The 57040-nt window shown below is 58.3% G+C and carries 51 protein-coding genes, 2 tRNA genes and 3 rRNA genes (1 of these 56 only partly in view); 30 read left to right on the top strand and 26 right to left on the bottom strand.

The genetic code is table 11. From position 1 onward, the window contains the following. The 13 genes from KBP52_RS23210 to KBP52_RS23150 all read right to left on the bottom strand — a co-directional run. On the bottom strand, nt 1–324 hold the 5' portion of the coding sequence (locus tag KBP52_RS23210) for a paraquat-inducible protein A (protein ID WP_034156070.1). Its footprint begins 300 nt before the window's first position; the window shows 324 of its 624 coding nt (coding positions 1–324); it begins with the start codon at nt 322–324; its stop codon lies beyond the left edge, outside the window. Next, nucleotides 311–970 carry a paraquat-inducible protein A gene (locus tag KBP52_RS23205; RefSeq protein WP_123595849.1) on the bottom strand — a complete coding sequence of 220 codons (660 nt, stop codon included), beginning with the start codon at nt 968–970 and terminating at the stop codon, nt 311–313. The genes KBP52_RS23210 and KBP52_RS23205 overlap by 14 nt, the downstream gene beginning before the upstream one ends. A gap of 149 nt (nt 971–1119) precedes the next feature. Further along, nucleotides 1120–1235, bottom strand: a 5S ribosomal RNA gene (gene rrf / locus KBP52_RS23200). A gap of 165 nt (nt 1236–1400) precedes the next feature. Then, nucleotides 1401–4294: ribosomal RNA gene (locus KBP52_RS23195) — 23S ribosomal RNA — on the bottom strand. Between the two features lie 234 nt (nt 4295–4528). Beyond that, nucleotides 4529–4604, bottom strand: a tRNA-Ala gene (locus KBP52_RS23190). A 10-nt stretch (nt 4605–4614) separates the two neighbouring features. Then, a tRNA-Ile gene (locus tag KBP52_RS23185) sits at nt 4615–4691 on the bottom strand. A gap of 123 nt (nt 4692–4814) precedes the next feature. After that, nucleotides 4815–6351 (bottom strand): 16S ribosomal RNA (locus KBP52_RS23180). Together the 16S, 23S and 5S rRNA genes with 2 tRNA genes alongside form the textbook arrangement of a ribosomal RNA operon. A gap of 484 nt (nt 6352–6835) precedes the next feature. Next, nucleotides 6836–7459: a protein-methionine-sulfoxide reductase heme-binding subunit MsrQ gene (msrQ, locus tag KBP52_RS23175; protein ID WP_116029766.1), complete on the bottom strand. Its 624-nt coding sequence runs from the start codon at nt 7457–7459 to the stop codon at nt 6836–6838. Further along, nucleotides 7459–8472: a protein-methionine-sulfoxide reductase catalytic subunit MsrP gene (msrP, locus tag KBP52_RS23170; RefSeq protein ID WP_212621043.1), complete on the bottom strand. Its 1014-nt coding sequence runs from the start codon at nt 8470–8472 to the stop codon at nt 7459–7461. The genes msrQ and msrP overlap by 1 nt, the downstream gene beginning before the upstream one ends. A gap of 64 nt (nt 8473–8536) precedes the next feature. After that, nucleotides 8537–9394: a CDP-diacylglycerol--serine O-phosphatidyltransferase gene (gene pssA / locus KBP52_RS23165; RefSeq protein WP_016983477.1), complete on the bottom strand. Its 858-nt coding sequence runs from the start codon at nt 9392–9394 to the stop codon at nt 8537–8539. Nucleotides 9395–9543: 149 nt separating this feature from the next. Continuing rightward, nucleotides 9544–10560: a ketol-acid reductoisomerase gene (gene ilvC, locus KBP52_RS23160; protein WP_007909969.1), complete on the bottom strand. Its 1017-nt coding sequence runs from the start codon at nt 10558–10560 to the stop codon at nt 9544–9546. Between the two features lie 48 nt (nt 10561–10608). Then, a complete protein-coding gene (gene ilvN, locus KBP52_RS23155; protein WP_003176102.1) occupies nt 10609–11100 on the bottom strand; it encodes an acetolactate synthase small subunit in 492 nt (163 codons plus the stop codon). A 2-nt stretch (nt 11101–11102) separates the two neighbouring features. Further along, the gene (locus KBP52_RS23150; RefSeq protein ID WP_077574872.1) at nt 11103–12827 is read right to left on the bottom strand and encodes an acetolactate synthase 3 large subunit; all 1725 of its coding nucleotides are present in this window, start codon (nt 12825–12827) and stop codon (nt 11103–11105) included. A 399-nt stretch (nt 12828–13226) separates the two neighbouring features. Here KBP52_RS23150 and KBP52_RS23145 point away from each other — a divergent pair, with 399 nt between their 5' ends. Continuing rightward, nucleotides 13227–13643 carry a DUF4124 domain-containing protein gene (locus KBP52_RS23145; RefSeq protein WP_212621042.1) on the top strand — a complete coding sequence of 139 codons (417 nt, stop codon included), beginning with the start codon at nt 13227–13229 and terminating at the stop codon, nt 13641–13643. Nucleotides 13644–13748: 105 nt separating this feature from the next. Here the strand turns inward: KBP52_RS23145 and KBP52_RS23140 are convergent, their stop codons facing one another. The 3 genes from KBP52_RS23140 to mrcB are packed head-to-tail and all read right to left on the bottom strand — an operon-like array spanning nt 13749 to nt 17174. Next, nucleotides 13749–14084, bottom strand: a complete 336-nt coding sequence (locus tag KBP52_RS23140) for a YqcC family protein (RefSeq protein WP_077574549.1) — start codon at nt 14082–14084, stop codon at nt 13749–13751. Beyond that, nucleotides 14084–14833: a hypothetical protein gene (locus tag KBP52_RS23135; protein WP_077574550.1), complete on the bottom strand. Its 750-nt coding sequence runs from the start codon at nt 14831–14833 to the stop codon at nt 14084–14086. Before KBP52_RS23135 ends, KBP52_RS23140 begins: the two co-directional genes overlap by 1 nt. Nucleotides 14834–14849: 16 nt before the next feature. After that, nucleotides 14850–17174: a penicillin-binding protein 1B gene (mrcB, locus tag KBP52_RS23130; protein ID WP_077574551.1), complete on the bottom strand. Its 2325-nt coding sequence runs from the start codon at nt 17172–17174 to the stop codon at nt 14850–14852. Between the two features lie 118 nt (nt 17175–17292). Here mrcB and KBP52_RS23125 point away from each other — a divergent pair, with 118 nt between their 5' ends. The 4 genes from KBP52_RS23125 (at nt 17293) to KBP52_RS23110 (ending at nt 20654) form a co-directional block, all read left to right on the top strand. Then, nucleotides 17293–18849 carry a bifunctional aminoglycoside phosphotransferase/ATP-binding protein gene (locus KBP52_RS23125; RefSeq protein WP_212621041.1) on the top strand — a complete coding sequence of 519 codons (1557 nt, stop codon included), beginning with the start codon at nt 17293–17295 and terminating at the stop codon, nt 18847–18849. A gap of 90 nt (nt 18850–18939) precedes the next feature. Continuing rightward, nucleotides 18940–19284 (top strand): pentapeptide repeat-containing protein, encoded by a 345-nt coding sequence (locus KBP52_RS23120; protein WP_077574553.1) that lies wholly within the window; start codon nt 18940–18942, stop codon nt 19282–19284. 286 nt (nt 19285–19570) lie between these two features. Further along, entirely contained in the window at nt 19571–19843 is a 273-nt protein-coding gene (locus tag KBP52_RS23115; protein WP_003228231.1) for a TfoX/Sxy family protein, read from the top strand. A 16-nt stretch (nt 19844–19859) separates the two neighbouring features. Then, nucleotides 19860–20654, top strand: a complete 795-nt coding sequence (locus KBP52_RS23110) for a cyclic nucleotide-binding domain-containing protein (protein WP_212621040.1) — start codon at nt 19860–19862, stop codon at nt 20652–20654. A gap of 232 nt (nt 20655–20886) precedes the next feature. On the opposite strand, the gene KBP52_RS23105 is transcribed toward KBP52_RS23110, so the two are convergent. From KBP52_RS23105 to KBP52_RS23090, 4 genes are read right to left on the bottom strand one after another with little or no spacing between them, the layout of a single operon-like run. Further along, nucleotides 20887–21738, bottom strand: a complete 852-nt coding sequence (locus KBP52_RS23105; RefSeq protein WP_212621039.1) for a ChaN family lipoprotein — start codon at nt 21736–21738, stop codon at nt 20887–20889. A gap of 21 nt (nt 21739–21759) precedes the next feature. Then, the gene (locus KBP52_RS23100; protein WP_212621038.1) at nt 21760–22527 is read right to left on the bottom strand and encodes a heme ABC transporter ATP-binding protein; all 768 of its coding nucleotides are present in this window, start codon (nt 22525–22527) and stop codon (nt 21760–21762) included. Further along, on the bottom strand, nt 22527–23510 hold the full coding sequence (locus KBP52_RS23095; protein ID WP_212623155.1) for an iron ABC transporter permease: 984 nt from the start codon (nt 23508–23510) through the stop codon (nt 22527–22529). Before KBP52_RS23095 ends, KBP52_RS23100 begins: the two co-directional genes overlap by 1 nt. Nucleotides 23511–23560: 50 nt before the next feature. Further along, nucleotides 23561–24433: an ABC transporter substrate-binding protein gene (locus KBP52_RS23090; RefSeq protein ID WP_212621037.1), complete on the bottom strand. Its 873-nt coding sequence runs from the start codon at nt 24431–24433 to the stop codon at nt 23561–23563. A 165-nt stretch (nt 24434–24598) separates the two neighbouring features. On the opposite strand from KBP52_RS23090, the gene KBP52_RS23085 reads away from it, so the two are divergent. Continuing rightward, complete coding sequence (locus KBP52_RS23085; protein WP_077574559.1) at nt 24599–24916, top strand: Rieske (2Fe-2S) protein; 318 nt, start codon at nt 24599–24601, stop codon at nt 24914–24916. On the opposite strand, the gene sfsA is transcribed toward KBP52_RS23085, so the two are convergent. Together sfsA and KBP52_RS23075 are read right to left on the bottom strand one after the other, a co-directional pair. Then, nucleotides 24913–25626 (bottom strand): DNA/RNA nuclease SfsA, encoded by a 714-nt coding sequence (gene sfsA, locus KBP52_RS23080; protein ID WP_212621036.1) that lies wholly within the window; start codon nt 25624–25626, stop codon nt 24913–24915. The two genes, KBP52_RS23085 and sfsA, sit on opposite strands and share 4 nt — an antisense overlap. Further along, nucleotides 25626–26798 carry a pyridoxal phosphate-dependent aminotransferase gene (locus KBP52_RS23075; RefSeq protein WP_212621035.1) on the bottom strand — a complete coding sequence of 391 codons (1173 nt, stop codon included), beginning with the start codon at nt 26796–26798 and terminating at the stop codon, nt 25626–25628. The genes sfsA and KBP52_RS23075 overlap by 1 nt, the downstream gene beginning before the upstream one ends. Nucleotides 26799–27132: 334 nt before the next feature. Here KBP52_RS23075 and dksA point away from each other — a divergent pair, with 334 nt between their 5' ends. From dksA to KBP52_RS22995, 16 genes are all read left to right on the top strand, one after another. Continuing rightward, a complete protein-coding gene (gene dksA, locus KBP52_RS23070) occupies nt 27133–27576 on the top strand; it encodes an RNA polymerase-binding protein DksA (protein WP_008080850.1) in 444 nt (147 codons plus the stop codon). 199 nt (nt 27577–27775) lie between these two features. Further along, complete coding sequence (gene gluQRS, locus KBP52_RS23065) at nt 27776–28672, top strand: tRNA glutamyl-Q(34) synthetase GluQRS (protein ID WP_212621034.1); 897 nt, start codon at nt 27776–27778, stop codon at nt 28670–28672. 77 nt (nt 28673–28749) lie between these two features. Beyond that, nucleotides 28750–28926, top strand: coding sequence for a hypothetical protein (locus KBP52_RS23060; protein ID WP_003176118.1), 177 nt, complete (start codon nt 28750–28752; stop codon nt 28924–28926). Continuing rightward, the gene (locus KBP52_RS23055; protein WP_212621033.1) at nt 28910–31864 is read left to right on the top strand and encodes a sensor histidine kinase; all 2955 of its coding nucleotides are present in this window, start codon (nt 28910–28912) and stop codon (nt 31862–31864) included. Before KBP52_RS23060 ends, KBP52_RS23055 begins: the two co-directional genes overlap by 17 nt. 22 nt (nt 31865–31886) lie before the next feature. Continuing rightward, complete coding sequence (locus KBP52_RS23050; protein WP_077574564.1) at nt 31887–33320, top strand: sigma-54 dependent transcriptional regulator; 1434 nt, start codon at nt 31887–31889, stop codon at nt 33318–33320. Between the two features lie 734 nt (nt 33321–34054). Then, nucleotides 34055–35455: a polynucleotide adenylyltransferase PcnB gene (locus KBP52_RS23045; RefSeq protein ID WP_077574566.1), complete on the top strand. Its 1401-nt coding sequence runs from the start codon at nt 34055–34057 to the stop codon at nt 35453–35455. 4 nt (nt 35456–35459) lie between these two features. Continuing rightward, nucleotides 35460–35945, top strand: coding sequence for a 2-amino-4-hydroxy-6-hydroxymethyldihydropteridine diphosphokinase (gene folK, locus KBP52_RS23040; protein WP_212621032.1), 486 nt, complete (start codon nt 35460–35462; stop codon nt 35943–35945). Nucleotides 35946–36342: 397 nt separating this feature from the next. Next, nucleotides 36343–37143, top strand: a complete 801-nt coding sequence (gene panB, locus KBP52_RS23035; protein ID WP_123593230.1) for a 3-methyl-2-oxobutanoate hydroxymethyltransferase — start codon at nt 36343–36345, stop codon at nt 37141–37143. Then, a complete protein-coding gene (panC, locus tag KBP52_RS23030; protein ID WP_077574569.1) occupies nt 37140–38000 on the top strand; it encodes a pantoate--beta-alanine ligase in 861 nt (286 codons plus the stop codon). The genes panB and panC overlap by 4 nt, the downstream gene beginning before the upstream one ends. A gap of 210 nt (nt 38001–38210) precedes the next feature. Then, nucleotides 38211–38591, top strand: coding sequence for an aspartate 1-decarboxylase (panD, locus tag KBP52_RS23025; protein ID WP_003205654.1), 381 nt, complete (start codon nt 38211–38213; stop codon nt 38589–38591). Nucleotides 38592–38820: 229 nt separating this feature from the next. Further along, nucleotides 38821–40485 carry a glucose-6-phosphate isomerase gene (gene pgi, locus KBP52_RS23020; protein ID WP_077574571.1) on the top strand — a complete coding sequence of 555 codons (1665 nt, stop codon included), beginning with the start codon at nt 38821–38823 and terminating at the stop codon, nt 40483–40485. A gap of 343 nt (nt 40486–40828) precedes the next feature. Continuing rightward, nucleotides 40829–42766: an acetate--CoA ligase gene (gene acs, locus KBP52_RS23015; protein ID WP_212621031.1), complete on the top strand. Its 1938-nt coding sequence runs from the start codon at nt 40829–40831 to the stop codon at nt 42764–42766. 51 nt (nt 42767–42817) lie between these two features. After that, on the top strand, nt 42818–43690 hold the full coding sequence (locus KBP52_RS23010) for an oxygenase MpaB family protein (RefSeq protein WP_150751690.1): 873 nt from the start codon (nt 42818–42820) through the stop codon (nt 43688–43690). Nucleotides 43691–43827: 137 nt separating this feature from the next. Next, nucleotides 43828–44844, top strand: a complete 1017-nt coding sequence (locus tag KBP52_RS23005; RefSeq protein ID WP_212621030.1) for a class I SAM-dependent methyltransferase — start codon at nt 43828–43830, stop codon at nt 44842–44844. A 220-nt stretch (nt 44845–45064) separates the two neighbouring features. Continuing rightward, complete coding sequence (locus KBP52_RS23000) at nt 45065–48016, top strand: DUF748 domain-containing protein (protein ID WP_212621029.1); 2952 nt, start codon at nt 45065–45067, stop codon at nt 48014–48016. Further along, complete coding sequence (locus KBP52_RS22995) at nt 48016–48312, top strand: DUF2845 domain-containing protein (protein WP_212621028.1); 297 nt, start codon at nt 48016–48018, stop codon at nt 48310–48312. The genes KBP52_RS23000 and KBP52_RS22995 overlap by 1 nt, the downstream gene beginning before the upstream one ends. Nucleotides 48313–48583: 271 nt before the next feature. On the opposite strand, the gene KBP52_RS22990 is transcribed toward KBP52_RS22995, so the two are convergent. Further along, nucleotides 48584–48940 carry a BON domain-containing protein gene (locus KBP52_RS22990; RefSeq protein WP_077574577.1) on the bottom strand — a complete coding sequence of 119 codons (357 nt, stop codon included), beginning with the start codon at nt 48938–48940 and terminating at the stop codon, nt 48584–48586. A gap of 296 nt (nt 48941–49236) precedes the next feature. After that, on the bottom strand, nt 49237–49674 hold the full coding sequence (locus KBP52_RS22985) for a pilin (RefSeq protein WP_212621027.1): 438 nt from the start codon (nt 49672–49674) through the stop codon (nt 49237–49239). A 225-nt stretch (nt 49675–49899) separates the two neighbouring features. On the opposite strand from KBP52_RS22985, the gene pilB reads away from it, so the two are divergent. From pilB to yacG, 5 genes are read left to right on the top strand one after another with little or no spacing between them, the layout of a single operon-like run. After that, the gene (gene pilB, locus KBP52_RS22980; protein ID WP_212621026.1) at nt 49900–51600 is read left to right on the top strand and encodes a type IV-A pilus assembly ATPase PilB; all 1701 of its coding nucleotides are present in this window, start codon (nt 49900–49902) and stop codon (nt 51598–51600) included. Between the two features lie 2 nt (nt 51601–51602). Further along, nucleotides 51603–52820, top strand: a complete 1218-nt coding sequence (locus KBP52_RS22975; protein WP_212621025.1) for a type II secretion system F family protein — start codon at nt 51603–51605, stop codon at nt 52818–52820. 1 nt (nt 52821) lies between these two features. Further along, nucleotides 52822–53694 carry an A24 family peptidase gene (locus tag KBP52_RS22970; RefSeq protein ID WP_212621024.1) on the top strand — a complete coding sequence of 291 codons (873 nt, stop codon included), beginning with the start codon at nt 52822–52824 and terminating at the stop codon, nt 53692–53694. Further along, nucleotides 53691–54314 (top strand): dephospho-CoA kinase, encoded by a 624-nt coding sequence (coaE, locus tag KBP52_RS22965; RefSeq protein ID WP_212621023.1) that lies wholly within the window; start codon nt 53691–53693, stop codon nt 54312–54314. Before KBP52_RS22970 ends, coaE begins: the two co-directional genes overlap by 4 nt. Continuing rightward, nucleotides 54311–54511 carry a DNA gyrase inhibitor YacG gene (gene yacG / locus KBP52_RS22960; protein ID WP_116029790.1) on the top strand — a complete coding sequence of 67 codons (201 nt, stop codon included), beginning with the start codon at nt 54311–54313 and terminating at the stop codon, nt 54509–54511. The genes coaE and yacG overlap by 4 nt, the downstream gene beginning before the upstream one ends. A gap of 6 nt (nt 54512–54517) precedes the next feature. On the opposite strand, the gene KBP52_RS22955 is transcribed toward yacG, so the two are convergent. Together KBP52_RS22955 and KBP52_RS22950 are read right to left on the bottom strand one after the other, a co-directional pair. Further along, nucleotides 54518–54733 carry a hypothetical protein gene (locus KBP52_RS22955; protein ID WP_007909901.1) on the bottom strand — a complete coding sequence of 72 codons (216 nt, stop codon included), beginning with the start codon at nt 54731–54733 and terminating at the stop codon, nt 54518–54520. 65 nt (nt 54734–54798) lie between these two features. After that, nucleotides 54799–55488 (bottom strand): energy-coupling factor ABC transporter permease, encoded by a 690-nt coding sequence (locus KBP52_RS22950; protein WP_212621022.1) that lies wholly within the window; start codon nt 55486–55488, stop codon nt 54799–54801. A 175-nt stretch (nt 55489–55663) separates the two neighbouring features. Here KBP52_RS22950 and KBP52_RS22945 point away from each other — a divergent pair, with 175 nt between their 5' ends. From KBP52_RS22945 to KBP52_RS22935, 3 genes are read left to right on the top strand one after another with little or no spacing between them, the layout of a single operon-like run. After that, nucleotides 55664–56290, top strand: a complete 627-nt coding sequence (locus KBP52_RS22945; RefSeq protein ID WP_007909887.1) for a DUF1780 domain-containing protein — start codon at nt 55664–55666, stop codon at nt 56288–56290. Next, nucleotides 56287–56814: an MOSC domain-containing protein gene (locus tag KBP52_RS22940; protein ID WP_137216710.1), complete on the top strand. Its 528-nt coding sequence runs from the start codon at nt 56287–56289 to the stop codon at nt 56812–56814. The genes KBP52_RS22945 and KBP52_RS22940 overlap by 4 nt, the downstream gene beginning before the upstream one ends. A gap of 51 nt (nt 56815–56865) precedes the next feature. Further along, nucleotides 56866–57039, top strand: a complete 174-nt coding sequence (locus KBP52_RS22935; protein WP_007909875.1) for a DUF3094 domain-containing protein — start codon at nt 56866–56868, stop codon at nt 57037–57039. Nucleotide 57040 lies beyond the last annotated feature (1 nt).

Genomic DNA, 57040 nt, shown 5'->3' with positions numbered 1-57040 from the left:
GGTGGGCACGAGAATACTAGCGATAAACACCACGGCGGCGATCGGAATCATGCCGTGCTGCACCAGTTGGATCACCCCGGACATGATGGTGCTCGGATCACCCTGCCCCAAAGAACTGACAGTCATGATCGGCAAGACATTGGCCGGAATATAGATGATTGCAGCCGTGATCAGCAGCGCCCAGGTTCGCGCGAGGCTGTTCGGACGCCGGGCGTGAACCAGCGCACCGCAACGGCTGCAGGTTTGCTCGTCGGTGTCCGCTTCCTGTTTGTTCAATTCGTGGCATTCGGTACACACCAGAATGCCCGCATCAATCGCCCGCATGAGCGTCCTCTCCTGATAACGCCTGCCAGATCTGATGCGGTGACATCACCACTTCCAGCCAGACCTGTACCAATAGCAATCCAATGAAACAGGCCAGGCCAAGGCCTACGGTGATGGCTGCCATGTCCGCCAGTTTGACGATCGCCACCAATACCCCCATGAGGTAAACCTCGAGCATTCCCCAGTCTTTGAGGTGGTGGTAAATGCGATAGAGCAGCAAGCCATAGCTGCGTCCGGCATTGAAGCGAATCGTCAGCAAAACGAATAACTGGCACAGCAACTTGAGCAGCGGTATGGCCATGCTGCACAGGAAGACGACGATCGAAACGCCCTGCATGTCCGTATTGAACAGGCCGAGCACGCCGCTCCAGACCGTATCCTGCGAAGATTGTCCGAGGATATTGAGTTGCATGATGGGTAAAAAGTTTGCCGGGATGTACAGCAATAATGCTGCGATCACCAAGGCAAGGCTGCGCTGCACCACGTTATGACGGTGAGCGTACAGTTCGTAACCGCAGCGAGGACAGAGCGCTTTCTCTCCGTGAGCAAGTGTTGGCTTGCGCAACAGCAGGTCGCACTCGTGACAGGCCACCAAGTCTTCCAGCGGTAAATCTGACAGCCCGGGGGCGTCAACCGACTCTGACATAAAGGCTCTGGCTCCGAATAAGGTGGGGCTATTCTAGTGTTCTGATTCGAAAATAACTGTGCAAATTTGTTCGCTGTCGCGAGCAAAAAACTTTCCTGCGGGCAAAACAAAACCCCAACTGCTTTCGCAATTGGGGTTTCGGAATTTAATCTTGACGATGACCTACTCTCACATGGGGAAACCCCACACTACCATCGGCGATGCATCGTTTCACTGCTGAGTTCGGGATGGGATCAGGTGGTTCCAACGCTCTATGGTCGTCAAGAAATTCGGGTACTGAGTCGTGACCAGATGGCCTCGCTTCAGCAAATTGGGTATGTGGTAGTTTTCGGTGTTTTGTGCTGCTTTTTTAAGTGCAGTCGAACTTTCGGTTCGTTTCGTCTTCACACACCGCAACTTGGCCTTTCGACGCAAATTGCTTGGGTGTTATATGGTCAAGCCTCACGGGCAATTAGTATTGGTTAGCTCAACGCCTCACAGCGCTTACACACCCAACCTATCAACGTCGTAGTCTTCGACGGCCCTTCAGGGAACTCAAGGTTCCAGTGAGATCTCATCTTGAGGCAAGTTTCCCGCTTAGATGCTTTCAGCGGTTATCTTTCCCGAACATAGCTACCCGGCAATGCCACTGGCGTGACAACCGGAACACCAGAGGTTCGTCCACTCCGGTCCTCTCGTACTAGGAGCAGCCCCTCTCAAATCTCAAACGTCCACGGCAGATAGGGACCGAACTGTCTCACGACGTTCTAAACCCAGCTCGCGTACCACTTTAAATGGCGAACAGCCATACCCTTGGGACCGGCTTCAGCCCCAGGATGTGATGAGCCGACATCGAGGTGCCAAACACCGCCGTCGATATGAACTCTTGGGCGGTATCAGCCTGTTATCCCCGGAGTACCTTTTATCCGTTGAGCGATGGCCCTTCCATACAGAACCACCGGATCACTAAGACCTACTTTCGTACCTGCTCGACGTGTCTGTCTCGCAGTCAAGCGCGCTTTTGCCTTTATACTCTACGACCGATTTCCGACCGGTCTGAGCGCACCTTCGTACTCCTCCGTTACTCTTTAGGAGGAGACCGCCCCAGTCAAACTACCCACCATACACTGTCCTCGATCCGGATAACGGACCTGAGTTAGAACCTCAAAGTTGCCAGGGTGGTATTTCAAGGATGGCTCCACGCGAACTGGCGTCCACGCTTCAAAGCCTCCCACCTATCCTACACAAGCAAATTCAAAGTCCAGTGCAAAGCTATAGTAAAGGTTCACGGGGTCTTTCCGTCTAGCCGCGGATACACTGCATCTTCACAGCGATTTCAATTTCACTGAGTCTCGGGTGGAGACAGCGCCGCCATCGTTACGCCATTCGTGCAGGTCGGAACTTACCCGACAAGGAATTTCGCTACCTTAGGACCGTTATAGTTACGGCCGCCGTTTACCGGGGCTTCGATCAAGAGCTTCGCGTTAGCTAACCCCATCAATTAACCTTCCGGCACCGGGCAGGCGTCACACCCTATACGTCCACTTTCGTGTTTGCAGAGTGCTGTGTTTTTAATAAACAGTCGCAGCGGCCTGGTATCTTCGACCGGCATGAGCTTACGGAGCAAGTCCTTCACCCTCACCGGCGCACCTTCTCCCGAAGTTACGGTGCCATTTTGCCTAGTTCCTTCACCCGAGTTCTCTCAAGCGCCTTGGTATTCTCTACCCAACCACCTGTGTCGGTTTGGGGTACGGTTCCTGGTTACCTGAAGCTTAGAAGCTTTTCTTGGAAGCATGGCATCAACCACTTCGTGTTCTAAAAGAACACTCGTCATCAGCTCTCGGCCTTAAGATCCCGGATTTACCTAAGATCTCAGCCTACCACCTTAAACTTGGACAACCAACGCCAAGCTGGCCTAGCCTTCTCCGTCCCTCCATCGCAATAACCAGAAGTACAGGAATATTAACCTGTTTTCCATCGACTACGCTTTTCAGCCTCGCCTTAGGGACCGACTAACCCTGCGTCGATTAACGTTGCGCAGGAAACCTTGGTCTTTCGGCGTGGGTGTTTTTCACACCCATTGTCGTTACTCATGTCAGCATTCGCACTTCTGATACCTCCAGCAAGCTTCTCAACTCACCTTCACAGGCTTACAGAACGCTCCTCTACCGCATCACCCGAAGGTGATACCCGTAGCTTCGGTGTATGGTTTGAGCCCCGTTACATCTTCCGCGCAGGCCGACTCGACTAGTGAGCTATTACGCTTTCTTTAAAGGGTGGCTGCTTCTAAGCCAACCTCCTAGCTGTCTAAGCCTTCCCACATCGTTTCCCACTTAACCATAACTTTGGGACCTTAGCTGACGGTCTGGGTTGTTTCCCTTTTCACGACGGACGTTAGCACCCGCCGTGTGTCTCCCATGCTCGGCACTTGTAGGTATTCGGAGTTTGCATCGGTTTGGTAAGTCGGGATGACCCCCTAGCCGAAACAGTGCTCTACCCCCTACAGTGATACATGAGGCGCTACCTAAATAGCTTTCGAGGAGAACCAGCTATCTCCGAGCTTGATTAGCCTTTCACTCCGATCCACAGGTCATCCGCTAACTTTTCAACGGTAGTCGGTTCGGTCCTCCAGTTAGTGTTACCCAACCTTCAACCTGCCCATGGATAGATCGCCCGGTTTCGGGTCTATTCCCAGCGACTAGACGCCCTATTAAGACTCGCTTTCGCTACGCCTCCCCTATTCGGTTAAGCTCGCCACTGAAAATAAGTCGCTGACCCATTATACAAAAGGTACGCAGTCACAGAACAAAGTCTGCTCCCACTGCTTGTACGCATACGGTTTCAGGATCTATTTCACTCCCCTCTCCGGGGTTCTTTTCGCCTTTCCCTCACGGTACTAGTTCACTATCGGTCAGTCAGTAGTATTTAGCCTTGGAGGATGGTCCCCCCATATTCAGACAAAGTTTCTCGTGCTCCGTCCTACTCGATTTCATGACTAAGAGATTTTCGCGTACAGGGCTATCACCCACTATGGCCGCACTTTCCAGAGCGTTCCGCTAATCTCAAAGCCACTTAAGGGCTAGTCCCCGTTCGCTCGCCACTACTAAGGGAATCTCGGTTGATTTCTTTTCCTCAGGGTACTTAGATGTTTCAGTTCCCCTGGTTCGCCTCTTGCACCTATGTATTCAGTACAAGATAACCATCTTATGATGGCTGGGTTCCCCCATTCAGACATCTCCGGATCAAAGTCTGTTTGCCGACTCCCCGAAGCTTTTCGCAGGCTACCACGTCTTTCATCGCCTCTGACTGCCAAGGCATCCACCGTATGCGCTTCTTCACTTGACCATATAACCCCAAGCAATCTGGTTATACTGTGAAGACGACATTCGCCGAAAATTCGAATTTCTCAACTAAGAGAACTCACAAATTTTACCTTAGCCTGATCCGTTACCAGTGAAAGTAACGTTCAGTCTATCTTTCTATCACATACCCAAATTTTTAAAGAACGATCTAATCAAAAGACTAGAAATCAATATTCTCAAGGGAATACTCATTTCTAAGCTTTCAGAAGCAGTTATATGGTGGAGCCAAACGGGATCGAACCGTTGACCTCCTGCGTGCAAGGCAGGCGCTCTCCCAGCTGAGCTATGGCCCCATAACAAAATTGGTGGGTCTGGGCAGATTCGAACTGCCGACCTCACCCTTATCAGGGGTGCGCTCTAACCAACTGAGCTACAGACCCAATTTCGAGCGCGTAACTGTTAGCTTGGAGCTATCAGCTTGGAGCTTAAAGCTGCTTCTATCGTCTTCTTCAATGAATCAAGCAATTCGTGTGGGAACTTATGGAGCAGCTGATGTCGTCGATTAAGGAGGTGATCCAGCCGCAGGTTCCCCTACGGCTACCTTGTTACGACTTCACCCCAGTCATGAATCACACCGTGGTAACCGTCCTCCCGAAGGTTAGACTAGCTACTTCTGGTGCAACCCACTCCCATGGTGTGACGGGCGGTGTGTACAAGGCCCGGGAACGTATTCACCGTGACATTCTGATTCACGATTACTAGCGATTCCGACTTCACGCAGTCGAGTTGCAGACTGCGATCCGGACTACGATCGGTTTTATGGGATTAGCTCCACCTCGCGGCTTGGCAACCCTTTGTACCGACCATTGTAGCACGTGTGTAGCCCAGGCCGTAAGGGCCATGATGACTTGACGTCATCCCCACCTTCCTCCGGTTTGTCACCGGCAGTCTCCTTAGAGTGCCCACCATAACGTGCTGGTAACTAAGGACAAGGGTTGCGCTCGTTACGGGACTTAACCCAACATCTCACGACACGAGCTGACGACAGCCATGCAGCACCTGTCTCAATGTTCCCGAAGGCACCAATCCATCTCTGGAAAGTTCATTGGATGTCAAGGCCTGGTAAGGTTCTTCGCGTTGCTTCGAATTAAACCACATGCTCCACCGCTTGTGCGGGCCCCCGTCAATTCATTTGAGTTTTAACCTTGCGGCCGTACTCCCCAGGCGGTCAACTTAATGCGTTAGCTGCGCCACTAAGAGCTCAAGGCTCCCAACGGCTAGTTGACATCGTTTACGGCGTGGACTACCAGGGTATCTAATCCTGTTTGCTCCCCACGCTTTCGCACCTCAGTGTCAGTATCAGTCCAGGTGGTCGCCTTCGCCACTGGTGTTCCTTCCTATATCTACGCATTTCACCGCTACACAGGAAATTCCACCACCCTCTACCATACTCTAGCTCGACAGTTTTGAATGCAGTTCCCAGGTTGAGCCCGGGGATTTCACATCCAACTTAACGAACCACCTACGCGCGCTTTACGCCCAGTAATTCCGATTAACGCTTGCACCCTCTGTATTACCGCGGCTGCTGGCACAGAGTTAGCCGGTGCTTATTCTGTCGGTAACGTCAAAATTGCAGAGTATTAATCTACAACCCTTCCTCCCAACTTAAAGTGCTTTACAATCCGAAGACCTTCTTCACACACGCGGCATGGCTGGATCAGGCTTTCGCCCATTGTCCAATATTCCCCACTGCTGCCTCCCGTAGGAGTCTGGACCGTGTCTCAGTTCCAGTGTGACTGATCATCCTCTCAGACCAGTTACGGATCGTCGCCTTGGTGAGCCATTACCTCACCAACTAGCTAATCCGACCTAGGCTCATCTGATAGCGCAAGGCCCGAAGGTCCCCTGCTTTCTCCCGTAGGACGTATGCGGTATTAGCGTTCCTTTCGAAACGTTGTCCCCCACTACCAGGCAGATTCCTAGGCATTACTCACCCGTCCGCCGCTGAATTCAGGAGCAAGCTCCTGTCATCCGCTCGACTTGCATGTGTTAGGCCTGCCGCCAGCGTTCAATCTGAGCCATGATCAAACTCTTCAGTTCAAACATCTTTGGGTTTTTAAGAAACCCTAAACTTGGCTCAGCAATCGTTGGTTACATCTTTGATTTCTCGCGGAGTAACTTGTGATGCTGATAATCTTGTTGACTATCAGTCTGACTCCACAAGCACCCACACGAATTGCTTGATTCAGTTGTTAAAGAGCGGTTGGTTAAGATCTTTCGTCTCAACCGAGGCGCGCATTCTACAGCAGCCTCATTTGCTGTCAAGTGATTATTTTCAGAAGTTTTCGAAGAATTCTTCAACAACTTCAACCACTTGCGCTTCCGATCTCTCGTCAGCGGGAGGCGAATTCTACAGCGTTACACGCTGCTGTCAACACCTCTTATTCAACTTCCTTTCGGCTTCGATCAACTGAAGCAACCTGCTGCCGAAACCTACATAACTCATTGAATCTCAAGGAGTTTTCCGTTTCGACTGCGCCGGAAGTGGGGCGAATTATAGACATCTGAAATCTGCCGTCAACCGTTAATTTCGCTTTTCTTGCAAAACCTGCTTTTTAGCCAGCAAACGTGGGATACGACGCATCACTGGCGGAATACGCAGCAGCAGAAGCACTGCGCCTATAAAGGCATAGATCGCCCATTCCTCAAGATCGGCGCGCACGATCCACAACATATGCAGTAGACCCAAGCCCAGAATCACGTAAACCAGACGATGCAGCTTCTTCCAGCGCGAACCCAAACGACGCTGACTGTAGCGATTGGACGTCAGCGCCAGCGCCAACAATCCGAGAAAGCCCAACGCCCCCACTATTATGTAGGGCCGCTTGCGCAACTCGACCGTCAGCTGCGACCAATCGAAACCCAGAATAAACGCCATATAGCTACACAGATGCAAAACCACATAGGCAAAACACCAGAGCCCCAACTGACGGCGCACTGCAATCCACCCTGCCCAGCCGGTGAGCTTCTGCATAGGCGTCATGCTCAGAGTGATCAGTAACAACACCAACGTCCCCAAGCCCAGCCGATCCACCAGCACCTTGCCGGGATCCGGCCCGAGTAAATCCTCGAGAGCCTGATACAGCCACAGCATCGGCCAGATAGCCGCCGCAATGAAAACGCCTATACGCCAGAACGGAAATCGCATCAGTAGTTCTTCCGCAGATCGAGCCCTGTATATAAAGAAGCGACTTCATCCGAATAGCCGTTGAACATCTGCGTATCACGCACGTTGGGCTTGAACAGGCTGTTCGGCAAACGCCGCTCCCGAGCCTGGGTCCAGCGTGGGTGATCAACCGTTGGATTCACGTTCGCATAGAACCCGTACTCATCTGCCGCAATGCTTTGCCAGGTTGTTTTCGGCTGCTCGCTGACCAGACTGATACGCACGATGGATTTGACACTCTTGAAGCCATACTTCCACGGCACCACCAGACGCAGCGGCGCGCCATTCTGGTTCGGCAGTTCGCGGCCATACATACCCACCGCCAGAATCGCCAATGGATTCATCGCCTCATCCAGTCGCAAGCCTTCTACATAAGGCCAGTCGATCAAGGCAAAACCCGAGCGCTGCCCGGGCATGCTCTTGGGATCCTGCAAGGTTTCAAAGCGAATGTACTTGGCTTTGGACGTTGGCTCGACCTGCTTGAGCAGCGCCGAGATCGGAAAGCCAATCCACGGAATCACCATCGACCACGCCTCGACACAGCGCAAACGATAGATACGCTCTTCCAACTGGTAAGGCTTCATGAAGTCTTCCAGCGCATATCGCCCCGGCTTACCCACCTCCCCGTCGATCACTACGCTCCATGGTTCGGTTTTCAGTGAGCCGGCATTAGCTGCCGGATCACCCTTGTCGGTTCCGAACTCATAGAAGTTGTTGTAGTGGGTGGCATCTTTATAAGGCGTGATTGCCTCATCCTTGACGTTGACTGCTCCCCATTTAGTAGAGGACAGCTTGTCGTTAAACCAGGCAGGCGCTTTACCGGGTTCGACATCGGCGTACCGAGCGGCATCCTCGGCATTGGCCCAACGTGGCAAGCTACTGACGGCGATACCGGCAGCAGTGGCCCCCAGCAATTGGCGGCGAGAGAGATAAATGGCTTCAGGCGTGACATCCGACTCGTGGCAATCGGACGCTTTGGGGACTTTGATCAACATGGCAACTCCGCAGGCTTTGGAGGACTGATGCACCCATAGACTGCGGAGTATGCGGGAAATTACATCACTCGGCTTTTTTGTGCCGACGAAGATGCAACAGGTACTGCACCGGGCCAGAAGCGGCGTAGGCGAGGAACACCAGCAGCAGAATGCGCGGTGGATCGCTGAAGACCACGGCGAACACCAGCACGACAGCAAGGATCGCCACGAACGGCACGCGGCCCTTCAGGTCCAGCTCCTTAAAGCTGTTGTACTTGATGTTGCTGACCATCAGCATGCCGGCCGCCGCAACCATCAGCGCGACCAGGAACGACATCTTCGAACCCTGAATGCCGTAATCGCTGAACGCCCAGACAATCCCCGCGACCACACCGGCTGCAGCCGGACTGGCCAGACCGATGAAGTAACGCTTGTCAGCCGTACCCACCTGAGTATTGAAGCGCGCCAGACGCAACGCCGCGCCCGCTACATAGATGAAGGCGACCATCCAGCCAACCTTGCCCATATCACCCAATGCCCAGCCGAACGCCAGCAGCGCCGGTGCAACACCGAACGCAACCATGTCCGACAGCGAGTCGTACTCGGCACCGAAGGCACTTTGCGTGTTGGTCATGCGCGCCACGCGACCGTCGAGACCGTCGAGCACCATGGCGACGAAGATCGCGATCGCGGCGAACGCGAAGTACTTGCTCGCATTGGCCGAGTCGCCAGCACTTAGAGCTGCCTGAGCGCTCATGGAGTTGATGATGGAGTAAAACCCTGCGAACAGGTTCGCAGTGGTGAACAGATTCGGCAGCAGATAGATACCACGATGCCGGACTTTACGACCTTCTGCGTCGTGCCCTTCTTCGATGTGTTCATCGATGGGCAGCAGGCTTTCGGCGTCAGAAGCCTTGTTCGGCTCTTCGGGACGTTCGCTCATGGACATTACCTTGCAACGGTTTGAAGAAAATTCGACAGGTGCTTGAGGACGACAGTTCGGCCACAAACGCTGCAGCTTTATACCAGAACCACACGCCCAAACGAAAAAACGCGGCCGAGGCCGCGTTTTTTCATACAAGGGACAACGACTTAGTTTTTGGCTTTGTCGACGATCTTGTTGGCACCGATCCACGGCATCATGGAGCGCAGTTGCTCGCCGATGACTTCGATGCCGTGAGCGGCGTTGTTACGACGCTTGGCGGTCATCGAAGGGTAGCCGGTTGCGCCTTCGCTGATGAACATTTTGGCGTATTCGCCGTCCTGAATACGTTTCAGGGCGTTGCGCATGGCCTGACGGGACTCGGCGTTGATCACTTCCGGGCCAGTCACGTACTCGCCGTACTCAGCGTTGTTGGAGATCGAGTAGTTCATGTTGGCGATGCCGCCTTCGTACATGAGGTCAACGATCAGCTTCAGTTCGTGCAGGCACTCGAAGTAGGCCATTTCCGGCGCGTAGCCAGCTTCAACCAGAGTTTCGAAACCGGCTTTGACCAGTTCAACGGTACCGCCGCACAGTACGGCTTGTTCGCCGAACAGGTCGGTTTCGGTCTCGTCTTTGAAGGTAGTTTCGATGATACCGGTACGACCGCCACCAACACCTGCCGCGTAGGACAGTGCAACGTTTTTGGCGTTGCCCGAGGCGTCCTGGTAGATCGCGATCAGGTCAGGGATACCGCCGCCTTTGACGAACTCGGAGCGTACGGTGTGGCCTGGTGCTTTCGGCGCGATCATGATCACGTCGAGGTCGGCACGCGGCACAACCTGGTTGTAGTGGATCGCGAAGCCGTGGGAGAAGGCCAAGGTGGCGCCTTTCTTGATGTTCGGCTCGATTTCGTTCTTGTACAGCGACGACTGGAATTCGTCCGGGGTCAGGATCATGACCAGGTCGGCAGCCGCAACAGCGGAAGCAACGTCAGTCACTTTCAGGCCGTGAGCTTCAGCTTTGGCAACGGTGGCCGAACCTTTACGCAGACCAACGGTAACGTCGACACCGGAATCTTTCAGGTTGCACGCTTGGGCGTGGCCCTGGGAACCGTAACCGATGATGGCAACTTTCTTGCCCTGGATGATCGACAGGTCGCAGTCTTTATCGTAGAAAACTTTCATGAATTTCCCCTTTATATCCAGGCCGTTCAGGCCATTCGCTAATTTGGTTTAGATGCTGAGTACTTTGTCGCCGCGGGCAATGCCGGTCACGCCGCTACGGACGGTTTCCAGAATCGATGCGGTGCCGATGGACTGAATGAAGCTGTCGAGCTTGTCGCTGGTACCGGTCAATTGAACGGTATACACGCTGGCACTGACATCGACGATCTGTCCACGGTAAATATCGGTGGTGCGTTTGATCTCGGCGCGCTGGGCGCCAGTGGCCTTGACCTTGACCAGCATCAGTTCGCGCTCGATGTGAGCACTTTCCGAGAGGTCCACCAGCTTGACCACTTCGATCAGCTTGTTCAGGTTTTTGGTGATCTGCTCGATGACTTCATCGTGGCCCACAGTGGTCAGCGTCAGACGCGACAGGGTCGGGTCTTCGGTCGGGGCCACAGTCAGGCTTTCGATGTTGTAGTTGCGCTGCGAGAACAGGCCAACTACGCGAGACAAAGCGCCGGGTTCGTTTTCCAGAAGCAAGGAAATAATGTGCCGCATGATTAAGTACGCTCCGTCTTGCTCAGCCACATATCGCGCATCGAGCCGTCTTTGATCTGCATCGGATAGACGTGCTCGCTGGTGTCGACCGAAATATCGATCACCACCAGGCGATCCTTCATGGCGAACGCTTCTGCCATCTTCGACTTCAAATCTTTCGATTCGGTGATGCGTACGCCGACGTGGCCGTAGGCTTCAGCCAGCTTGACGAAGTCAGGCAGCGATTCCATGTAGGAGTGCGAGTGACGGCTGCCGTAGCTCATGTCCTGCCACTGACGCACCATCCCCAGAACACCGTTGTTGAGGATGACGATTTTCACTGGCAAGCCATATTGCAGGCAGGTCGACAGTTCCTGGATGTTCATCTGGATACTGCCTTCGCCGGTGACGCAGGCAACGTCGTCATCCGGGAAGCTCAACTTGATGCCCATGGCCGCCGGAAAACCGAAGCCCATGGTGCCCAGACCACCGGAGTTGATCCAGCGATTCGGCTTGTTGAACGTGTAGTACTGCGCCGCGAACATCTGATGCTGGCCCACGTCGGAAGTGATGAAGGCATCGCCCTTGGTCACTTCGCAAAGGGTTTCGATCACGGTTTGCGGCTTGATCAGGCTGCCGTCGCCCTTTTCATAAGGGAACAGGCCGCGATCACCGCGCCATTCATCCACCTGCTTCCACCAACTGGCCACGGACTCCTTGTTCGGGGTCTCGCCGATTTCCTTGAGGATCGCAACCATTTCGGTCAGGACGCTCTCCACCGGACCAACGATTGGCACGTCGGCCTTGATGGTCTTGGAAATCGAAGCCGGGTCGATGTCGATGTGGATGATCTTGGCGTTCGGGCAGAACTTCGCCGGGCCGTTGATCACGCGATCGTCGAAACGCGCGCCGACCGCGAGGATCACGTCAGCATGGTGCATCGCCAAGTTGGCGGTGTAGCTGCCGTGCATGCCGAGCATGCCGATGAACTGACGATCAGTACCCGGGAAACCACCCAGGCCCATCAACGTGTTGGTCACCGGCAGGTTGAGCATTTTCGCCAGTTCGGTCAGCGGTGCGGAACCGTTGCCGAGGATCACGCCGCCACCGGAGTACATGACCGGACGCTTGGCCGCCAGGAGCATTTCTGCCGCCTTGCGGATTTGCCCGGAGTGACCGCGAACGGCCGGGCTGTAGGAACGCAGCTTGGCTTTCTTCGGGAAGATGTATTCGAACTTCTCGGCCGGGTTGGTCATGTCTTTCGGGATATCGACCACGACCGGGCCCGGACGACCGGATTGCGCCAGGTAGAAGGCCTTCTTCATGACTTCCGGGATTTCCGAAGCGTGCTTGATCATGAAGCTGTGCTTCACGATCGGCCGGGAGATACCGATCATGTCGGTTTCCTGGAACGCGTCGGTACCGACCATGGTGCTTGGCACCTGACCGGAAATGATCACCATTGGAATCGAGTCCATATAGGCGGTCGCGATACCGGTAATGGCGTTTGTGGCGCCAGGACCGGACGTCACCAATACCACGCCGGCTTTACCGGTGGCACGGGCATAACCGTCAGCCATATGGGTTGCCGCTTGTTCATGACGAACCAGGATGTGAGTCACTTCCGGTTCTTTGAACAGGGCATCGTAAACATGCAGGAGAGCACCACCCGGGTACCCGTAGATATATTTGACGCCTTCGTCACGCAAAAAGCGGACGAGCATCTCACCGCCAGATAAAAGCTCCACGTTGTTCACCTCTAAAACGCCAGAATACCGTCCACAAAAAAGGGGCGGGTCTTAATAGGTTTACTTCTCGGCAGAGCATGAGCGACGGTGGTCGCCGACTACGTCAGCACTGACTGAGCAAGTATTGGGATCGTCCCAAGTGTTGCGGGCCTTTCCCACCCAGCGCGAGGTAACGCGTTGCGGGTGTAACAGGTCGGCGCGGATGTGCGCCTCATGATCTACCGAGTGGGTCTGCTTCTGGCAGTCCCTCTACAGCGGACTTTGGATTCTTCTGTTTCGCCCTCTCCAAGTCAAGTCGTCTGTGTGGTTAATTGTGGGTAAGCACATGAGAACGCAAGAAAAAACCTGAAAACCGCTACTCTGTTAGTGTCAATTGCGCAATTTTGCCAAGGAATCAGCATGCGAACGCTCCTCCTGACTCTGCTGATCGGCCTCAGCCCGTGGTGCATGGCCGCTCAAATCTATAAATGGGTCGATGCCCAGGGTGTCACGCACTTCGATGCGCAGCCTCCACCGGGCCAGCCGTCCACCACCCTGCAGACGCCCTCCTCGCCTCCGCCGAAACCGGCGGCAATGCCGGGCAGCGGTGTGCTGGGTGATCAGAAGGCTATCGATGACAAAGTGAAGCAGCAGGTTGCGGATCAGCAGGCGCAGCTCAAACAGTTTTGCCAGCAGGCACGGACGAACCTTGCGCAATTGCAGAACAATCCGCGTCTGAGGGAGGAAGTGGAGGGACAGATGCGACGGCTGGATGATGCGCAGCGTCAGGAGCGCATTGTCGAGGCTCAGAAGCAGATAGCCGAGAATTGCCAATAGGCATCTGCAGGACTGTAGGAGCTGTCGAGTGAAACGAGGCTGCGATCTTTTGACTTTGAAGATCAAAAGATCGCAGCCTGCGGCAGCTCCTGCACAGACTCGGTATCAGCGCGAGGCAGTGATCAGCAGGTCAAACTCTTTGAGTAACACCTGAAGCTGACGATCCTTGCCCTGCAGATTGCGCTGGGCGAAGACCATTTCAGCCATTTCCTGGATCCCCGAGGCGTTCGGCAAAGGCAGATCCTGTTCGAGGATCATCTTCATGCGTGGCAGGAAGATCCATTGCAGCCACTGCTCGAAATCCAGCGTATCGACCGAAAACGGCTCGACACTGCTCAACGCTTCTGCTGACGGCTGAACTTCATCCCACCAGCCCTGAGTGCGCAGTTCACGCTCGATCAGCAACAGCTGATCGGCGATTTTCGGGAAGCGAGCATCCATTACAGCGAAACCTTGGCCTTCTGGCGGGCCTGAGCGGCACCGGCGGAATCGCCTTGTTTCTCACGGGACTGGGCGATGATTTCCCACAGGTTGGCTTGCAGGTCCGGGCGACCGTTGGCCATGGTCAGCGCACGACGGGCGAACTGCTCGGCTTGCGGCGCATCACCTTGAGCCATGCGCACCTGCGCCAGGCGATAAAGCACTTGCGGCTCACGCGGAGCGACACGCTGGGCTCGCTCAAGGCTGGACGATGCACCGTTGAGGTCGCCGCCGGCCTGTTGCTGCTGCGCAGTGGTCAGCAAAGCGAGTACCGGACCGTCCAGTTGCTCATCGGCCGAAAGACCGCCGCCACTGCTCGCCGAAGGAATGCCGCTCGGCGTCGATGGCATGCTGTAGCTGCCGGAGTTGATCGGCGCAGACTCAGCCGGCGAAGGGTTGTACGGCCCCGACGTGATACCGCCGGATGCCGGCCCAGGCACGATTGGCGAAGCGCTGATCGGTGTCGACACGGCAGCGCCGCCGCCCGGCACCATCACCACCACGCCGGTATCACCTTGCGGAATCGCCTGAGTCTGGCCCTGCGCAGGGCGCTTGACCGTCGTTTGGCGGAAACCGCCATTGGCCGAAATACGTTCGCTGTTGGACACCGCAGTACCGGAATCAACCACCGGAATCGAACCACGCTGTACGGTAGAGCAGCCGCTGAGCAAAGCCACGGCGGTCACCGCTGGAATCAACCACTTGTTCACTTGAAACCCTCTTTGCTTAATTCATCCAGCCCTTGACCCAATCCATCACCGACTCGCCGGAAGCAGGCGTTTCGCCCGCACACGCGGCGCCGGGTGGCGGTTCGCTGCCGCGAATATACGGCATCTGCACCGCCCCCGGGCAGTTGGCATCAGAGCCCTGCCCGGTACGCGAATCGACCCACGCCTGCACGACGTTGTCCGGCTGCGGCATGTCCAGCGGCAGCGGATCGGCCTTGCGCATGAAACTGGTCCACACTTGCAACGCACCGGTCGCACCGGTAAATGGTGTCTTGCCGTTGTCATCACGCCCCAGCCAGACCACCGCCAGCAGATCCTGACTGAAACCGGCGAACCAGCTGTCCCGCGAATCGTTACTGGTACCGGTCTTGCCCGCCAGCGTCAGGGTCTTCGGCAAGACGTTATAAACCGAGCTGCCGGTACCTTCACGCATCACACGCTGCATGGCGTTCTGGATCAGATAGATGGACGCCGGATCGAAACGCTGCTCGATCTGGAACGGATAACGTTTGAGCGGCTCGCCCTCGGCAGTCAGCACGCTGCGAATCCCGCGCATCGGCGTATTGAAACCACCGTTGGCGAGGGTCTGGTACATGGTCGCCACTTCGATCGGGGTCATGCCACCGGCGCCGAGCAACATCGACGGGAAGGCCGGGAACTCACGTGTCACGCCCAGACGCCCCAAGGTCTTGAGCACGTTAGGCACGCCAACTTCCAGACCCAGACGCGAAGTCGACAGGTTGTAGGAATGCGCCAGACCCTGATAGAGGAACACGGTGCCGTGGGAGCGGCGGTCATAGTTCTGCGGTTTCCACACCTGACCGTTTGCGCCTTTGACCGACAACGGATCGTCCGATAGCCAACTGGTCAGGGTGTACTGGCTCGGTTTTTCCAGCGCAGTCAGATAAACCGCAGGCTTGATCAACGAGCCGATCGGTCGCACTGCATCCAGCGCACGGTTGAAACCGGCGTAACTGGCCTGACGGCTGCCGATCATCGCCTGGACTTCGCCGGTTTCCGGATTGGTCACGACCATCGCCGCTTCCACATCATCGGAGCCTTTGCGCCCGGACAGACGTTTGAAGGTGTCGTTGACCGACGCCTCGGCCTTCATCTGCAGAATCGGATCGAAACTGGTGAAGATGCGCAGGCCTTCTTCGGTCAAGTCTTCGTCACGGTAGTCTTCACGCAACTGGCGTTTGACCAGATCGATAAAGCCCGGGAACGAGCTGTCGGCCAGTTTGCCGCGCGTGGTCACACCCAATGGCATTTTTTTCGCCGCTTCGACCTGTTCGGCCGTTGCCACGCCTTGCTGCTCAAGCACATCGAGCACCAGATTGCGGCGCTCCAGAGCGCGCTCGGGATTGCGACGCGGGTTGTAGTAGGACGGGCCTTTGACCATGCCGACCAACAACGCCACCTGGTGCAGTTTCAGCTCGGACAACGGCTGGCCAAAGAAGAACTGGCTGGCCAGACCGAAACCGTGCACCGCACGCTGACCGTCCTGCCCGACGAAGACTTCGTTGAGGTAGGCCTCAAGGATTTCCTTCTTGTCGTAATGCAGTTCGAGCAGCATCGCCATCATTGCTTCGGTGAGCTTGCGGGTCAGGCTGCGTTCGTTGGTCAGGTAGAAGTTTTTCACCAACTGCTGGGTCAGCGTACTGCCGCCCTGGGTCATCTTGCCGCCCGAGGTGTTGACCCAGATAGCGCGGGCAATCGACTTCGGCGACACGCCCCAGTGACTGTAGTAATCGCGGTCTTCGACAGCGACCAGAGTTTCAAGCAGGTACGGCGGCACCTGATCGAGCTTGATCAGAATGCGGTCTTCGAGATTTTTCGGATAAATCCCGCCGATCATCAGCGGCTCGAGGCGCACAACGGACAATTTCGAACCGTTGGTCGCCGACAGCTCAGCCACATAATCGCCGGAGAAACGCACACGCACCGGCTGCGGTTTTTCCAGGCCTTCATAAAACTGGAAGCCACGGGTATTCAGATCGACAGTATTGCCGCTGACGGCCGCTGCACCGGGGCCATTGCTCACGGCTTCGCGGCGATAGCCGAGGGCATCGAGTTCAGTAAGGAAATCGTCTTTGCTGAGCTTTTGTCCGACGAACAGCTCGAGCGGGCGCGCGTAGACCTTGGCCGGGATGGTCCAGCGCTTGCCGGAGAACTTCTCCTGCACCACGGCATCGAGGTAAACGGCGAAGCCGGCCAGCACGACAAGGCCGACCAGACTGAGTTTAATGGCCCAGCTCAACCATGGGCTAAGGCCCTTGGAGGGTGGTTTTTTCTTGGTACGGGGGGATCGAGTTCGAGTCATGGCGGCGGATTATACGCACTTTATTCATCCTCAACAGGAGCGCTCCGAGGTTTGCGTCAGGCTGGCGAGCGGCCATAATGGCCGCCTCGAATTTCCCCCAGTCTCTGAAGGATCGCCCGTGAGCCAGTCACTGATCGCTGCCCTGCAAAACCCGGCCCTCTACCCGCACCCTGTCGAAGGGTTTCAGGTCATCGAAACGCATATCTCGTGGGTGATCCTCACCGGTCCCTTCGCTTATAAAGTGAAAAAACCGGTCAACTTCGGCTTTCTCGACTTCACCGGTCTCGACTCGCGCGCACATTTCTGTGCTGAAGAGCTGCGTCTGAACCAGCGTCTGACTGATGATTTGTATCTGGAAGTGTTGCCAGTGACCGGCAGCGTTGAAGCACCGCAACTGGGCGGCGACGGCCCGGCCATCGAATATGTGCTGAAAATGCGCCAGTTCCCGCAGAGCGGTTTGCTCAGCACCCTGCAAGCCAACGGCGAGCTGACCACCCAGCACATCGACGAGATGGCCGAGCAGATTGCGCGCTTCCACCTCGCCGCGCCAAAAGTCCCGGCTGAACACGACGCCGGCACCCCGGACAGCGTGATGGCGCCGGTCTCGCAAAACTTCGAACAGATCCTGCCGTTCCTCAGCGACAAAAACGATCTGCTGCAACTCGACGCGTTGAAAGCCTGGGCCGAAAGCAGCTTCGAACGTCTCAAGCCGTTGTTCGCCCAACGCAAGGTCGAAGGTTTCACCCGTGAGTGCCACGGCGATATCCACTTGGGCAACGCCACCGTCATCGACGGCAAAGTGGTGATCTTCGACTGCATCGAGTTCAACGAACCGTTCCGCTTCACTGACGTCTGGGCCGACACCGGTTTCCTCGCGATGGACCTGGAAGACCGAGGCCTGAAATCCCTCGCGCGCCGCTTCATCAGTCAATACCTGGAACTGACCGGCGACTATCAGGGCCTGGAAGTGCTGAACTTCTATAAAGCCTATCGCGCACTGGTTCGCGCCAAGGTTGCGCTGTTCAGCATGCCGGCGGACGCGACTCCGGTGCAGCGCGCCACCACCCTGCGCCAGTACCGCAACTACGCCAACCTGGCGGAAAGCTACAGCACCATTCCGTCGCGCTTCATGGCGATTACCCACGGCGTTTCCGCTGTCGGCAAGAGCCACGTGGCCATGCGTCTGGTCGAAGCGCTGGGCGCGATTCGCCTGCGTTCGGACGTAGAACGCAAGCGTCTGTTCGGCGAGCAAACCGTCGCCAACGACGTGCAGGCCGGCATTTACAGTGCCGATGCCAGCGTCGCGACCTACGCGCGTTTGCATGAAATCGCCGAAGTGATCCTGCACGCCGGTTTCCCGGTGGTGATCGATGCGACTTATCTGAAGCGCGAACAACGCGACAACGCGGCAAAAATTGCCGAAGCCACCGGCACACCGTTCCTGATCCTCGACTGCAACGCGCCGCAAGCGGTGATCGAGAGCTGGCTGGCGATTCGTCAGGCGGACAAACAGGATCCGTCCGACGCTACGCTGGCCGTGATCGAAGCGCAGCAGGCCAACCGCGAAGCGCTGACGCCGGAAGAAATCCTGCGCAGCAAACGCGTGCAGACCAATGAGTCCGGCACGCTGGACACCGTGGTTGCGCAGATTCGTCAGCGCCTGCCAGGCCTGTAAGAAACTATTTCGGCCGTGAAGCCCTCGCTTGCTTCACGGCCGTCAAATAGTGGCACTATACTGGCGTCATAAAACCAACGGTGATATGACATGAGCCAGCCGAAACTTCTCGACACCCCGCTGTATGCCTTGCTGCACAAAGATGACATCACAGGTTTCAACAAGGAGCGTCCACAGGACGGCCCGATCGACATGGTCGGCGGCGATTTCCGTGGTCTCGATCTGCGCGAACTGAACGCCGATGGCGTGGATTTCCGGGACGCGTACTTCCGTTCCGCCGATTTACGTGGCATCGATTTCCGTAAAGCATCGCTGGAAGGTGCAAGCCTGGCTCACGCACAGATTTCCGGGGCGTATTTCCCGCCGGAGCTGAGTGCTGACGAAATTCTGATGTCGATGAATTTCGGTACGCGTTTGCGTTATCGCACCCGCTGATCGTCTCATCGCTCCCTGACACAACGCCTTCCCTGTAGGAGTGAGCCTGCTCGCGATAGCGGTTTAAAATTCAACACATGTGTGCCTGCCAGTCCGCTATCGCGAGCAGGCTCACTCCTACATTGATTTGTGTTCCCCCCTCCTCATCTGCGCTCGCAGGCCGTTCAAGCGGCCTTTCTTAGAAGCGTTTGCGTTGAATCCGACCAAACAACCACGCTTTTCCTACTGATGGCTACACTCCTGAGAAGCTCGCCCACGCACCATTCGGCCGTCGCAAGGAGGCTTGATGAATGATGAACTGCAACACCTGAAGAATCTTGGCAAGACGTCGGCGCAATGGCTGCATGCCGTGGGCATCCACAGCGCCTCGGACTTGCGTCGCCTGGGCGCGGTGGACGCCTACCGGGCCGTGCGTACCCGCGGGTTTCGCGCATCGAAGGTGTTGTTGTATGCGATCGAAGGCGCGCTGATGGATGTGCACTGGAACGACATCCCCGCCGAACGCAAGGACGCCCTGAACAAACAACTCGAAGCCATTTCCTCGCGCCACAAGAACTGAACGGGCATAGACCGTCATGTATTTACTGGGGGAACAATCGGCCTGGGCCGATGCCTTGATCAACCGTTTGCAGAGGCTGCCTGCGCTGTGGTTGCGCGACCTGGCGCCTTGCGGGCCGCCTGTGGAGCTGGAAGTGTCGGATGATTTGCTCGCGCAGTTGCCCGCTGATCAGCTGTTTCTGCTGAACGAAGGCGTGATCAACGGCTGCATCGGTGCCCGACCACTGTTTTATTGGCAGGAGGGTGATTTGATCGGCCTTCAGCAGGGTCACGACTGGGCTGATTGCCGGTTGCGCAGTGACGGAGCGTTGCGCCTGACGCCTTATCAGCGCCGCGAGGTTTTCCAGCATATGTTTGCTGAGTCTGGTCGGGCAGAGCAATTTCTGGAGTATCTGCTGGGGCAAATGGCAATCCTCGCCCATGCCGTCGCGGAGCTGAAACCGCGCGAGTTTCGCAGCACCAATGGCTTCAAGCGGGTCGAGGCGGGTGAAACGCTGATCAGGCAGGGTGACGCGGCTGACCATGTATTCGTAATTATCGAGGGGCATGCCGAAGCATTTGTAGACGGGCAGAAGGTTGGCGACGTGGCCAAGGACGAGATTTTCGGGGCCATGGCCGTGTTCACTGGCGAGCCGCGCAATGCCACGGTCATTGCTCGAGAGCCGAGTACCGTGATGCTGATTCCCGGTGATCAATTCTTGAGCATGACCCGCACCAATCCGAAGATCGCCCACAGCCTGATCGAGAGCATGGCGCGGCGGATCGGCCAGCTGAACAAGCAAGTCACCCAATTGAGCGCAAACAGAAGCTGACGCCATGTCCTTTGTTTCCGGGCCATTACGGCCATTTCCAAGACTAAATCAAAGAAATGAGAAAACAGTTGTTGACGCGCTAATGAGAATCGCTATGATTATCACAACTGGTCGCGAGACCAGTCGATATTCTGAAAAGCCCTTGGTTCGGACTCTCAGATTATCTCCTCATCAGGCTAATCACGGTTATTTGACCCGGTTTTTACCGGGTCTTTTTTTGCCTGTGGAAAAGTCATTTGCCGAACTGTTTGCGCATCTGCTCGCAGTAATCCTGTTTTGGTGTTGCAGGCGTATACCAAACGTAGTCGGCCATCGTTGCGTTCACTTCGGCGCCCTGCTCTGCCAGCATCAGCACTGTCGGAGTCTCTGTGGCGCCCAAATCCACAACATGCAGCGGCACGCCAACATCCTTGCGCGCATGCCACGCGCCAGCCAGCAAGATTGAAGGTCTGGGCGCTGCCAGCAGACGCTCAGCCATACGCCGATCACGTTGTTGCTGAACGGCCAGCATGGCGGGCATCTGTGATTCAGGCAGCAAGCCACAGTGGGAATCGCTGATCTGCTCCAGCAATACAGTTTTCACCGACTCTACATTGCTGCGCTGCCCTTTCAACACTGGTGGGTTGCGATAGACGGTGCGGATTTCGGCGCTATTCAGATTTGCCGCCAGCAGTGGATACGGCTGAGTGAGGGCGAAGCGGACAATCGGCCCGTAGAGGTTCCAGTCCCAGCCGTCCTGCCAGGCCAATGCACCAGGCAGGTCAGCGGGCGGCGTTATCGACTGATGCACTTGATCAATGCGAGGCTGCTGATCCGGCGTAAGCATTTCCAGGAGCAGGCTACCTTGCGGCCGCTGCTCACCGAGTGAGCGCAACAACCACAATTGCGCTGTGTGATGGTCGGCATTGTCATGCTGCTCGCCGATGATCAACCGCTCCGGCACAGCCAAGCGCTTCAACAACTGCTGCGCCGTCAGCACTTCACCGCTGTGCAGATCGCGAATCTCGCCACTGACCGGCGGTGGCGCCACAGCATGCTGACACCCCGCGAGCAACACCACCGCCAACAGCCACAACACACGCATGCCATCACCTCAATGATCCAGTCAACGGGCGATGATCAGCGGATGCCCACGCTCCGGGTGCGGCTGCACCAACACTTCGAGACCGAATACGGCTTGGAGCGTGTCCGGTCGCAAAACCTGCTGCGGTGTATCCAGCGCCACCGGACGCCCGCCTTCCAGCAGCAGAATGCGATCACAATAACGCGCCGCCAGATTCAGATCATGCAGGATCACCAACACCGCCGCGCCACGATCGGCAAACTCGCGCACAGCCTGCAACGTGGTGTGCTGATGCAGCGGATCAAGCATCGAAGTCGGCTCATCCAACAGCAACGTCTGCCCGGCCTGCCCCGGCCAGAGCTGCGCCAGCACCCGCGCCAGATGCACACGCTGACGCTCGCCACCGGACAGCGCCAGATAACTGCGACCGCTCAAGTGCCCGGCATCCGCCGCCGCCAATGCCGCCGCGACGATTTCGTCATCCCGGGCCCGACCGCTTTGCCAAGGCAGGCGGCCCATGCCCACCACTTCTTCGACGCGAAAAGCAAAATCCAGCGTCGACACCTGAGGCAACACCGCCAGTCGTTGCGCACGCTGCGGCCCGGTCCAGTGAGTCAAAGCCTGCCCATCGAGCGAAACCCCGCCCGCGCTCGCCGCCAACTCCCCGCACAACGCGCCGAGCAAGGTACTTTTGCCAGCACCGTTCGGCCCGAGTACGCCGAGCACTTCACCCGACTCAAGTTGCAGCGTGACATCGCTGAGCACGGTCTTGCGACCTCGATGGATGTGCAGATTTTGCGCACGCAACATCAGGCGCGTCCTCGCAGCAGCAGATAAAGGAAGAACGGCGCACCGATAAACGCGGTGACGATGCCGATCGGCAACTCCGCCGGCGCCAGCGCCAGCCGCGCGACCAGATCAGCCAACAGCAACAGGCTCGCCCCCGCCAGCACCGAGGCCGGCAGCAAGACTTTGTGATCCGGCCCCGCCAGCAAGCGCACCAGATGCGGCACCACCAGGCCGACAAAACCGATCATCCCGGCGGCCGCCACTGCCGCGCCAACCCCCAGCGCCGTGCAAAACACCAATTCACGCTTGAGCCGTTCGACATCGATGCCCAGATGCCCAGCCTCGGACTCGCCGAGCAGCAAGGCATTCAGCGCTTTCGCCCGCCGCGGTAACCACAGCGCGACACCGGCGCTGATGATCAGCAATGGCCAGAGCCGCGCGTAACTGGCGCCATTGAGGCTGCCAAGGTTCCAAAAGGTCAGCGTACGCAGCGTCGCGTCATCCGCCAGATATGTGAACAGCCCGACCGCGGAACTGGCCAGCGCGGTCAGGGCAATGCCCGCCAGCAACATCGTCGCCACATTAGTCTGTCCATTACGGCGACCGAGGCGATAAACCAGCGCCGTCACCCCAAGCCCGCCGAGAAACGCGCAGACCGACAGCAGATACGGCCCGAACCACTCCGGCAGACCGCCAAAAAACGAACCGCCGACAATCGCGATCGCTGCGCCCAATGCCGCGCCGCTGGAAACACCGACCAATCCCGGATCCGCCAGCGGATTGCGAAACAAGCCCTGCATCGCCACGCCGGACAACGCCAAGACACCACCGACCGCCAGCCCGAGCAGGGTTCGCGGCAGACGAATCTGCCCAAGGATCAGTTCAGCCTGCTCCAGTCCGTCCGGAGCCAACGGCACGCCGAGCATGCGCAATGCCGCGCGCAACGTATCGATCAGCGGCAGGCTCACCGGCCCCAACGCCAACGACAGCCAAATCGCCAGCAAACACAGAAGCGTCAGGCCAATGAACAAGCCACGGGGTTTTACCAGTGTGGTCATTGGCCGCTCTTGGCCGGGTAGAAACCGTCAGACAGGGTTTTCAGCGCTGCCGGCAAACGTGGTCCGAGCCCACCGACCAACAAGGTAGGATCAAGCTCCAGCACACGCCCGGCCTTGGCCGCGCGACTTGAATTGAGAATCGGGTTTTCCTTGAACAGCGCCGCTTTCGCCGCCTCACCGGTCAACGCACGGTCGGCGAATACCAGTACTTCAGGATCGAGGCTGGCGAGGGACTCTACGGAGAACGGCTTGTAACCCGTGTGAGTTGCCAGATTATGTCCGCCCGCCTGTTGCAGCAGCCAGTCAGCGGCGGTGTCCTTGCCGGCGATCAACGGTTTGCCACCGGCATGCCCAAGCAACAGCAGAACACCCGGCGCTTTGTGTTTGGACTGCGCATCTGCAACCCGCACCTTCTGCGCATCGAGCTGCTGTTGATAACTTTGCAGTAGCTGCTTTGCCTGGGCTTCTGTGCCGAGCAACTGCCCCAGATGAGTGACGTTTTTCTCCAGCGTCGGCAGATCCGGTTGAGCCGAGAACAACACCACCTGGACCTTGGCCGCTTTGACTTGTGACAGAACCGGCGGCGGCCCCATTTCTTCAGTGCCGATGAGAATGTCCGGACGCAGACTGAGAATGCCCTCTGCCGAAAGACTGCGCTGGTAACCAATGCTCGGCAGCGCCTTCAACGAGTCCGGATGTTGACTGGTGGTATCGACGCCGACCAGTTTCGACTCACCGCCCAAGGCACTGACCCACTCCGACAGCGCACCGCCAGCGCTGACCCAACGTTGCGGCAAATCAGCCGCTGCAGCCTGGTGGCTGACCAAAAGTCCGACACACAGCACGGCAACGCGGGTACTCAGGCGCATACACAGCTTCCTTGAATAAGGTTTTTCCCGGGCATCAGGATGGCAGGCCAAGTATCCTCGACATCTGCCAGCCGCCTGCGGGCGAAGGCCGCCATTTGATAATTGTTTGCATTTAAACGTCAAGCTCGGACATATCCAGACACGAGCGGACACTAGAGGATAGCCATGAAGTTTCTCTGCGCGGGCATTGAGCTCGCCGAGGCCACCAGCCGGGGTTTTGAAGTCGACGGGAAAAAGCTGTTCGCCGTACGCCGTAGCGGGCAGGCATTCGTTTATCTCAATCGCTGCCCACACCGTGGCGTCGGGCTGGAATGGCATCCCGACCAGTTTCTCGACCCGAGCAACAGCCTGATCCAGTGCGCCACCCACGGCGCACTGTTTCTGATCGAGGACGGTGAATGCGTTGCCGGGCCTTGCGCCGGGCAAGCACTCACCGCCATCAATTGCCGTGAAGATGCGCAAGGCCTGTGGATCGATGTTTAACCGTTGAGCAACACGTCGAGACGCCGGTCGATGACCATCTCCTCATGGTCCAGCCGCACGCCATATGCCAGAACCTCAACGCCACAAGCGACCGCTTCGAGAAGCGCATCGGCGTAGGCCGAATCGATTTCCTTCGCCGGCCGCACCGCTTCAATCCCGGCCAGATTGACGCAATACAACTGCACCGCCCGAATTCCGTCCCGCGCCAGATGTGCCAACTCGCGCAGATGCTTGGCGCCACGCTGGGTCACGGCATCGGGAAACGCCGCCACCGCTGTACCGTCGAAACCCAGGGTGACACTTTTCACTTCCACATACGCCGGGCCACTCGGGTATTCGAGACGGAAATCGATACGGCTCTTTTCCTGCCCGTACGCGACTTCACGCTTCAACGCGGTAAAGCCGTTCAACTCGGTGATCACGCCCGCCTGTAACGCCTCTTCGACCAACCCGTTGGCACGAGCAGTATTGACGCAGAACAAACGGCCCTGCGGGGTTTCGCCAATTTCCCAAGTGCCGGGCAACTTGCGTTTGGGGTCATTAGAGCGGCTGAACCAGACCTGCCCGCCCTCGACCTGGCAATTGAGCATCGAACCGGTGTTTGGGCAGTGAATGGTCAGCAACTCGCCGCTAACGGTTTCGATATCGGCAAGAAAACGCTTGTAACGACGGATCAGTCGCGCCTCTTCCAGAGGGGGATAAAAGCGCATCAGCTTTGCCAGCTCTTCAAGCCACGCGCGATGCGCTCCACCGCTTCCTGTAAGCGCGGGAGGTTTTGCGTGTAGGCAAAACGCACATGGTGACTGGCCTGATAGCGACCGAAATCCAGACCCGGGGTGAACGCAACATGTTCGGTTTCAAGGAAATGACGGCAGAACGCGTAGGCATCGCCGCCGAACTGGCTGATATCGGCGTACAAGTAGAACGCGCCTTCAGGCTCCACGGCGATGTTGAAACCCAACTCGCGCAGGGCCGGCAGGAGGAAATCGCGACGACGACCGAACTCTGCGCGGCGCTCTTCCAGAATGGCGATGGTGTCCGGTTCGAAACACGCCAATGCAGCGTATTGCGCCATGCTCGGGGCGCTGATGTAGAGGTTCTGCGCGAGCTTTTCCAGATCACTGACCGCCGCCTCCGGCGCGACCAGCCAGCCCAGACGCCAGCCGGTCATGCCGAAGTACTTGGAGAAACTGTTCAGGACAAAGGCGCTGTCATCGACTTCCAGCACGCTGGCGGCATCGGTGCCGTAGGTCAGACCGTGATAGATCTCGTCCACCACCAGATGCCCGTGTTTCGCCTTGATGGCTGTGGATAACCCGGCCAGCTCATCGCGGGTCAGGATCGTCCCGGTCGGGTTGGCCGGCGAAGCGACCAGTGCGCCGACGCTGTCATGATCCCAATGCCGCTCGACCAGATCAGGAGTCAGTTGATAACGCACGTCCGGCCCCACCGGCACCAGCTGCGCCGCGCCTTCGACCAAACGCAGGAAGTGCCGGTTGCACGGGTAACCCGGATCCGCCAGCAGCCAGTGTTTACCGGGATCGACCAGCAACGCACTGGCCAGCAACAGAGCACCGGAACCGCCCGGCGTGATCAAAATCCGTCGCGGATCGATGTTCAGGCCATACCGGGATTGATAAAACCCGGCAATCGCCTCGCGCAACTCGGGAATGCCGCGCGCGGCGGTGTAGCGGGTCTTGCCCGCCGTCAGTGCAGCCTGCCCCGCGCGGATGATCGGCTCGGCAGTGGTGAAGTCCGGCTCGCCGATCTCCAGATGGATGACGTCGTGGCCTTCAGCCTGCAATTCATTGGCCCGCGCCAGCAGCGCCATTACATGGAACGGTTCGATCGCACGACTGCGCGCACTGTAAGGCTGAGCCATTGGTTTTCCTTCGGCAGGGAAAAAGAGACGATTCTACCCATCTGCCGGAACGAGCGAGAACCCGCAGCGGTCACAGCCTCAAGAACGCTGGACTGTAACGATATGAGCGTACGCTCCAGGATTGACTAAAATCAGTGATTGAACAGGTCTTCAACACCACCAGACACGGCTTGCCAAACATTTGCAAGCGCCACCCGCCGGGGCCTCGACATCCGGGAGTAGCGCAGGCCGATTTGATCTGGTAAGTTCGCCCGCTTGCAGCCGCAGGGCCGGCAGGTGTCGGTGATGGAGCAATCCTGCGCAATGGATTACAAGAGTAGAGGCGGTCCATTTCATGCCCACCCAAGCAAAGCAACAGCAGAATCAGACGATCAGCGGTTTCGAACCTTATGTTCCGGCGAAAGGTGAGGAGTACATGGGCGCCCCGATGCGTGCGCACTTCACCAAGGTCCTGAACAAGTGGAAACAGGAGTTGATGCAGGAAGTCGACCGCACCGTTGACCACATGAAGGACGAAGCGGCCAATTTCCCGGACCCGGCCGACCGTGCCAGCCAGGAAGAAGAATTCGCCCTCGAGCTGCGCGCCCGCGACCGCGAACGCAAGCTGATCAAGAAAATCGACAAGACACTGCAACTGATCGAAGACGAAGAGTACGGCTGGTGTGATTCGTGCGGCGTCGAGATTGGCGTAAAACGCCTCGAAGCACGCCCTACAGCCGACATGTGCGTCGACTGCAAGACACTGGCGGAAATCAAGGAAAAGCAGGTCGGCAAGTAATCTCGACCTGAACAAAAAACGGAGCGTGCGAACGCTCCGTTTTTGTTTCTGCCTTTTGCCTTTTGCCTTTTGTAGGAGTGAGCCTGCTCGCGATAGCGGTGGGTCGGTCAATATCGGTGTTGAATGTCACACCGCTATCGCGAGCAGGCTCACTCCTACAGGTTGACCTGCGTATAGCCTGAAAAGTAGTTTCGTCTTCATGACTGCCAAAACATCCCCCGCCTACATCGGCCGCTTCGCCCCAACCCCCAGTGGCCACTTGCACTTCGGTTCGCTGGTTGCCGCCCTCGCCTCTTACCTCGACGCTCGCTCGGTCGGCGGTCGCTGGCTGGTGCGCATGGAAGATCTCGATCCACCCCGTGAAGAACCTGGCGCGCAAACCGCGATCCTCAAGGCACTGGAAAGTTACGGCTTCGAATGGGACGGCGACATGGTGCGCCAGAGCGATCGCCACGATGCTTACGCCGAAGTGCTCAACAGTCTGTTCAATCATGGCCTGTCCTACGCCTGTACTTGCTCGCGCAAACAGCTCGAAGCGTACAACGGCATTTATCCGGGCCTGTGCCGCAATGCCGGTCACGATCAGCAAGACGCGGCGATCCGCCTGCGAGTTCCGGAGCTGGAATACCACTTCATTGACCGCGTGCAGGGCGAATACCGTCAGCATCTGGGCCGCGACGTTGGCGATTTCGTGATTCGTCGCCGCGATGGCCTCTATGCCTATCAATTGGCCGTGGTCCTCGACGATGCATGGCAAGGCATCACCGACATCGTCCGCGGTGCCGATCTGCTCGACTCGACCCCGCGCCAGCTCTACCTGCAAGAACTGTTGGGCCTGCGCCAGCCGCGTTACTTGCACCTGCCGCTGATTACCCAACCGGATGGCAACAAGCTCGGCAAATCCTATCGCTCGCCGCCGCTGCAAGCCGATCAAGCGACGCCGTTGCTGCTGCGAGCCCTGCGCGCACTGGGGCAAAACCCCGACGCCGAACTGGCTCACGCCACGCCGCAAGAGTTGCTGGCGTGGGGCAGCGCGCACTGGGATGCGACAAAGATCCCGCGCACACTGACCCTGCCCGAGGCGCAACTGCAATGACGACACTTGCAGTCGCGCGCCCATCCGTTACCATCGCCGCACGTTTTCGGGCACGCGCATAAAAAAGAGAGGCCGGGATGTACATCTATCGCTTGGTCCTGCTTTTAGTCGTGGGGATCTATCTGTTTTCCCCCGCCATCATGGATTGGTGGATCGACGCTACGGGCGCCTGGTATCGCCCCTATCTGCTCTGGCTGATCCTGATTGTCGTAACCTTCATCCTGCAGAGCCAAAAAGATGCCGATGAGCTTTAGCCTGACCCAGATGATCCTGGTCAGCACCGCGTACCTGGCGGTGCTGTTCGGCGTTGCCTGGATCAGCGAACGGGGCATGATCCCGCGCGCGATCATTCGCCACCCGTTGACCTACACGTTGTCGCTGGGGGTTTACGCCAGTGCGTGGGCGTTCTACGGCACGGTGGGGCTTGCCTATCAGTACGGTTACGGCTTTCTGTCCAGTTACCTCGGCGTGTCTGGCGCGTTTCTGCTGGCGCCGGTGTTGCTCTATCCGATTCTGAAGATCACCCGTACTTATCAACTGTCGTCGCTGGCCGATCTGTTTGCATTTCGCTTTCGCAGCACCTGGGCCGGTGCGCTGACCACGATTTTCATGCTGATAGGTGTACTGCCGTTACTGGCGCTGCAGATTCAAGCGGTCGCCGACTCCATCGGCATCCTCACCGGCGAGCCCATTCAGAGCCGCGTGGCGTTGGCGTTCTGTGCGCTGATCATCCTGTTTACGATTTTCTTCGGCTCCCGGCATATCGCCACCCGCGAGAAGCACGAAGGCCTGGTATTCGCGATTGCCTTTGAATCGGTGATCAAACTGGTTGCCCTCGGCGGCGTCGGTTTGTATGCGCTGTACGGCGTGTTCGACGGCCCGCAACAACTTGAACTGTGGCTGCTGCAAAACCAGACCGCCCTCGCCGCCCTGCACACGCCATTGCAGGAAGGCCCGTGGCGCACGTTGTTGCTGGTGTTCTTCGCCTCGGCGATCGTGATGCCGCACATGTATCACATGACCTTCACCGAAAACCTCAATCCGCGCTCGCTGGTCAGTGCGAGCTGGGGCTTGCCACTGTTCCTGCTGCTGATGAGCCTGGCGGTGCCGCTGATTCTCTGGGCCGGCCTGAAACTGGGCGCCACGACCAACCCGGAATACTTCACCCTCGGCATTGGTATCGCTGCCAACAGCAAACCGCTGGCGTTGCTCGCCTATGTCGGCGGCTTATCGGCAGCCAGCGGGCTGATTATTGTCACCACGCTCGCGCTGTCGGGCATGGCGTTGAACCACCTGGTGCTGCCGCTTTATCAGCCACCGGCCGAAGGCAATATCTACCGTTGGCTGAAGTGGACCCGCCGCGCATTGATCGTCGCGATCATCATGGCCGGCTTCGGTTTCTACCTGATGCTCGGCGCCGAGCAGGATCTGGCCAACCTCGGCATCGTCGCGTTTGTCGCGACCCTGCAATTCCTGCCCGGCGTATTGTCGGTACTGTATTGGCCGACCGCTAACCGTCGGGGTTTTATCGCCGGTTTGCTGGCAGGGATCCTGGTCTGGGTGGTGACCATGCTGTTGCCGCTGGTCGGAAATCTGCAGGGTTTCTACATTCCGCTGCTGAACATGATTTACGTGCTCGACGACACCAGTTGGCACATGGCCGCGATCGCCTCGCTGGCGGCCAACGTATTGATGTTCACCCTGATCTCGCTGTTCACCAACGCCAGTCCCGAAGAAGCCAGCGCTGCGGAAGCCTGCGCTGTGGATAACGTTCGTCGCCCGCAACGGCGCGAACTGCACGCCGCCTCCCCCCAGGAATTCGCTACACAACTGGCGAAACCGTTGGGTGCCAAGGCTGCACAGAAGGAAGTCGAGCAAGCGCTGCGTGATCTTTATCTGCCGTTCGACGAACGCCGCCCGTACGCCTTGCGCCGTTTGCGTGACCGCATCGAAGCCAACCTCTCCGGCCTGATGGGCCCGAGCGTGGCGCAGGATATGGTCGAGACCTTCCTGCCGTACAAGGCCGGCGGCGAAAACTATGTGACCGAAGACATCCACTTCATCGAAAGCCGCCTTGAGGATTACCACTCGCGCCTCACTGGCCTGGCCGCCGAACTCGATGCGCTGCGCCGTTACCACCGCCAGACCTTGCAGGAACTGCCGATGGGCGTCTGCTCGCTGGCCAAGGATCAAGAGATCCTGATGTGGAACAAGGCCATGGAAGAACTCACCGGGATCGCCGCGCAACGCGTGGTTGGCTCGCGTTTGAGCACCATCGGCGAGCCATGGAAAGGTCTGCTGCAAGGCTTCATCGATCTGCCGGACGAGCATTTGCACAAACAGCACCTGGCCCTCGACGGCCAGACTCGTTGGCTGAATCTGCACAAAGCGGCCATCGATGAACCGCTGGCACCGGGCAACAGTGGTCTGGTGTTACTGGTTGAAGATTTGACTGAAACGCAGATGCTCGAAGACAAACTGGTGCACTCCGAGCGTCTGGCCAGCATTGGTCGCCTTGCGGCCGGTGTGGCCCACGAAATCGGCAACCCGATCACCGGCATCGCTTGTCTGGCGCAGAACCTGCGCGAAGAACGAGAAGACGACGGCGAACTGACGGAAATCAGCGGACAGATTCTCGAACAGACCAAACGTGTGTCACGCATCGTCCAGTCGCTGATGAGCTTCGCCCATGCCGGCAGCCATCAGCACAGCGACGAGCCCGTTTGTCTGGCCGAAGTCGCCCAGGATGCAATTGGCCTGCTGGCGCTGAACCGACGCAATTTCGAAGTGCAGTTCTACAACCTCTGTGATCCCGATCACTGGGTCGAAGGCGATCCGCAGCGACTCGCCCAGGTCTTGATCAATCTGCTCTCCAACGCCCGCGACGCCTCGCCGCCGCACAGTGCGGTAAGGGTCAAGAGCGAAGCCGGCGAACACACGGTCGATCTGATCGTCGAAGACGAAGGCAGCGGTATTCCGAAGAACATCATGGATAGATTGTTCGAACCCTTCTTCACCACCAAGGATCCTGGCGAAGGCACCGGTCTGGGCCTTGCACTGGTCTATTCCATCGTTGAAGAGCATTATGGACAAATCACCATCGACAGCCCGGCTGATGTACAAAGCCAACGCGGCACCCGTATCCGGGTGACCTTACCGCGTCATGTCGAAGCGACGTCCGCTGTGAACTGAGACCGTCGAGAGTATCGAATCAATGCCGCACATTTTGATCGTCGAAGACGAAACAATTATCCGCTCCGCCTTGCGCCGCCTGCTGGAACGCAACCAGTACCAGGTCAGCGAAGCCGGTTCAGTGCAGGAAGCACAAGAACGCTTCACCATTCCTACGTTCGATCTGATCGTCAGCGATCTGCGTCTGCCGGGCGCGCCGGGCACCGAGCTGATCAAGCTCGGCCAGGGCACACCGGTGCTGATCATGACCAGTTACGCCAGCCTGCGCTCGGCGGTCGACTCGATGAAGATGGGCGCGGTGGACTACATCGCCAAGCCTTTCGACCACGATGAAATGCTTCAAGCTGTCGCGCGGATCCTGCGTGATCGGCAATCGGCACCCGCTGCCGGTGAAGCGGTTGCCAGCAAACCGACCAATGGCAGCGGCAAATCCGCCGTCGACAACAGTAACGGTGAAATCGGCATCATCGGCTCCTGCCCACCGATGCAGGATCTGTACAGCAAGATCCGCAAAGTCGCGCCAACCGATTCCAATGTGTTGATCCAGGGGGAGTCCGGCACCGGTAAAGAACTGGTGGCCCGCGCCCTGCACAACCTGTCGAAACGCGCCAAGGCGCCGATGATTTCGGTGAACTGCGCGGCCATCCCGGAAAGCCTGATCGAGTCCGAACTGTTCGGCCACGAAAAAGGCGCGTTCACCGGCGCCAGCGCCGGGCGTGCCGGTCTGGTCGAAGCGGCGGACGGCGGCACGCTGTTCCTCGACGAAATCGGCGAGTTGCCACTGGAAGCTCAGGCGCGTCTGTTGCGTGTGTTGCAGGAAGGCGAAATTCGCCGGGTCGGTTCGGTGCAGTCGCAGAAGGTCGATGTGCGCCTGATCGCGGCCACTCACCGGGATCTCAAGAGCCTGGCGAAAATCGGCCAGTTCCGTGAAGACCTTTATTACCGTCTGCACGTGATCGCCCTGAAACTGCCGGCCCTGCGCGAGCGCGGCGCCGACGTCAACGAAATCGCCACGGCTTTCCTCGCTCGCCAGAGTGCACGCATCAACCGTACCGACCTGAAATTTGCCGCCGATGCCGAACAGGCGATCCGGCATTATTCCTGGCCGGGTAACGTGCGAGAGCTGGAGAACGCGGTCGAGCGCGCGGTGATTCTGAGCGAAAGTCCGGAAATCTCCGCCGACCTGCTGGGCATCGACATCGAGTTGAGCGATCTGGAAGACGACGAGTTCATCGGTCTGCCGCCGCAGGCGGGTAACGCCAGCAACAGCAGCCATGAGCCGACCGAAGACCTGTCGCTGGAGGACTACTTCCAGCACTTCGTCCTCGAGCATCAGGACCACATGACCGAGACCGAACTGGCGCGCAAACTGGGCGTCAGCCGCAAATGTCTGTGGGAACGCCGTCAGCGTCTGGGCATCCCACGGCGCAAGACCGGGGTCGCCAGCGAGAGCTGAACGTTATCTGTCGAGTGTGCGGGTAACGCTTGAAGGTGTGAAAAAACTGTTACCGCAGTCGATTCACGTAACAGAAGCCGGGGTTATCGGTAACGAAACCCCGGCTTTTTTTCGCCCCGACAAAACGGTTATATCGACCTAACCCCTTGTTTTATTGGGCTTCACAAAAGTTGGCACGCCCCCTGCTATATGTTTAGTACAAGAACAATAACAAGCAATGCACAAGACAATAAAAATAAGACGAATCGACTCACGCACAATAAAAACAAGACGGCGAGAGGCGCAGCTAACTGATTCTTTTGGAGAGGCGTTGTATTTGGGGCTTGCCCCACGACCAGGCCGAGAACAACAAAAACTGTCCTAAGACAGAGCCTGTACTGGTTGGATCGAGAGATCACTGCAATTCAGCGACCAAAGCAATCCGTTTGCTCTTGGCTCCCGATTGGGAGGGTCACGAAGGAAACACTTCGTGGCGAGGGCACTCAACAAAAACAAGAAGCCCGAATCAATAATAAAAAGAGCACGCAACTACTTCTTGGGGAGCTTCGGCTCCCCTTGTAGTTTCTCCTCCGCTGCAAAATCCCCCATTTTTATCGCGCGCGATGCCTGTAGCCTGCGGCTTGCAGCTCAAATCGGCCGTGTCCTACACCATCCCTCGACTAAATGCTAGAATCTGCGCCCATCATGCGGTCATTCTTTGGTATGGCCGAACATTCCTTCAAACAGTGCATCCCATGCTGAAGAAGTTGTTCCAGTCATTCCGAACTCCCGTGCGTCGTACGCAACACATCCGTAGCACCCCTGAAGTGCTCAACAGCGGTCAACATTCGCTGCAGAAAACGCAGTTCAGCCGCTATGCGGTGAATATCGTCGAACGCCTGCAAGGTGCCGGTTACCAGGCTTATCTGGTCGGCGGTTGCGTGCGTGACATGCTGCTGGGCATCACGCCCAAGGACTTCGACGTCGCCACCAGCGCCACGCCCGAGCAAGTCCGTGCCGAATTCCGCAATGCGCGGATCATCGGCCGTCGCTTCAAACTGGTGCACATTCATTTCGGTCGCGAAATCATCGAAGTCGCGACTTTTCGCGCCAATCACCCGGTCAACGAAGACGACGAAGACAGCAACCAGTCCTCGCGTAACGAAAGCGGGCGAATTTTGCGCGACAACGTTTACGGCACCCTGGAAGAAGACGCGCAACGCCGCGACTTCACCATCAACGCCCTGTATTACGATCCGGTCAGCGAGCGCATCCTCGACTACGCCAACGGCGTACACGACATCCGCAACCACCTGATCCGCCTGATCGGCGATCCGAAGCAGCGCTATCAGGAAGACCCGGTGCGCATGCTGCGTGCCGTGCGTTTCGCCGCCAAGCTCAACTTCGGTATCGAGAAGCACACCGTGCAGCCGATTCGTGAACTGGCGCCGATGCTGCGCGAGATCCCTTCGGCGCGTCTATTCGAAGAAGTGCTCAAACTGTTCCTCTCAGGACACGGCGCGATCACCTTTGAAATGCTGGTCGACCTGCAACTCTTCGCCCCGCTGTTCCCGGCCAGTGCCGATGCGCTGGAACACAACCCGGAATACACCCACACGCTGATCAGCGAAGCGCTGACCAACACCGATCTGCGCATCAAGCAGAACAAACCGGTGACCCCGGCGTTCCTGTTTGCCGCGCTGCTGTGGCCTGCTCTGCCGGCCCGCGTGTTGCGCTTGCAAGAACGCGGCATGCCGCCGATTCCGGCGATGCAGGAGGGCGCCCACGAGCTGATCGCCGAACAGTGCCAGCGCATTGCGATTCCGAAACGCTTCACCATGCCGATCCGCGAGATCTGGGACATGCAGGAACGTCTGCCACGGCGCAGCGGCAAACGTGCCGACCTGTTGCTGGATAATCCGCGTTTCCGTGCCGGTTACGACTTCCTGTTGCTGCGTGAAAGCGCTGGCGAAGAGACCGATGGCCTCGGTGAATGGTGGACGGATTATCAGGACGCCAACGACAGCGAGCGCCGCGACATGATCCGCGACCTCAGCGGCAAGGGCGATGACGCCAGCGGTGCTCCGCGCAAACGTCGCCGCAGCAGCGGTTCCAAGCGCAAACGCGCCAGCGCCCCGAGTGCTACAGGCGAGTAAAGGCATGGAACGCATCTACATCGGCATGGGCAGCAACCTCGCTGACCCCGCCGAACAATTGCGCAGCGCCGTCGAGGCGCTGGGGCAATTGCCGCAGACCACACTGGTGGGCGTTTCCGCCTTCTATCAAAGCGATTCATTGCTGCCGGGCCAACCGCGATATACCAACGCGGTTGCGGCGCTCGACAGCGATCTTGCGCCGATTGCACTGCTCGACGCGCTGCAAGCCATCGAGAACGATCAGGGCCGCGAGCGTTTAGAGCGCTGGGGCCCGCGTACGCTGGATCTGGATATTCTGTTGTTTGGCGATCGACTGATCGACGAGCCACGCCTGAAAGTCCCGCATTACCAGATTCAGGAACGCGCGTTCGTGCTGTATCCCCTCGCTGAACTGGCCCCACAAGATTTGCGTCTTGCCGACGGTCGCACCCTTACCGATCTGTTGGCTGCCTGCCCGTTCGTCGGCCTGGAACGCCTCTCCCACGCCTGACACAAACCCTTTGTAGGAGTGAGCCTGCTCGCGATAGCGGTCTGTAAGCCAAAGATTTATGGGCTGATCCACCGCTATCGCGAGCAGGCTCACTCCTACAGTGTCTGCGCCATATCCAGATTTATTGTCAGACAAAAACCTCGCGAATCAGCCCCGCCGCGCCGCTGAATCGCATCAGTAACGCCGGTAACACTCCCCTCGTAACAATGCGGTAACACACGCAATTGACTTCCTGTTGGCTCATCACGACTATAGGCGTCCCGCTGCCGCCAACCCGGCACATACGGGCGCAATCCAGGCCTTATAAGCACGACAAAAGAGCGTGCGCCTGAGTAGATGAAGAATCACGCGCGTTACTCGCAGTAGTTTCCAGAGCGCCTGAACGAGGATTTTTTACATGCCAGCCATCACCCTGACCACGCTCCAGAGCCTCAAGCAGAAAGGTGAAAAGATCACCATGCTGACCTGCTATGACGCGACCTTCGCCCACGCCTGCAACGAGGCCGGTGTCGAAGTGCTGCTGGTGGGCGACTCCCTCGGCATGGTCCTGCAAGGTCACGACAGCACTTTGCCGGTGACCACCGCAGAAATGGCCTACCACACCGCCTGCGTCAAACGCGGCAACAGCGACGCCCTGATCCTCGCCGACCTGCCGTTCATGGCCAACGCCACCCTCGAACAAACCATGACTAACAGCGCCATGTTGATGCAGGCAGGCGCGCACATGATCAAAGTCGAAGGTCAGTTGTGGCTGGCCGATTCGATCCGTCTGCTCGCCGAGCGCGGTGTACCGGTTTGCGCGCACATGGGTCTGACCCCGCAAGCGGTGAACATTCTTGGCGGCTATAAAGTGCAGGGCCGCAACGAGAACCAGGCGCGGCAGATGCGTGCCGACGCGATCTCGCTGGAACAGGCCGGTGCGGCGATGCTGCTGCTGGAATGCGTGCCGAGCGAACTGGCTGCAGAAATCAGCCAAGCGGTAAAAATCCCGGTCATCGGGATCGGCGCCGGTAACGCCACCGACGGCCAGGTTCTGGTACTGCACGACATGCTCGGGCTGTCGATCACTGGCCGCGTGCCAAAGTTCGTGAAGAACTTCATGCAGGGTCAGGACAGCATCCAGTCCGCGCTGAAGGCTTACGTCAATGAAGTCAAAGCCACCACGTTCCCCGGCATCGAACACGGATTCTCTGCATGAACACCGTTAAAACCGTACGCGAACTGCGCGCCGCCGTAGCCCGCGCCCGCAGCGAAGGCAAACGCATCGGCTTCGTACCGACCATGGGCAACCTGCACAGCGGTCACGTTGCACTGATCACCAAAGCCACCCAACGGGTGGATTTCGTGGTCGCGAGCATTTTCGTCAACCCGCTGCAGTTCGGCGCTGGCGAAGACCTCGATAAATACCCGCGCACGTTGGCGGCGGATCAGGAGAAGCTGCTCGAAGCGGGCTGCTCTCTACTGTTCGCGCCAACCGTCGAAGAAATGTACCCCGACGGCATGGCCGGACAGACTCGGGTCAGCGTGCCGCAATTGTCCGAAGGCCTGTGCGGCGCCAGCCGTCCGGGGCACTTCGAAGGCGTGGCGACGGTGGTCAGCAAGCTGTTCAACATGGTCCAGCCGGATCTGGCGATTTTCGGCCAGAAGGATTACCAGCAACTGGCGGTGATTCGCGCGCTGGTGCATGACCTGAACATGCCGATCCAGATCATCGGCGAACCGACCGTGCGTGCCGCCGATGGCCTGGCGCTGTCCTCGCGCAACGGTTTCCTCAGCGAAGAACAACGCGCGGTGGCTCCGGTCGTTTATCGCTCGCTGAGCAACATTGCCGAGTCGATCAAGCAAGGTGAACGCGACTTCCCGGCGCTGATCGCTGCCCAGTTGCAGCAGCTTGAAGCCGCAGGTCTGCGCCCGGACTACCTGGAAATCCGCCATGCCCTGACCCTGCGTCCGGCGACGGCTGAAGACCGTGATCTGGTGATTCTGGTGGCGGCGTTCCTCGGCACCACGCGGTTGATCGACAATCTGCACCTGAATCTCGATACCCCGGTTTAAAGACACCGCAATACCCCCTGTAGGAGTGAGCCTGCTCGCGATAGCGGTGTGTCAGTCAGCATTAGTGTTGAATGACACACCGCTATCGCGAGCAGGCTCACTCCTACAGTGGTTTTCGGTGTTATGAAAATTGCATTTCAAGCCGTATTGCCGCCCTCAAAGCCTTCGGGCACACTGCCCGCCGTTCGATTCCAACCCGGGAAAACCCTCATGCACGCGATCATGCTCAAGGCCAAACTGCACCGCGCCGAAGTCACTCATGCGGTGCTCGATTACGAAGGTTCGTGCGCCATCGATGGCGAGTGGCTGGACTTGTCCGGCATCCGTGAATACGAGCAGATCCAGATTTATAACGTCGACAATGGTGAGCGCTTCACCACCTACGCGATTCGTGGCGAAGAGGGTTCGCGGATGATCTCCGTCAATGGCGCCGCTGCGCACAAGGCCAAGGTCGGCGACCGCGTGATCATTTGTGCCTATGCCCATTACAGCGAAGCCGAGCTGGTCAATTTCAAGCCGCGCATGCTCTACATGGCGCCGGGCAATGAGCTGAGCCACACCAGCAACGCCATCCCGGTTCAGCTCGCCTGATCCCGATTTCGCCCCGCCCCCTCCGTTTGTCGGCCAGTTCCCGGTCTGGATGTTAAAAAAGTACAGGGATCTGGTCAGACAAAGTCAAGACAGAACGCAGCGCGAGGTTTACTGTATTCGCCCTGTGTCCGGAAATCGTGTCGACGCAGTTGATCCCATGCCCAAACATGGCGTGCCGGGTCTGTTCAGTGTTCAAAAGGCCGTTCAAGTAAAAAGGAAAACCGCAGCGATGGCGTATTACCTCACTCCTCAAGACGTTACCGCTCTGCCCGCCTGGCAAGCGTTGAAAGATCACCGCCAAGCCATGCAGGATTTCAGCATGCGCGAAGCCTTCAACGCCGATCCGCAGCGCTTCAATCAATTCACCCTCAGCAGCTGCGGACTGTTTCTCGATTATTCGAAAAATTTGATCAACGCCCAGACCCGCAATCTGCTGGTGGGTCTGGCCAATGAAGTCGATCTCAAAGGCGCCATCAAAGCGCTGTTCGAAGGCGAAATCGTCAACACTTCCGAAGGCCGCCCGGCGCTGCACACCGCCCTGCGCCGCCCGGTAGGCGACAAGCTGTCGGTCAACGGCGTCAACGTGATGCCGGAAGTGCACAAGGTCCTGAACCAGATCACCGATCTGGTCGGCCGTATCCACGATGGCCTGTGGCGTGGTTACACCGAAAAGCCGATCACTGATGTGGTCAACATCGGCATCGGTGGCTCGTTCCTCGGCCCTGAACTGGTGTCCGAAGCACTGCTGTCCTACGCGCAGAAAGGCGTGCGTTGCCATTATCTGGCGAACATCGATGGCAGCGAATTCCACGAGCTGACGCAGAAACTGCGCGCCGAGACCACACTGTTCATCGTCTCGTCGAAATCCTTCAACACCCTCGAAACCCTGAAGAACGCTCAAGCTGCGCGCGCCTGGTACCTGGCGCAGGGCGGTTCGGAAGCCGAGCTGTATCGTCACTTCATCGCCGTATCGAGCAACAACGCCGCTGCCGTGGCCTTCGGTATCCGCGAAGAAAACATCTTCCCGATGTGGGACTGGGTCGGTGGGCGTTACTCGCTGTGGTCGGCGATCGGTTTGCCAATCGCTCTGGCCATCGGCATGTCCAACTTCAAGGAATTGCTGTCCGGTGCCTACACCATGGACCAGCATTTCCAGACCGCGCCGTTCGAACAGAACATGCCGGTGCTGCTGGCCCTGCTCGGCGTGTGGTACGGCAACTTCTGGGGCGCGCAAAGCCACGCGATCCTGCCGTACGACCACTACCTGCGCAACATCACCAAGCACTTGCAACAACTGGACATGGAATCCAACGGCAAGAGCGTGCGCCAGGACGGCACGCCGGTGTCGACCGATACCGGTCCGGTGATCTGGGGCGGCGTCGGCTGCAACGGTCAGCACGCTTACCACCAGTTGCTGCATCAAGGTTCGCAGTTGATCCCGGCCGATTTCATCGTGCCGATCGTCAGCTTCAACCCGGTTTCCGACCACCATCAGTGGCTGTACGCCAACTGCCTGTCGCAGAGCCAGGCGCTGATGCTCGGCAAAACCCTGCCGGAAGCCGAGCAAGAGTTGCGCGACAAAGGCATGAGCGAAGAAGAAGTGCACAAACTCGCGCCACACAAGGTGATCCCGGGCAACCGTCCGAGCAACACCATTGTGGTTGAACGCATCAGCCCGCGTCGTCTCGGCGCGCTGGTGGCAATGTATGAACATAAAGTGTTCGTACAAAGCGTGGTCTGGGGCATCAACGCCTTTGACCAGTGGGGCGTGGAATTGGGCAAGGAACTGGGCAAAGGCGTTTACAACCGCCTGGTCGGCAGCGATGAAAGCACTGCTGACGATCCTTCCACTCAGGGCCTGATCAACTACTTCCGCGGTCGTCACCGCGGTTGATCAGTTGCTTGATAGAGAGCCCCTGAAGTTCAGGGGCTTTTTTTCGTCTGGCGTTTGGCGTGGATTTCGCGGTGACAGCCAAATCGTTTCCCCCTCACCCCAGCCCTCTCCCCCCAGGGGCGAGGGGGAAAGGGAGCCGATTTTCACGTTTTCGATACTTGAGTTCGACTCCGAAATTTCAGGTCGATGTATCAAGCCCAAACACCTCGGTCAGTCCCCTCTCCCTTTGGGAGAGGGTTAGGGTGAGGGGCTCTTCGCGGTGGAGAGCCGTCTGCCGGCCTTGATCCCTTGCCCCCATCGGCGCATCTTTATTCCTGTCGCACCACAAGAATAAGGAACCGTCATGTTCGATATCAGCACGTTCCCCAAAGCCGATGCCGTCCGCCGGGCTGCGCAATTGAGTCAGGAAGACTATCGGCGCCTGTACCGCGAATCCATTGAACACCCCAGCACCTTCTGGGCCGAGCAGGCCTCGCAGTTCCTCGACTGGAGCACACCGTGGCAGACCGTTCAGCGCTATGACCTGAAAACCGGGGAAGCCGCCTGGTTTGCCGGGGGCAGACTGAACGTCAGTTACAACTGCATCGACCGCCATCTGGAAAAGCGCGGCGAGCAGACCGCCCTGCTCTGGGAAGGCGACGACCCGGCCGAATCGGCGCAAATCACTTATAAAAAACTTCACCACCATGTCTGCCGCCTGGCCAACGTGCTGAAAAGCCGTGGTGTGAAGAAAGGCGACCGGGTGTGCATCTACATGCCGATGATCCCCGAAGCCGCTTACGCCATGCTCGCCTGTGCACGAATCGGCGCGATCCATTCGGTGGTGTTTGGCGGCTTTTCTCCTGACTCTCTGCGTGACCGTATTCTCGATGCCGATTGCCGCACGGTGATCACTGCCGACGAAGGTGTACGCGGCGGCAAGTTCGTGCCGCTCAAGCAAAACGTCGACAAAGCCCTGCAAAGTTGCCCGGACGTCAGCACCGTCGTGGTGGTCGAGCGCAGCCAAGGCAAGGTCGATTGGGTCGAAGGCCGCGACCTCTGGTATCACCAGGCGGTACGCGATGTCAGCGACGATTGCCCACCGGAACCGATGGACGCCGAAGATCCGCTGTTCATCCTCTACACCTCCGGCAGCACCGGCAAACCCAAAGGCGTGCTGCACACCACCGGCGGTTACCTGCTGCAAGCGGCGATGACTTTCAAATATGTGCTCGACTACCGCGACGGCGAGGTGTTCTGGTGCACCGCCGATGTTGGTTGGGTCACCGGCCACAGCTACATCGTCTACGGTCCGCTGGCCAATGGTGCGACCACGCTGATGTTCGAAGGCGTGCCGAGCTACCCGAGCAGTTCGCGTTTCTGGCAGGTGATCGACAAGCACAAGGTCAATATTTTCTACACCGCGCCGACTGCTCTGCGCGCGTTGATGCGCGAAGGCGCCGAACCGTTGAAAGAAACCTCGCGCGCCAGCCTCAGATTACTCGGCAGCGTCGGTGAGCCGATCAACCCGGAAGCGTGGGAATGGTATTTCAACGTCGTAGGAGAACAGCGCTGCCCTATCGTCGACACTTGGTGGCAGACCGAAACCGGCGGCATCATGCTCAGCCCGCTGGTCAGCGCACAGCGGATCAAACCGGGCTGCGCCACGCAACCGATGTTCGGCGTGCAACCGGTGCTGCTCGATGAACACGGCAAGGAAATCAAAGGCGCCGGCAGCGGCGTGCTGGCGATCAAGTCGAGTTGGCCGGCGCAGATCCGCAGCGTCTATGGCGACCCGCAGCGAATGGTCGACACCTATTTCAAACCTTACCCCGGCTACTACTTCACCGGCGACGGCGCACGCCGCGATGAGGATGGCGATTACTGGATCACCGGGCGCATCGACGATGTGATCAACGTCTCCGGTCATCGCATCGGCACGGCTGAAGTGGAAAGCGCGCTGGTGCTGCACGACAGCATCGCCGAAGCCGCCGTGGTCGGTTACCCCCACGACGTCAAAGGTCAGGGCATCTACGCCTTCGTCACGCCGATGAACGGCACCGAACCGAATGACGAACTGAAGAAAGAACTGCTGGCGCACGTCAGCAAGGAAATCGGCAGCTTCGCCAAACCGGACCTGATCCAGTGGGCGCCGGCCTTGCCGAAAACCCGTTCAGGCAAGATCATGCGGCGCATCCTGCGCAAGATCGCCTGCAACGAACTCGACAGCCTCGGCGACACCTCGACCCTGGCCGACCCGAGCGTGGTGCAAGGCCTGATCGACAAGCGCCTCAATCAGTAACATCTCGGGCGCAGTCAACCGGCCGCGCCCGCCCTTTCGCACTGAGTGGTCATGGAATTCATCCGCAGTCGTATTGAAAACCAACTCATGAGCCTGACCGGGCTGTCCCTCGGCCAACTCGATCTGGAAAACCCCAAGGGCGATCCCGGCCTGTTCGGCCCGGATTCGGTCAGTTGGCAGGTGCACGGCGATTTCAGCAGCATGCTGATCGGCGGCATCAGTGCGCTGTTGCTGCAAGCCTTGCATCCGTTGGCGTTGGCCGGGGTCTGGGATCATTCGAATTTCCGTGAAGACATGCTCGGACGCTTGCGCCGTACCAGTCAGTTTGTTTCCGGCACCACCTTCGGTTCGCGGCGGGATGCAGACTGGCTGATCGAGAAAGTGCGCACCATTCATCTGCAAGTGGTCGGCACTGCGCCGGATGGCCGGCCTTATGCAGCGAGCGATCCGGATTTGCTGACCTGGGTGCACGTGGCCGAAGTCAGTAATTTTCTCGCGGCACATTTGCGTTATCGAAATCCGCAGTTGTCGGGGACGGATCAGGATCGTTATTACGCGGAAATCGCCGTGATTGCCGAACGCCTCGGTGCGCGGGATGTGCCGAAATCGCGGCAAGCCGTAGCCGATTATCTGCAACGCATGCGCCCGCAGTTGCTGTGCGATGAGCGCAGCCGTGAGGTGTTGCGTTTGTTGCTCGACGCACCGGCGCCGAGTGTTCTGGCGCGACCGTTTGGTGATCTGATGATGAAGGCTGGCATTGATCTACTGCCGGATTGGGCCAGCGATATGCTTGATGTCCGGCAGAGCTCGCTGCAACGGCAATTGATTCGCGCCAGCGTGAGGCGCAGTGCACCGATGCTGCGCTGGGCGATGCGCAATGGTTCGGTGCAACGCGCCAAACGCCGGATGGGTTTGCTGACCTAAAGCTTCGCGAGCAGGCTCGCTCCCACATTTGGAATGCATTCCCATGTGGGAGCGAGCCTGCTCGCGAAGGGTGCAACTCGATTGCCCGCCAAGCTGCTAAACTCCCGCGCCCCCATTCTCTCCAGCAAGGCGCCCGCATGTCTTCCTTGAATCAGGCGCTGCGCGCCGCCCTCGATCAACGCCAGGATCTGCTGGCCGAGCTGCACCGCCAGGGCACCGATTGCTATCGGCTGTTCCACGGCAGCCAGGAAGGCGCTGGCGGCCTGACCATCGATCGCTACGGCCCGCAACTGCTGGTGCAAAGCTTCCACCAGACGCTGGAGCGGGAAGACCTGCTGCAACTGCACGCCATGGTTAATCAGAGCCTGGGGCTGGAAACCTTGCTGGTCTACAACGACCGCTCCCGTGGCAATTCGCGTATTGATCGTGAAGACAGCGTCTACAAAGCCGAAGACGCCGCGCTGGCCGATCTGGTTGGCCACGAATGGGGTCTGAACTACCGTGTGCGCGGGCGTCATGCCGGGCAGGATCCGCTGCTGTTCCTCGACCTGCGCAACACCCGTGGCTGGGTCAAGGATCACGCCAAGGGCAAATCCGTGCTCAACCTGTTTGCCTACACCTGCGGCGTCGGCCTCAGTGCGGCCGCCGGTGGCGCGCGTGAGGTGTGCAACCTGGATTTCGCCGAAGGCAATCTGGCGGTTGGTCGCGAAAACGGTCTGCTCAACCCGCAGTTGCCGGAGATGGAATTCATCCAGTCGGACTACTTTCCGGCCATTCGCCAACTCGCCGGCCTGCCGATCAGCCAGCGTCGCGGGCAGAAACTGCCGAGCTACCAACGCCTCGATCAGCGCCAATACGATCTGGTCCTGCTCGACCCGCCCGCGTGGGCCAAGAGCGCATTCGGCACCGTCGATCTGCTGCGCGACTATCAGAGCCTGCTCAAACCGGCCCTGCTCACCACCGCCGACAACGGCGTGCTGATCTGCTGCAACAACCTGGCGAAAGTCAGCATGGACGACTGGCGCGAGCAGGTCCTGCGCTGCGCCGAAAAGGCCGGGCGGCCTGTGCGCGAGTGGAGCGTGATGACCCCAGGCGCCGACTTCCCGTCCATGGACCAGCAACCGCCGCTGAAAACCCTGATCCTGCAGCTCTGAATCGCTCGCACGGCTGACAACTGTCCAATGTGGGAGCGAGCCTGCTCGCGAAAGCGGTGTATCAGCCAACAGATAGAGTGACTGATAGAACGCCTTCGCGAGCAGGCTCGCTCCCACATGGAAAGCGTTCCTACAGAAGAATCTGAACAATCCTGCTCCATGCGAGGTACTTCGGAACCAGAATCGCGTGCCATACTCCAAGGCACTCCGATTCAGACAGATGAAGCCGCACATGCCCAAAGGATTGATTCGCGCAATTGGCGCCTTGTTGACTGCTCTGGCCCTCTACAGCCTGCTGGGGTTTCTGATTTTGCCGGGCATCGCCCTGCGTGTGGCCAATCAACAACTGGCCAATTACGCGACAGTGCCTGCGCATATCCAGCGTATCGAGCTCAACCCGTTCAGCCTTGAAGTCACCCTGTGGGGGCTGGTCATTGGCGAGCCGGGCAAGGAGCAGATCGGGTTCGATCGCCTGTACGCCGACCTGCAAATCGACAGCCTGTGGACCAAAGCCCTGCATCTGGCCAACATTGAACTGGACAAGCCGAAGAGCGAAATCCTCTTCGCCAAAGACGGCAAGCTCAACCTGCTGGGCCTGTTCAATGTGCCGGCCAGTGAGCCGACACCAGCCGATCCGAACGCCAAGCCCTTCCCGCTGCGCATCGACAACATCAAACTGGCCGGCGGCGTCGTGCACTTTGAAGACGTGCGCCCGAGCGAGCCCATCGAGTTTCTCTACGATGACCTCAGCTTCGAACTGAAAAACCTCAGCACCCTGCCCGAAGACAGCGCCGACATGACCCTGGTCGCCATCGGCCCCGCTGGCGGCCGGATCGACTGGAGCGGTAATTTCAGCCTGATCCCGTTCACCTCCGAAGGCACTCTGAAAGTCACCGACGGCAAGATGAAAGCCTTCTGGCCCTACGTGCGAGACTCGGTGCCGCTGGTGCTGGAAGACGGTGTGATCAGCCTCAGCAGCGAATACAAACTCAACCTGTCGAAAGAAACCGAGCTGCAGTTGAACAACGTGGCGGTGAGCATCGCGCCGTTCGCCATCAAGGCTCCGGACGGCCGGCCACTGGCGAAACTCGAACGTCTCGACGTCAGCGAAACCTCGGTCGATCTGGCCAAGCAACAAGTGGTGGTCGGCAAGATCCGCAGCAACAAACTGGAAACCTGGGCAGCCCTTGAAGCCGACGGGCAACTGGACTGGCAGAAACTGCTCGCCAGCCAACCGTCGAAACCCGCCGCCAAAGCCGCCGCAGAACCGGCAAACACGCCGGCCGCTGCCGACTCGCCAAAAGCTGAACCCACTGCGCCGAGCAAACCATGGCAGGTGCTGCTCAAAGACGTGCAATTGCGTAACTACACCGTGCATCTGGCCGACCGCTCGGCCCAACCGGCCGTTGCCCTGGATATCACCCCGCTGAACGTCGACCTGCAGGATTTCGACAGCCTCAACGGTTCGCCCTTCAAGCTCAAGCTCGACAGCGGCGTGGGCAAGCAAGGCAGGATCACGGCCGACGGCACCGTCAATCTCGCCCCGGTCAATGCCCAGCTCAACGTGAAAACCCAGGACATCGACCTGCGTGTCGCGCAGTCCTACATCAACCCGTTCATTCGCCTGGAACTGCGCAGCGGCATGCTCGGCAGTGATCTGAAGGTCAATCTCAAGAGCACCGCACCGCTGGCACTCAGCGTCACCGGGCGCGCGCAGATCGATCAACTGCACACCCTCGACACCCTGAAAACCCGCGACTTCCTCAAGTGGCAGCAAGTGGTGGTCGAGGGCCTGAATTATCAACATGGCGACAGTTTATCGATCGACAAGGTCAACCTGTTCCAGCCGTATGTGCGGTTCATGATCAACGACGATCGCACCACCAACATCGACGACCTGCTGATCCCGCAACCGGCCGACAGTGGCGCGAAAACCACGGCAGCCAAACCGGCCAGCAACGAAAAACCGTTGGGCATTCACATCGGTGGCATCGCCATCAATGATGGCTCGGCCAACTTCGCCGACTTTAGCCTGACGCCGAACTTCGCCACCGCGGTGCAGCAACTCAACGGCCAGATCGGCACCATCGACAGCCGTCAGGCGAAACCGGCCAGCGTCGATATCAAAGGCAAGGTCGATCGCTACGCACCGGTGACCATCAAGGGCGCGGTGAATCCGTTCGACCCGATGGCCAGCCTCGACATCGCCACCAGTTTCAAACGCGTCGAACTGACGACGCTGACGCCCTACTCCGGCAAATTTGCCGGTTACCGTATCCGCAAAGGCCGGCTCAACCTCGACCTGCATTACCTGATCACCAAGGGCCAGCTCAAGGCCGAAAACAAAGTGGTGGTCGAGCAATTGCAGCTCGGCGAGAAGGTCGACAGCCCGGATGCCGTGAGCCTGCCGCTGAAACTGGCGATTGCCCTGCTCAAGGACGTCGACGGCAAGATCTCCATCGAGTTGCCGGTGACCGGTGATTTGAACAACCCGCAATTCAGCGTAATGCCGATTGTCTGGCAGACCCTGCGCAACCTGATCGTCAAAGCCGCTGCCGCGCCATTCAAGATGATTGGCGGGCTGATCAGTGGTGGCGGTTCGGAAGACCTCGGCACCGTGTCGTTTGCACCGGGTTCCAGCGATTTGAGCAAGGATGCCGAAGCGGCGCTGGTCAAACTGTCTCAGGCACTGAAGGAGCGTCCGGCACTGCGTCTGGAGATCGAAGGCACGGCCGCCAAAAGCAGTGACGGCCCGTTGCTCGCCGAGCAGCGTCTGGAACGTGAATACCAGTACAACTACTACAAGATGCTCCAGCGTCGTGGCGATAAAGTCCCGGCTCAGGCGTCGCTGCTGCAAGTGCCAGAGGGCGAGAAAGGCCCGCTGCTCGAAGGTATCTACCGTACCCGTCTGAAAACCCAGCCACCGGCCGAATGGAAGGATCTGGGCAAGGAAGAACGCACAGCGAAGATGCGCGAAGGCGTGATCCAGTTCTGGAGTGGCAGCGATGTGTTGCTGCGTCAGTTGGGTCAGGATCGTGCCAGCAGCATCAAGGATTATCTGGTCGATAAAGGCCAACTGGCGGACGACCGCGTGTACTTCATCGACGCCAATCTCGGTGAAGCCGAGAGCGATGGCCGCGTGGTCACGCAAATGCACCTGGATGCCGAGTGATGAAACTGCAGTGGCTGGCCTTGCTTGCAATGACGTTCGCGGCCAATCACGCCTCGGCGTCCGATACGCTGCGCTGCGGCAGTCAGTTGATCAGTCTCGGAGACCGCTCAAGCGAAGTCCTGCAAAAGTGCGGTGAGCCGGTCAGCCGTGATGTGCTCGGTTACAAGCGCAGCGCCGATCGCCGCGAGGAGTTTCAGGTCGAGGAATGGACCTACGGCCCGAGCAACGGCATGTATCAATACTTGCGCTTCGAAGGCAATCGCCTGCGGCAGATCAACAGCAAGCGCGGTAACTAAACCAACACCGATTCCCCCTGTAGGAGTGAGCCTGCTCGCGATAGCGGTCTGTCAGCTAATCAAATTGCTGACTGACTCACCGCTATCGCGAGCAGGCTCACTCCTACATTTGTTTTGTGTTGCCCCTGAAATAGAACAGGCCCCGACACAAGTGGCGGGGCCTGTAATGGTCACATCCGTGTGACCGTTCGCATGAACTCTAAAGTTGCGGCAGACGTATTGCTCGGCCCGTCTGTCGCGTCTTCTCCCGGTCCAGGCGAGAAGTCATGCCTTACTCGGCTTTCAGGCCGTCAGCGGAGACCGCTTTAACGCCTTTGATTTTCTTGGTGATGTTCACTGCGGTGGTTTTCTGAGCCTCGGTCACTGCAACAGTGGAGGACAGGGAAACCACGCCTTTGTTGGTTTCTACTTTGATGTCGGTGCCCGGAATGCCTTTTTCGGTGACCAGATCGCTTTTGACTTTGGTGGTGATCCAAGTGTCGGAAGTAGCTTCTTTCGCCTTGGTGACTTCACCGGCAGCCAGAGTCATTGGAGCCTGGGTAGCCTGAGTGGATTGTGCGAATGCACCGGAAGCCATGGTCAGGGTCAGCGCGGTAGCAGCAGCGGCAGTGATAGCGAACTTCTTCATACGAGTAACTCCTGTTTTTCTGGAAAGTCTGCTGGTTGTCTTGTCAGCAGGGTTACCAAGGTAGTTGCGAACGCTGTGCCAACTTTTACAACTGGTTAATTTCATTAAAAAACAATGACTTATGAAAATCGCTGATTTTCGGATTCATGCAAAATGCATGACTTGAGCAATATTCACATGCAAGTTGCGGCTTTTTGGAAAGTTCATAAGCTGCTGAAATTATTGAGACTTTTATTTTCACCGCATGAAGAAAAATGCCCTGCGTGGCAGGGCATTCGGTCATCACACGCTAGCAATCACGTACCGCTGGCGGTACAGCCTTTTGGCGAATAATCCGGGTGAACAGTAGTGGCACAGGTCCACAAACCAGAGGTATTACCGGTAGCAGCACCCGCACGAGTGAGCGTGATGGTTTTGCCCAGTACGGGTCCCGGAGCATTGAGCAGTGTGCAGCTGATGCTGCCCGCCCCCGTCGCCGCTGTACCTGTAACCGCCACCGTACAGTTGGAGGTGGTGGTTGTACCGCCGTTCACAGCGGCTATATCCGGAGCGGTACCTTGGTTGATGGTGTCCTCGAACGGCACTTTCATCGCACTGATCTCCGCCAGCCCCGCCGTCACCTTCGACCGCGCCTGATACTTGGAATACTGTGGCAGGGCGATGGTCGCCAGAATCCCGATGATCGCCACCACGATCAGCAGCTCGATCAGAGTAAAACCTTGTTGTTTTTTCATAGACACGCTCCATGCATGAGTCGAAATCTCATGATCTGCAAGGGACGCAGCATAGGCCATGCCAACGCCTCCAAGCCCCGCCCGTTGGCCGCGAACCCTCTACAACGCTATTTCCTACAACGCGCAACCGCACTATCTGACACTTTTTGTCACCTGCACCCGCCGTGTTTGGCGCTGTCACTTGACTAGGCTATAAGTCATGAACTGCAAGTGTGCGGAATCCCCATGAATGACATCGCTCTGAGCGGTCTGGCCAAGCAATTGGTGCAGGCCGAACTGCTGACAGAAAAGAGTGCCCAGCAAGCCTGGCAACAGGCCCAGCGTAATCGTTTGTCGCTGGTCAGCTATCTGGTGCAGAACAAACTGATAAAAAGCTGGCAGGTGGCCGAGGTCGCCAGCGAGCATTTCGGCATGGCGTTCCTCGATCTCAATTGCCTCGACAAGGAAACCCAGCCCAAAGGCCTGGTCAGCGAAAAACTCGTACGCCAGCATCACGCCCTACCCTTGTGGCGGCGGGGCAACAAGCTGTTCGTGGGGATTTCCGATCCGAGCAATCATCAAGCGATCAACGACATTCAGTTCAGCACCGGACTGAGCACCGAAGCCATTCTGGTCGAGGACGACAAGCTCAGCGATGCCATCGAAAAATTCTTCGACACCCACACCAGTGGCCTGGAGGACATGGCCGATGTCGATCTCGACGGGGTCGATGTCGAGTCCATCGACGACAACAAGCAAGACGCTATCGGCGGACTCGATGCCGACGATGCGCCGGTGGTGCGTTTCGTTCACAAGATGCTGCTCGACGCGATCAAAAGCGGCTCATCCGACTTGCACTTCGAACCTTACGAGAAGAACTACCGGGTACGGGTGCGCACCGACGGCATCCTGCGCGAGGTGGCCAAGCCACCGATTCAACTGGCCGGGCGCATCGCCGCACGCCTGAAAGTCATGGCCAGCCTGGATATTTCGGAACGGCGCAAACCGCAGGACGGGCGGATCAAGATGCGTCTGTCGAAGAGCAAATCGATCGATTTCCGGGTCAACACCCTGCCGACGTTGTGGGGCGAAAAAGTGGTGATCCGGATCCTCGACCCGTCCAGCGCGCAGATCGGTATCGACGCCCTCGGCTATGAGCCCGAGCAAAAGGATCTGTACATGGCCGCACTCAAGCAGCCACAGGGCATGATTCTGGTCACCGGCCCCACCGGTTCGGGTAAAACCGTGTCGCTCTACACCGGTCTGAATATCCTCAACACCGTCGACATCAATATCTCCACCGCCGAAGACCCGGTGGAAATCAACATGGAAGGCATCAATCAGGTCAACGTCAATCCCAAACAAGGGCTCGACTTTGCCCAGGCACTGCGCTCGTTTCTACGCCAGGACCCGGACGTGATCATGGTCGGCGAGATCCGCGACCTGGAAACCGCCGAGATCGCGATCAAGGCTGCGCAGACCGGTCACCTGGTGCTCTCGACCCTGCACACCAACAGTGCCGCGGAAACCCTGACGCGCCTGCACAACATGGGCATTCCCGGCTTCAACATCGCCACCTCGGTCAGCCTGATCATCGCCCAGCGCCTGGCACGCAAGCTCTGCAGCCACTGCAAGAAAGCCATCGAAATACCGCGCGAAACCTTGATCAAAGAAGGCTTCCCCGAGGAACGCATCGGCCATTTCACGATCTACGAGCCGGTCGGTTGCGATCACTGCAACGGCGGCTACAAAGGACGCGTGGGGATTTATGAAGTGGTGAAAAACACACCAGAGCTGCAACGCTTGATCATGGCCGAAGGCAACTCGCTGGAAATCGACATTCAAATGCGCCGCGACGGCTTCGACGACCTGCGCACCTCCGGGCTGCACAAGGCCATGCAAGGCATCACCAGCCTTGAAGAAATCAACCGGGTCACCAAGGACTGAACATGGCGGTCAAGGCAGCGAAAATCAGTATTTATGCCTGGGAAGGCACGGACAGGAAAGGCAGTAAAGTCACCGGTGAACTAAGTGGACAGAACCCGGCACTGATCAAGGCACAACTGCGTAAACAGGGGATCAATCCCGGCAAGGTACGCAAGAAGTCCGCCTCGTTGCTGAGCTTTGGCAAACGCATCAAGGCTCAGGACATCGCTCTGTTCACCCGGCAGATGGCGACCATGATGAAGGCCGGCGTGCCGCTGCTGCAGTCGTTCGACATCATTGGCGAAGGCTTTGAAAACCCGGCCATGCGCAAACTGGTCGACGAGGTCAAACAGGAGGTCGCGGCCGGTAACAGCTTCGCCACCGCCCTGCGCAAGAAGCCGCAGTATTTCGACGAGCTGTATTGCAATCTGGTCGACGCGGGCGAACAGTCCGGCGCGCTCGACACGCTGCTGGAACGGGTCGCAACCTATAAGGAGAAAAGCGAACGGCTCAAGGCCAAGATCAAGAAAGCCATGACTTACCCCACCGCCGTGGTGCTGGTGGCGGCAGTCGTGACCGGGATCCTGCTGGTCAAAGTGGTGCCGCAGTTTCAGTCGGTTTTTTCCGGTTTCGGTGCTGAGCTGCCGGCCTTCACCCTGATGATCATCAGCCTCTCGGAATTCATGCAGCAATGGTGGTGGGCGATTCTCGGCGCGCTGGTCGCGGCGATTTTCGGCACCCGTCACGCACTGAAAACCTCCCAGGCGCTACGTGATCGCAAAGACACCTGGCTGTTGAAACTGCCCTTGGTCGGCACGCTGATGTACAAGTCAGCGGTAGCCCGCTTCGCTCGAACCCTGTCGACCACGTTTGCTGCCGGTGTGCCATTGGTGGAAGCGCTCGACTCGGTGGCCGGCGCTACCGGCAACGTGGTGTTCAAGCGTGCCGTGCTGCGCATTCGCCAGGACGTCTCCACCGGCATGCAGCTGAATTTTTCGATGCGCAGCACCGGGGTCTTTCCCAACATGGCCGTGCAGATGACCGCGATCGGCGAAGAGTCCGGCGCGCTGGACGAGATGCTCGACAAGGTCGCGGGGTTTTACGAAGAGGAAGTGGATAACATGGTCGACAACCTCACCAGCCTCATGGAGCCGTTCATCATGGTCGTGCTGGGGGTGATCGTCGGCGGGCTGGTGGTGGCCATGTACCTGCCGATCTTCCAACTCGGCTCAGCGATCTGACATGCCTATCGACGAACTGTTTGCCCTGTATCCGCGGGCCTTTGTTTTCACTGCCCTGCTGCTGGGTCTGGTGGTCGGCAGCTTTCTCAACGTGCTGATCTGGCGTCTGCCGAAAATGCTCGAACGCGATTGGCGCCAGCAGGCCCATGATGTGCTCGGCTTGCCCGGCGAAACGCCACTGCCTACCTACAACCTGATGCTGCCGCACTCCGAATGCCCACATTGCGCCCATCGGATTCGCCCGTGGGAAAACATTCCCCTGTTGAGTTACCTGTGGCTGCGCGGGCGTTGTTCCGCGTGTGCTGCGCCCATCAGCAAACGATATCCGCTGACCGAACTGGCTTGCGGGCTGCTCTCTGCCTTCATCGCCTGGCATATCGGCTTCGGTTGGTCGGCATGCCTGCTGATTGTCCTGACGTGGGGTTTGCTGGCAATGAGTCTGATCGACACCGAACATCAACTGCTGCCCGATGTGCTGGTGCTGCCGTTGTTGTGGCTGGGGTTGATCGTCAACAGTTTCGGCCTGTTCGTGCCCTTGCACGATGCGCTGTGGGGCGCGGTAGCCGGTTACCTGGCGCTGTGGTCAGTGTTCTGGCTGTTCAAACTGCTGACCGGTAAGGACGGCATCGGCCACGGTGATTTCAAACTGTTGGCGCTGCTCGGCGCCTGGGGAGGCTGGCAGATTCTGCCGCTGACGATCCTGTTGTCATCGCTGGTCGGCGCCATTATCGGGGTGATTTTGCTGCGCCTGCGCGAGCAGAAAAGCTCGACGCCAATCCCCTTCGGCCCTTATCTGGCAATTGCCGGCTGGATTGCCTTGCTCTGGGGTGGTCAAATAACCGACTTCTATTGGCAGTTTGTCGGTTTGAAATGAATACCCCTGTGGAAAAACCCTGGATTCTCGGCCTAACCGGCGGCATCGGCAGCGGCAAAAGCGCGGCGGCCCAGCACTTCATTGATCTGGGTGTCCACGTGGTGGATGCCGATCATGCGGCGCGCTGGGTAGTTGAGCCGGGGCGCCCGGCGCTGGCGCAGATTGCCGAACATTTCGGCACTGGTGTTTTGCAGGTCGATGGCACACTAGACCGCGCGGCCCTGCGCAAGCTGATTTTCGAAGTGCCGGAGCAACGGCGCTGGCTCGAAGCCCTGCTGCATCCGTTGATCGCCGAGGAAATCGCCCATCATCTGGCGCTGGCAAAATCGCCTTACGCGATTCTGGTTTCGCCGCTGTTGATCGAATCCGGGCAATACGCGATGACCCAGCGCATCCTGGTGATCGACGCCCCGCAACAACTGCAGATCGAACGCACCTTGCAGCGTGACCAGACCAGCGAAGCGCAGGTTCAGGCGATCCTCAAGGCTCAGTCGAGCCGCGAAGATCGCGTGAGCCGTGCCGACGACGTGGTGGTCAATGACCGCGACCTCGCCTGGCTGCACAGTGAGGTCGAGCGTCTGCATCACTTTTACCTGACTTTATCCGGAGGCCAAGCATGAGCCAGATCCCTACCGTTGAATGCCCGACCTGCGGCGCCCCCGTGGAATTTACCCCCGAGAACAAATTCCGTCCGTTCTGTTCCGATCGCTGCAAACTGATCGACCTCGGCGCCTGGGCATCGGAAGAACACAAGATTCCGCTCGCACCGGACGCGGAAGATGAACTGTTTTCCGGCGATTTCGATCCGCGCCACTGATCCCGATCAGGGCCGCATAAAGCCGTAGTCCTGATCGTCGTCGAGGTTTTCCGCGAGAAAACGCAATTCGTCGGCCAGGTCTTCGGCATTGCGCACAGCCTTGCTCTGCTGCACCACCGCACTGAGCAAGGCGCGCAAACTCAACCCCGGGTCAAAGCCCACCTCCTGCGCCATGTCCAGACTCTGCCGGGTCTCCTGCCTTGCCCACTCGTAAACGCTCATGCCGCTGCTCCTGAAGGGATTTGCGCGAGCATGAAATTTCCCGCGCGTGGCGGATTTGATATGGATCAAGACTTGGGGTCGTCGTCCTTCCACGGCGCCGAAAGGTAGCGCGTGCGATTGAACGTCTCCAGCCATTCCGGGCTGAATACCACCAGCGCACTGATGATCATGCCGTTGATGAACGCCTCGGGAAACAGCAGCAGCCACAGATAACCGATGAAATCCTCCAGCCACTCCGGCATGGCGAAGAGACCGTCGTACCACAGCAGGGTGAGGCTCAGGATCAGGCACAACAACGCTGAAAGCGCGGCGGCAAAAAAACCCGAGCAGAAGATATAAACAAACGGATTACGTGGCTGTGCGCGCTCGACGAGGATCGCCACGCATTCGGTGATCAACACCGGTAACAGAATCAGCAGCGAACCATTAACCCCGACAGCGAGTAGATCCTGTCGGCCCAGTAGTACCAAACCGATCTGTGCGACCAGCCCACCGACAATCGCCAGCGGCCAGTCCAGCAGCAATGTCACCGCGGTCATGCCGATGAAGTGATAAGACACGCCCGTGTCGAAATCCCTGCGCACCAGCCACAACAGAAACAAGGCGAACACGGTGCCAAACAACAGATGCTGACGGCGGCTGTCACTGAACAACTCGACCCACGGCGCACGCACAATCGCCCAGAGCAGCACTGGCACATAAATCAGCCAGCCGAGCGTCAGGCTCGCGGTGGAAAGCAGTTCAGCTCCAATCATTCCCTCACCCTCCATCGACATTCACCTGAGCTGCCGAAGGCTGCGATCTTTTGATTTTTTATTTAACAGCAAGATCAAAAGATCGCAGCCTTCGGCAGCTCCTACAAGGGCAAGGTGAACGGACGGTTCAAGCAAAGCTTTCTGCTTGTCGCATTTGAACGCTAAGCTTGGGCCTATGGATGACTCAGATTATTTACGCCTGCTGACCATCGCGGCCGAGCAGGCCAACGCCTTTCTGTCCAATGCCCGCAAATGGGAGCGTGAGCGTTGGGTTTGCCAGCGCCTGCTGCAAGGCCTGAACATTCCCTACCGCGCCGACGAATTCGCACCAGCCGGCGAGCCGCCGGACGTGCTGTTTCGCGATGCCAATTTCGAGGTGTTCTTCGTTCTCGACGAGGGGCGTCGGCTCAACGACGAATGGCGCGATGAATTGCAGCGCCGACGCAGCGCCTTTTCCCTCAGCCAACTGGTGCGCCGCGAAGCCAAGCCGAAACGCATTCCTGCCAATGAATTCCTGCTGCGACTGGCGCCGACCTTGCGCAAGAAGGCGCACAACTACAAAGAACGTGGCATGGATCTGGGCGAACTGGACATCATTGCTTTCGCCAGTCTTAAACGCGAGGTGCTGGATCTGAACAGCCATTTTCCGCCGCCAACCGAATATCTACGTCAAGGCTGGCGCTCGCTGTCACTCGTCGGCCCGACGTTTGCCCGTGTGCTGTTCGCCCACCCGGACGCGCCGGACTTTCTGCGTAGCAACCTCGGTCGCAGCATTGTTTTTGATGTGGGAATCAGCCTGTGACACCACTTCAGCAATTGATCGCCGATGTGCCGCAGACTGGGCGTGTGCGCTGGATCGGCGTGCGCCCCGAGTCGCGCGGGCCGATGATCGAACTCGATGCCGTGGAGGCGCGCCTGGAAGCAGGACTGACCGGCGATCACGCCCGCCCCGGTGTGCGTAACGCGCGGCAGGTGACGCTGATTCAGTGGGAACATCTGCCGGTGATCAACGCCTTGATGGGGCGCCCCGATGATCAACCTGTCAGGCCTGAAGATCTGCGCCGTAATCTCGTTATCAGCGGTATCAATTTGTTTAGCCTCAAGGGTCGGCGCTTTCGCATCGGTCAGGCAATATTCGAAACCACGGGCTGGTGTCAGCCCTGCGCACGGCTGCAGAACAACCTCGGCCCCGGCACCTTTCAAGCGGTGCGCGGGCATGGCGGAATTACCGCGCGGGTGTTACAAAGCGGGATCATTCGCCTCGAAGACCGGGTCAGCGTCGAGCCGGTTCCGGACAGCGGCTATGCTGCGTTCAACCCCGGATAAAAACCGCTGTAGCTTCTGCCCATTCAGCAACGTCTACCTGACGAGGCAAATATGACCAGCCGCCTGAACCCTGAAGACCAGAAACATGTCGAAGAGTACCTGCAACTGTCCCAACACCGAGTCGAGCGCCGGCCTTTCCGGCCGTGGATGCTCCTCGTGCTGGTGCTGGCAGTGACCATTGGTCTGGGCTTGTTGAGCCGATTTATCAGTTACCTGACGCTATGAG

Origin of the sequence: Pseudomonas sp. SCA2728.1_7 (assembly GCF_018138145.1) — a bacterium.
GTDB classification, from domain to species: domain Bacteria; phylum Pseudomonadota; class Gammaproteobacteria; order Pseudomonadales; family Pseudomonadaceae; genus Aquipseudomonas; species Aquipseudomonas koreensis_A.
Note: the sequence above shows the minus strand (reverse complement) of the source record. Positions and strands in the feature narration are given on the sequence as shown.

What these genes read in the sequence shown, in the direction of transcription:
- KBP52_RS23205 (WP_123595849.1), bottom strand. Translation starts at nt 970, where the DNA reads ATGTCAGAGTCGGTTGACGCCCCCGGGCTGTCAGATTTACCGCTGGAA.
- msrQ (WP_116029766.1), bottom strand. Translation starts at nt 7,459, where the DNA reads ATGCGATTTCCGTTCTGGCGTATAGGCGTTTTCATTGCGGCGGCTATC.
- msrP (WP_212621043.1), bottom strand. Translation starts at nt 8,472, where the DNA reads ATGTTGATCAAAGTCCCCAAAGCGTCCGATTGCCACGAGTCGGATGTC.
- pssA (WP_016983477.1), bottom strand. Translation starts at nt 9,394, where the DNA reads ATGAGCGAACGTCCCGAAGAGCCGAACAAGGCTTCTGACGCCGAAAGC.
- ilvC (WP_007909969.1), bottom strand. Translation starts at nt 10,560, where the DNA reads ATGAAAGTTTTCTACGATAAAGACTGCGACCTGTCGATCATCCAGGGC.
- ilvN (WP_003176102.1), bottom strand. Translation starts at nt 11,100, where the DNA reads ATGCGGCACATTATTTCCTTGCTTCTGGAAAACGAACCCGGCGCTTTG.
- KBP52_RS23145 (WP_212621042.1), top strand. Translation starts at nt 13,227, where the DNA reads ATGCGAACGCTCCTCCTGACTCTGCTGATCGGCCTCAGCCCGTGGTGC.
- KBP52_RS23140 (WP_077574549.1), bottom strand. Translation starts at nt 14,084, where the DNA reads ATGGATGCTCGCTTCCCGAAAATCGCCGATCAGCTGTTGCTGATCGAG.
- mrcB (WP_077574551.1), bottom strand. Translation starts at nt 17,174, where the DNA reads ATGACTCGAACTCGATCCCCCCGTACCAAGAAAAAACCACCCTCCAAG.
- KBP52_RS23120 (WP_077574553.1), top strand. Translation starts at nt 18,940, where the DNA reads ATGAGCCAGCCGAAACTTCTCGACACCCCGCTGTATGCCTTGCTGCAC.
- KBP52_RS23115 (WP_003228231.1), top strand. Translation starts at nt 19,571, where the DNA reads ATGAATGATGAACTGCAACACCTGAAGAATCTTGGCAAGACGTCGGCG.
- KBP52_RS23110 (WP_212621040.1), top strand. Translation starts at nt 19,860, where the DNA reads ATGTATTTACTGGGGGAACAATCGGCCTGGGCCGATGCCTTGATCAAC.
- KBP52_RS23105 (WP_212621039.1), bottom strand. Translation starts at nt 21,738, where the DNA reads ATGCGTGTGTTGTGGCTGTTGGCGGTGGTGTTGCTCGCGGGGTGTCAG.
- KBP52_RS23100 (WP_212621038.1), bottom strand. Translation starts at nt 22,527, where the DNA reads ATGTTGCGTGCGCAAAATCTGCACATCCATCGAGGTCGCAAGACCGTG.
- KBP52_RS23090 (WP_212621037.1), bottom strand. Translation starts at nt 24,433, where the DNA reads ATGCGCCTGAGTACCCGCGTTGCCGTGCTGTGTGTCGGACTTTTGGTC.
- KBP52_RS23085 (WP_077574559.1), top strand. Translation starts at nt 24,599, where the DNA reads ATGAAGTTTCTCTGCGCGGGCATTGAGCTCGCCGAGGCCACCAGCCGG.
- sfsA (WP_212621036.1), bottom strand. Translation starts at nt 25,626, where the DNA reads ATGCGCTTTTATCCCCCTCTGGAAGAGGCGCGACTGATCCGTCGTTAC.
- KBP52_RS23075 (WP_212621035.1), bottom strand. Translation starts at nt 26,798, where the DNA reads ATGGCTCAGCCTTACAGTGCGCGCAGTCGTGCGATCGAACCGTTCCAT.
- dksA (WP_008080850.1), top strand. Translation starts at nt 27,133, where the DNA reads ATGCCCACCCAAGCAAAGCAACAGCAGAATCAGACGATCAGCGGTTTC.
- gluQRS (WP_212621034.1), top strand. Translation starts at nt 27,776, where the DNA reads ATGACTGCCAAAACATCCCCCGCCTACATCGGCCGCTTCGCCCCAACC.
- KBP52_RS23060 (WP_003176118.1), top strand. Translation starts at nt 28,750, where the DNA reads ATGTACATCTATCGCTTGGTCCTGCTTTTAGTCGTGGGGATCTATCTG.
- KBP52_RS23055 (WP_212621033.1), top strand. Translation starts at nt 28,910, where the DNA reads ATGCCGATGAGCTTTAGCCTGACCCAGATGATCCTGGTCAGCACCGCG.
- KBP52_RS23050 (WP_077574564.1), top strand. Translation starts at nt 31,887, where the DNA reads ATGCCGCACATTTTGATCGTCGAAGACGAAACAATTATCCGCTCCGCC.
- KBP52_RS23045 (WP_077574566.1), top strand. Translation starts at nt 34,055, where the DNA reads ATGCTGAAGAAGTTGTTCCAGTCATTCCGAACTCCCGTGCGTCGTACG.
- folK (WP_212621032.1), top strand. Translation starts at nt 35,460, where the DNA reads ATGGAACGCATCTACATCGGCATGGGCAGCAACCTCGCTGACCCCGCC.
- panB (WP_123593230.1), top strand. Translation starts at nt 36,343, where the DNA reads ATGCCAGCCATCACCCTGACCACGCTCCAGAGCCTCAAGCAGAAAGGT.
- panC (WP_077574569.1), top strand. Translation starts at nt 37,140, where the DNA reads ATGAACACCGTTAAAACCGTACGCGAACTGCGCGCCGCCGTAGCCCGC.
- panD (WP_003205654.1), top strand. Translation starts at nt 38,211, where the DNA reads ATGCACGCGATCATGCTCAAGGCCAAACTGCACCGCGCCGAAGTCACT.
- pgi (WP_077574571.1), top strand. Translation starts at nt 38,821, where the DNA reads ATGGCGTATTACCTCACTCCTCAAGACGTTACCGCTCTGCCCGCCTGG.
- acs (WP_212621031.1), top strand. Translation starts at nt 40,829, where the DNA reads ATGTTCGATATCAGCACGTTCCCCAAAGCCGATGCCGTCCGCCGGGCT.
- KBP52_RS23010 (WP_150751690.1), top strand. Translation starts at nt 42,818, where the DNA reads ATGGAATTCATCCGCAGTCGTATTGAAAACCAACTCATGAGCCTGACC.
- KBP52_RS23005 (WP_212621030.1), top strand. Translation starts at nt 43,828, where the DNA reads ATGTCTTCCTTGAATCAGGCGCTGCGCGCCGCCCTCGATCAACGCCAG.
- KBP52_RS23000 (WP_212621029.1), top strand. Translation starts at nt 45,065, where the DNA reads ATGAAGCCGCACATGCCCAAAGGATTGATTCGCGCAATTGGCGCCTTG.
- KBP52_RS22995 (WP_212621028.1), top strand. Translation starts at nt 48,016, where the DNA reads ATGAAACTGCAGTGGCTGGCCTTGCTTGCAATGACGTTCGCGGCCAAT.
- KBP52_RS22990 (WP_077574577.1), bottom strand. Translation starts at nt 48,940, where the DNA reads ATGAAGAAGTTCGCTATCACTGCCGCTGCTGCTACCGCGCTGACCCTG.
- KBP52_RS22985 (WP_212621027.1), bottom strand. Translation starts at nt 49,674, where the DNA reads ATGAAAAAACAACAAGGTTTTACTCTGATCGAGCTGCTGATCGTGGTG.
- pilB (WP_212621026.1), top strand. Translation starts at nt 49,900, where the DNA reads ATGAATGACATCGCTCTGAGCGGTCTGGCCAAGCAATTGGTGCAGGCC.
- KBP52_RS22975 (WP_212621025.1), top strand. Translation starts at nt 51,603, where the DNA reads ATGGCGGTCAAGGCAGCGAAAATCAGTATTTATGCCTGGGAAGGCACG.
- KBP52_RS22970 (WP_212621024.1), top strand. Translation starts at nt 52,822, where the DNA reads ATGCCTATCGACGAACTGTTTGCCCTGTATCCGCGGGCCTTTGTTTTC.
- coaE (WP_212621023.1), top strand. Translation starts at nt 53,691, where the DNA reads ATGAATACCCCTGTGGAAAAACCCTGGATTCTCGGCCTAACCGGCGGC.
- yacG (WP_116029790.1), top strand. Translation starts at nt 54,311, where the DNA reads ATGAGCCAGATCCCTACCGTTGAATGCCCGACCTGCGGCGCCCCCGTG.
- KBP52_RS22955 (WP_007909901.1), bottom strand. Translation starts at nt 54,733, where the DNA reads ATGAGCGTTTACGAGTGGGCAAGGCAGGAGACCCGGCAGAGTCTGGAC.
- KBP52_RS22950 (WP_212621022.1), bottom strand. Translation starts at nt 55,488, where the DNA reads ATGATTGGAGCTGAACTGCTTTCCACCGCGAGCCTGACGCTCGGCTGG.
- KBP52_RS22945 (WP_007909887.1), top strand. Translation starts at nt 55,664, where the DNA reads ATGGATGACTCAGATTATTTACGCCTGCTGACCATCGCGGCCGAGCAG.
- KBP52_RS22935 (WP_007909875.1), top strand. Translation starts at nt 56,866, where the DNA reads ATGACCAGCCGCCTGAACCCTGAAGACCAGAAACATGTCGAAGAGTAC.